Here is a 57,671-nt window from a genome sequence, read left to right as displayed (position 1 = left end):
GGCTGATGGGCTACATCAAGTCGCACCGTTTCACGGCCTTCGCGATTTACCGCATCGCTCTGGGCGCTGCGTTGCTGCTGTGGTTGCCGTCCGGCAGCTGAACAGCGCCGGGGCACGGTAACCCCGATGCCGGCCCCGATCCGTTTCCCCCTCGGTTCCCCAAGGAGAATCACCATGAACCGCAAGCTCACCCTGCTCCTCCCGCTGGCCCTGCTGGCCGCCTGCAGCCAGACCCCCGCCCCGGCCGGTACCGGTGGTGACGACCTGGCCCCGGCGGCGGCCAAGGCCGGCGACCAGAAGGCGCTGGCTCACCTGGATGCGCAGCGCCTGCAGAGCCAGCACTGGCTGCTGCAGCAGGCCACCGCGGCCGATGGCAAGCGCATCGATGCGCTGTTCGCCCGCGAAGACAAGCCGGTCACCCTGGACTTCGCTGATGGCCGCCTGTCGGTCAGCAACACCTGCAACCGCATGGGCGGCGGCTACACCCTGGCCGACGGCAAGCTGAGCGTCAGCGCCATGGCCTCGACCATGATGGCCTGCACCGACAAGGCGCTGATGGCGCTGGACGAAGCCGTCTCCAGCCGCCTGCAGGGCGAACTGAAGGCCGAACAGGACGGCAACGGCGTGCTGACCCTGACCACCGCCAAGGGCGACGTGCTGGTGTTCAACCCGGAACCGACCGCTGAAACCCGCTACGGCGGCGCCGGCGAAACCGTGTTCCTGGAAGTGGCGGCGAAGACCGAGAAGTGCTCGCACCCGATGATTCCGGACTACCAGTGCCTGCAGGTGCGTGAGGTCAAGTTCGACGACAAGGGCCTGAAGCAGGGCGAGCCAGGCAAGTTCGAGAACTTCTACGGCAACATCGAGGGTTACACCCACGAAGATGGCGTGCGCAACGTGGTGCGTGTGAAGCGCTACGAAGTGAAGAACCCGCCGGCCGATGCGCCGTCGCAGGCGTACGTGCTGGACATGGTGGTCGAGTCGGCCATCGAGAAGTGATGTAGAGCCGACTGCTGGTCGGCTGGCTCTTGAAGGGCGGCCGCGAGGTCGCCCTTCTTCGTTGTGGGGTAGTGCCGGCCGCTGGCCGGTTGCTGCACACCGCTCCGGCGACATACGGAACATGCCGGCCAGCGGCCGGCACTACCCACATGCATCAGGGAGATCGGCATGAAACGGACGTACATGCTCGCACTGGCTTTGCTGGCCATCGGTAGTGGCAGCAGTGCATACGCCGCCAGCACACCCACCACCGACCAGCTTGAAGCCCATCTGTGGCAGCTCGCACGCGCCACCGACGCGCAGGGCAAGCGCATCGACGCGTTGTTCGTCAGGGGCCGGGCGCCGTACACCCTGCGCTTCCAGCCCGGCTACATGAGCGAGTTGAACCTGTGCAACCAGGCCAGCAGTCATTACCACCTGCAGGACGACCGGCTGATCCTGGAGAACGGCATCCAGACCACCGCGCTGTGCATCAATCCCAAGGTGGATGCGCAGGAACGGCGAGCCGAAACGCTGCTTCACGGTCGCGATACCGCACCGACCCTCGCGTTGGACGACACCGGCGCATTGGTCGTGCGCAATGCCAAGGGCGAAGTGCTGGTGTTCAAACCCGCGCCGCTGCCTGCGAAATGAAAAGGGCGGCCGCGAGGTCGCCCTTCTTCGTTGTGCGTTGTAGAGCCGAGCCCATGCTCGGCTGCTGTCTATCGGGAAAAGCAGCCGAGCATGGGCTCGGCTCTACAGAAGCACATTGCCCGCTCAGGCCAACGCCGGGTTCAACGTGTAGGTGCCGTGCAACGCCGCTTCGGCCAGTACGTGGCCGTGCATGGCACGGAACGCATCTGCGGCGGTGAAGCGCTCGGGCAGCTGCAGCGTGGCCACGTCCAGCGCGAACACGCGGAAGAAGTAGCGATGCACGCGCTCGTCGTTGAACGGCGGGTACGGGCCGTCGTAGCCCAGGTAGTCACCGGCCATGTCCGGATTGCCGGCGAACCAGCCGGTGAAATCGTTCAGGCCCTGGCGGCTGCCGGCCGGGCCGGCCGGCGCGGTCTTGCCCTTCACCACGAAGCCGTCGCTGCAGCTGCCCGCGGCAATTTCCTGCACCGAGGCCGGGATGTCGGCCATCACCCAGTGCACGAAATCGCAGCGCGGCTGATCGCGCGGCACGCGCATGTCATCGCGGCCGACTGTCTCCGGCACCGTCGGTACGTCCGGGTCCACGCACACCAGCAGGAACGAACGGGTGCCGTCGGGCGCGCCGCTCCAGGCCAGGTGCGGGTTGCGGTCGGGGGCGAAGCCGTTGGCATCGCCAGCGGCGAACTCACGGTCGATCGGCGCACCGTTGACCAGGCTGTGACTGCTCAGTTGCATCTGATGCTCCTCACTCTTCCGGGTAACCCAATCGCACCGCGACCGGGGTGAGCTGGGCGAAAGCAGCGCCCATCACGTCGCGATACCGGCGCCAGTGGCCGGCGGGCAGACGCGGTGCACCCAGCTGTGCAGCCGGCGGCATCGGACGTCCGAACACGCGGCCCAGCAGGTCGGCCATCGCATGTGCATCGTTGCCGATGTCGTCGATGCGCAGCAGCACGTGCGGATACAGGTCCTCCTCGTGCAGCGCGGCGATCTGGGTCAGCGAACGCACCAGCCACTGGCTGGCTTCGGCCATCGAGGTCATCGCCAGCGGTGCAGCGGCGCCATAGGCGATCCAGTCCAGCAGCATGTCGCGCGGGTCGCGCAGCACCAGCAGCAGGCGACCCTGCGGCAGCTGCGGGCGCAATGCCCACAACAGCGCGTTGTCCCACCACAGCAGCCAGTCGATCACGGTGTCGCTTTCCAGGCCGCGCGCCGGCAGGTGTTCGCGCCAGCGCTCGACCAGGCGTTCCGGGCTCAGCACGCCCGACGCCAGGTCCTGCAGCGTGTTGTAGTTCTGGAAGGCATCGTCGGGTGGATTGGCGGTGTAACGATCACTGCGCAGTACCGGGCTGGCAGCGGCCAGGCCGGTTGCCACCCGCTCCACCCCCGAACCCGGGGCGCCCCACAGGAAGATCGGTGCCGAGCCACTGTCGCGCGTCGCTTCGTCGATGCTGGCCATCTCCGGCCAGCTCGGCGGTGCCTTGGCCTGCGGAGGCAGCGGCAGCCGCTGCGAGGCCTGGTCGGTCTGCAGCGCCATCCACGTACGCAGCGCTTCTTCCGGCTGCCCGGCGCGATCCTGGATTTCGCCCAGCCAGGTGCGCAGGTCGGCGCGGTGTCCCTCCGGTGCCTGTGCGATCAAGGCCTGCACGCGCTCCACGGCGGCGGCCGGGTCACGCTGCAGCAGACCCTCGACGCGACGGCTTTCACCGCTGACGCGGCCCGGTTCCAGGGTGGTGATGCGCTCAGCGATGGCTTCGCCCTGCTCGTGCTCGCCGGCCATGTCATGCAGGCGCATGCGCGCTTCCAGCGCCGGCAGGTGGCTGGGCATCGCTGCCATCCAGCGCTCCACGACGGCCACGGCGCCGGCACTGCCGACGTCTTCCACGGCCAGTCGTGCCAGCCACAGGTCATGCAGCTGGTCATTGCTTTCCAGCGCGTCATCCAGACGTGCGCGGGCTTCATCTTCGCGGCCCAGGCGCTGCCAGGACATCAGCAGCAGCTGCAGCACCTGGCGATCACCCTGCAGCGATTCAAGCAGCGGCAGCAGGTGCTCCAGCGCCTGCAGCGGCTGGCCACTGCGCAGTGCCAGTTCACCGGCCAGGCGGCGCATCGGCGGCACGTCCAGCTCCGGCTGCTGCAGCGCCTGCTGCATTGCCTCGGCGGCGGCCTCGACGTTGCCCTGGCGCAAGGCCAGCTGCACCACCATGCCGTGCAGCGAGGACATCTTCGGGTTCAACGCCAGCACGCGACGGAATGCCTGCTCGGCGAACGCCAGCATGTCCTTGCCCAGATAGGCAAAGCCCAGTGCGTACAGCACGCGGGTATCGTCCGGCAGCGCCTGGCTGGCCGCCGACAGCAGGGCCAGCGCGCGGTCGGCATCGCCACGGCGCAGCGCGACCATGCCATCGATGGTCAGCAGTTCCGGATGGTCCGGCTCCAGCCGCGAGGCCAGGGTCGACAGCCGCTGGGCCTCGTCGAAGTCGTTGCGGCCCACCGCCAGGTGCGCCTGCATCAGGTAGGCCGGGAAGGCGTTGGGGTCCAGCCCGGTGGTGCGCAGCAGGGCTTCATCGGCGCCGTCGAACTGGCGCAGTGCCAGCAGCAGGCCGGCGTGTTGCAGGTGCAGCTGCGCATCATCGGGAGCCAGCTGCAGCGCCTGCTGCAACGCCTCCATCGCGGCCTCGGCCTGGCCCTGCTGCTGCAGCGCAAGCGCCAGCCAGCGGTGGGCCTCGGCCTTGCCGGGTTCGTCACGGGTCCACGCCTGGGCCAGCTGCACGGCCTGGCCGGCATCGTTCTGGCGCAACGCTTGGAGGATCTGGTCTTGCATGGCCGTCCGGTTCAAGGTCAAACCCGCATTGTAGCGGGCCGCGCGCCGGTGCCGGTTCAGCCCGCCAGGACGCGCCGCAGGCGCTGCGCGACCCAGCGTTCGGAGAACCCATCGCCGCGCCAGTTTTCCAGGAAGCCACAGTGGCCGCCCCAGCAGGCGGTTTCCAGCCGCGCCTGCTGCGGCAGCTGCCAATCGCGGAAGGTCGCGTAGGGGATCACCGGATCGTCCTGCGCCATCAGGATGTCAGCGGGCACCTGCAGCGTGGACAGGCGGTCGCCGGCGATGGAATAACCATCGAAATAGGCCTGCAGCGAACCAAACGTGGTGTGCCGTTCGACCAGCCAGGCGGTCAGCGAACGGATGTCCATGTTCAGCACGCGGTCGTCGCAATCGCTCAGTTCGGGGAACAGATCGCGCTTGCGACGCAGCGAACCGGCCCACTTGCGGCGGAAGTACCAGTCGTACATCGCCGGGCCGTTCTCGATGTTCTCCATGGTCAGCCCCGGGTCCAGCACCGGGCAGACGGCAGCCACGTGCTGCAGCGGCACACCGGCGGCCGGCGCGCGCAGCGCCAGCCGCAGCACGAAGTTGCCACCCAGCGAATAGCCCGCCGCAACCAGCGGCAGATCGGGCCAGCGCTGGGCGACATCGCCTGCGGCATGCACCACTTCGTCGATGAGATTGGAGTGGAAGATGCCGGGATTGAGGTGATGGGTATTGCCGTGGTCGCGGAAGTTCAGCCGCACCACGTCGAACCCCTGCTCCAGCATGCGGGCAGCGGCCATGCGCATGTAGCTGGATTCGGCGCTGCCTTCCCAGCCGTGCAGCAACAGGGCGATGCCGCGCGGTTCGCGCCCTTCGACATGGCTGTGCCAGCCCTGCAGGCGCACGCCCTCGCCACCATCGAGGATCAGCTCTTCGCTGACCGCGCCGGTGGCGGCCAGCAGCAGCAGGCCGCGTTGCAGGCGCATGCGGCTGGAGCTGAGCATCGACTGCAGGTGCGGATTGCGCAGCCAGCGCGGCGGCTGATAGTCGGACGCGGTGAGCATCGGCGCATCAGCGTCGAGGGTCGGTGGCGGAAACACGGCCACCCTGGCCTCAATCCCCGCTCATGGCCGCCACGATGCGCGCGCGCGAGGTTTCCGCGATGCGCCGACGGCCTTCCAGGTCCTGGGTGCCGATCGGCTCCAGGAAATGCACTTCGGTATGCCGCGCCGGCTCACCGAGCAGGCGCAGGAAATTGGCGAAGAAACTCTCGCCCGGGCCGAAGGCCACGATGGTCTGTGCATCCCCGCGCACGCCATAGACCAGCGCCACCGGCTGCACCGGCACGCTGGTTTCGACTGCCGCCTGGAAGATGCGTGCATGGAACGGGCCAACGTCGTGGCCGCCGCGGGTACGTCCTTCCGGGAACACGCCCACGGCCTTGCCGGCGCGCAGGCGGTCGGCCATCACCTGCATCACCCCACCGAGTGATTCGGTGTTGCCACGCTGGTGGAAAATGGTCTGGCCGCGCGCGGCGAGCCAACCGACCACCGGCCAGCTGGCGATCTCGCGCTTGGCGACAAAGCCCATCATGCGCTGGCTGTGCAGGATGGAGATATCGACCCAGCTGACATGGTTGGCGACGAACAGCACCGCGCCCGGCAGCGGCTGGCCGATACGCGACAGGCGGAAGCCGAAGATCCACATCAGCCCGCCCTGCCACCAGTTCACCACCTTGGCGCCGAAGATATCGTCCCCCACGCGCAGCTCGCCCCATGGCGGAAGCATGCCGATCAGGATCAGCGGCAGGAACACGGTGATGTGGACCAACAGCAGCGGTACGCGGTACAGGTAACGGCACACACGCGCCACGCCGCCGCGGGGGGCCGGAGTGGGGGAAGTCATCCACGCACGATACCGGAGGGCTGCCATCGCTGCCAGCCGAATTCGGCCATAAGTCTCATTGACGGCGGCCATCGGCGGGGAACGCTGGGTTCCGCCGCCGTCGCTGCTGCCGCCAGGGCTCAACCGTGGCCGGCCGCCACCACGGCCAGGGTCAGCCGCGAGATGCAGACCAGCCGGCCCTGCTCGTCCTCGATGCGGATTTCCCACAGCTGGGTGCTGCGGCCCACGTGCACCGCGCGCGCGGTGCCGGTGACCGTCCCCGAACGCACGGCGCGTACGTGGTTGGCGTTGATCTCCAGGCCCACGCAGACCTGCTTGGCGGTATCCACGCAGAGGTTGCCGGCGCTGCTGCCCAGGGTTTCGGCCAGCACCACCGAGGCGCCACCGTGGAGGATGCCGTACGGCTGGCGGGTGCGCTCATCCACCGGCATGGTCGCCTGCAGCCAGTCCTCGCCAGCGGCACTGAAGACGATGCCCAGGGTGCTGATGGCAGTGTTGTGGCTGAGTGCGTTGAGCTGCTCGATGGAAACGGCTTCGCGGAATACCTGGGTCATGCGGCTACCTTCAGAGGATGGGGACGAGGCCGGCGCCGAATGCGGTCAGCATGCGCACCAGCAGCCACTTCGGCCCGACGTTGACCTCGGGGAAGTCGCCCACCGCGACATAGCAGCGGTGGAAATCGGCGCTCTGCCGCGGCAGTGGCTGCGGGCAGTCCGGGCCCGGCTTGAACTCGTAGTCGGTGGCATAGCGCCACGGCCAGAAGTCGAGGATCGGCAGTGCCTCGGAGGCCTTGCCGACGCTGTAGTTCAGGCCGGACAGGACCGGCGGCTTGGCACGCGGCGCCACCGTCCAGGAGTTCTGCGGGTGGGTATCGCGCAGGATGCTCTGGGCCAGCTGCTCGGCAAAGGCCGGATCGTCGATGATCACCGCGCCTTCGGTGTTGTAGTTTTCGCTGCGCGGATCGAAGTTGTGGGTACCGACCACGCCGATACGGCGGTCGACCACCAGCGACTTGGCATGCAGGCCCATGCGCGCGCCCTTGCGGGTGACCGGCAGCGGCTTGTTGACCGCCTTGCTGCCCAGGAACGAAGGGCGCGTTTCGGTACGCAGCAGGCGGGTCTCGACTTCGCTGCCGGCGGCACGCCGACGCGCACGACCGTTCTCATAGGCGCTGCCGGTACGCGGATGGATCACCCGCGCCGGCGTAGCGTCCGCTTCGGCAGTGGCCACCAGATCACCACCGCCGCCGCCGGCATTGCTGCCAGCGGCACTACCCCCGAGCAGCGGATTGCGGCCGGTATCGCTGCCCGGCGCTGCGATCGGGTCGGGCAGCAGGTTGCGGTAATCGACCGGGGCATCCAGCGGGAACGGCTTGAATTCGAAGATGTTGAAGCCCAGCTCGCGCATGTTGCGGCGCTTGTACTTGTACGACAGCGCATACACGATCGGGTTGTCGGTGGCGGCCAGGCTGTTGCTGGACACCACCACGCGCGGTGGTTCCGGCCGCTTGCGCAGCTCGCGGAACAGCTTCTGTGCCGGCTTGGACAGCACCAGGTAGGGCGTCTGCAGGATCACTTCATGCTGTGCACTGGAGATCAGTGCATCCAGCTGCGGCTCGGTGACATGCTGCCCGGCCAGTGGTGCGTCGGCGCGCTCACGGCGGTGCTTGCGCGGCAGATCGGCCACATAGCGCACCGAGGCGACCGGCAAGGCGGTGTCCACGAACGAACGGGTGACGAAGTCGACATCGTTGGCCTCCTCGCTGACCCGCTCCACCCGTTCGGGCCTGCGGAACTGCGCGGGCGGCAGCAGCGGCACGCCCTGCTTGAGCAGGGTACGGCCGACATCGTTCAGGCGCTCGGCCGGCACGCTGCGCTGCGCACGCCAGAAGGCATCGAAGTTGGCCGCCATCGCGCGCGCTTCAGGACCGGCGATCAGCACATCGCGGTCACGGAAGTTGTATTCGCGATCCCAGTCGTAATAGTCGTCCTGGTAATTGCGCCCACCGACCACGCCGATCGCATCGTCAACCACCAGCAGCTTGTTGTGCATGCGCTGATTGAAGCGGCGGAAGCAGCACAGCACGCTGCCGGCATAGTCGAAGTAGTTCAGCCGGGCCTTGCCGAACGTCGGGTTGTAGACCCGCAGCTGGAAGTTCTGGTGGGCGCCGGCCAGTGCGCCGAGGATCTGCAGGTCGGAGATCGCCGAAAGCTGGTCGATCAGCAGCCGCACCTTCACCCCGCGCCGCGACGCCGCCAGCAGCTCGTCGATGACCAGGCGGGCGCTGTCGTCCTTGTCGAAGATGTAGGTCTGCAGGTCGATGCTGCGGGTGGCGCTGCGCAGCAGGTTCAGGCGCGCGACCAGCGCGCCTTCGCCCTCGTCCAGCAGGGTGGCGTAGTGCCGCGGCTGTTCCGGGGTCGATTCGCTGAACGCCCGGCCGGCCAAAGCCCGCAGGGGCGAATCCAGCGCGCAGCGGTCGGCCTGCTGGCAATCCACCTGGGTCGAGCGTGCCTGTACGGCGATCGCCTCGGCGCGATCACGCTGGGCGTGCGACAGCGACGCACAGCCACTGCCCAGCAACACGGTTGCCAGCACCAGTACACGCAGCAATGGATTCACGGTTTCGACGCCTCGCTGAGACGTGCACGCAGTACGAAAGTCACTCGGTCACTCAAGGCAAGCTGCCAGCTGTCCATGCCGTACCGGCCTCGTTGCACGGTACCGCGGCTGACGACGTCGCAATCATAGCCGGGTCGGGCACATTCCGCTTTCTCGACCTTGAGTGTCTCCGGATGGCTGACGCCGCGCAGGGTCAGCCGGCCATCGATGCCGCCTCCGTCGGCGACCGTCTCCGGCCAGTACGGCAGCGAGTCGAACTCGACGAAGGGGTAACGGCCAGCGTCGAAGAACTCCGGGCCGCGCATCCAGCCGGTATAGCGGTCCTTGCCGGGGATCTCCACGGTGCGGGTGAACATCTTCAGGTGGACCTGGTGACGGCCATCGGACAGCACCTCGATACGCCCCTCGAAACGCGGGAACACGCCCTCGATGCGCTGGCCGAAACGGGTGCGGACTTCGAAACCGATCTGCGAGCGCACCACATCCAGCTGCAGCGTACGCGGCGACTCGGCCACGACCGCCGGCAGCGCGGTCGGTGGCGGTGCGGCGGCCCAGGCCGGGCCGATCGCCAGAACGACTGGCAGCAGGCAGCGGCCCGGCAACGCCACCCTCATCGGCTCACGGCCACCAGAAGGCGTTCAGGCTGGCCACGCCCGGCTCGATCGTTGCCTCGCGGGCGAAACCGAGCACGGCGACGCCGCCCGGCGGCATGCCACGGTAATCACTGCTGGTGCCATCGGTCATCAGCGCCACCAGCTGCTCCAGCCCGGGGTTGTGACCGACGATCAACACCCGGTCCAGGTCACGGCGCTCGTCCACCAGCGCCGCCAGGGTGCCCGGGGTAGCCTCGTAGATGCGGTCCTCCAGGCGCTTTTCGACATAGCCGATGGCCGTCATCACCGCTTCCAGGGTTTCGCGGGTCCGCCGCGAGGGGGAACACAGCACGCAATCGGGCAGCAGGTTGTTTTCCTTCAGCCACTTGCCGGCGGCTTCGGCTTCGGCGAGGCCCACCGGCGACAACGGCCGGTCAAGGTCGGCCTGGCCGGTGGTGGCCGGTTCGGCGTGAGCGTGGCGGAGCAGGATCAGTTCGCGCATTGCGGGATTCCAATAAAGGGATGGAGACCTACGGCTGTTACAGCTTCAGCCAGGACAACAGGGGTTCCCAGTCGGCCTGGTGCTCGCGCACCTGGGCGGAGCGGTAATCGAAAAGACTGCGACCCAGGCCGGTCATGACCACATAGCTCTGGCTGTCGCGCAGCTGGGCGACCACCGGATACGGCCAGTCAGCCAGCATCTGCAGGGCCTGCTGCGAGGTCTGCGTCCAAGGCTTGGTGCGGTTCAGCACCAGCCCGACCGGCAGCTTGCGGCTGTGCACGCGGGGTACCTGGGCCAGGCTGTTGAGGAAGCCGACGATGGCTTCGATGTCTAGTGCCGAGGGCAGCACCGGCACCACCACGGCATCGGCAGCGTCGAGGAAATGCGGGATATCGTCGGCCAGTGCGCCGGCCGGTGCATCGATCACCACGGTATCGGTACCGTCGGGCAGCTTCTGCGCCCATTGCTTCTTGCGGTACACGTCGATCGGCAGCACCGCGCTTTCCAGCCCGGCCCGGCGCTGTGCCCAGCGCGTGCTGGAGCCCTGCGGGTCGGCATCGGCGATCACCGTGGCCTTGCCTTGCAATGCCGCGTACGCGGCCAGGTGGGTGGCGATGGTGGACTTGCCCACCCCGCCTTTGGAACCGGCCACCAGGATCGTCTTCATGCCAGCCTCGCTTCCGGGTACGTGCCCCGAGCGTACACCGCCGATGGTGACGGAAGGTAGAGCCGTGCTGAACCCGTGCCCCCCGGCCTTTGCTATCGTGGCGCCCCCGAAGGACCGAACCGCCATGAGCGAACTGCAGGACCTGAGCGCACTGATCCGCGCCAACACGCCGTTGATCGTGGTCGAGACCCAGGATGAGGGTCGCATCGTCGAGCTGTTCCGGCAGACGCTGATGCATGTCTGGCGGGCCCTGCACCGCTGGTCGATCACCGAGGGCCTGCGCCGCATCGACCTGGAGCGCGAGGACGAGCCTGTGGGCCCGCCCGACGCCAGCGCCGCACTGCAGATGATCCGCCAGGCCGACCAGCGCGGCGTGTACCTGCTGCTCGATTTCCACCCTTACCTGGGCTATGCCAGCCACCAGCGCGCGCTGCGTGACCTGATCCAGCGCCGCCACAGCGAACCGCACGTGCTGGTGCTGATCGGCGCCAAGGTGGAACTGCCGGCCGAACTGGAAGCCCTGGCGGTGCGCTTCAACCCGCGCCTGCCCGACGCCAACGCACTGCTGAAGATGCTGCGCGAAGAAGCCGATGCCTATGCACGCGAACACGGCGGGCGCCGGGTGGAAGTGGACAGCGAGGCGGTCAAGAAGATCCTGAAGAACCTGCAGGGGCTGAGCCTGGTCGATGCGCGGCGCATCGCGCGGCAGCTGATCTATGCCGATGGCGCGCTGCGCGACGACGACCTGCCACAGTTGGCGCGGCTGAAGTTCGAGCTGCTCAACCGCAGCGGCCACCTGTTCTTCGAGCACGACAGCGCGCGCTTCGGCGACGTGGCCGGGGCCAACCGGCTGAAGCGCTGGATCAACCAGCGTCGCGTCGCCTTCATCGCCGGCTCGGCACCGGCCGGGCTGGACCCGCCACGCGGCATGCTGCTGCTGGGCGTGCAGGGCTGCGGCAAATCGATGCTGGCCAAGGCCACCGCCGCCGGTTTCGGCGTGCCGCTGCTGCGCCTTGACGTAGGCGCGCTGTACAACAAGTACCACGGCGAGACCGAAGCCAACCTGCGCCAGGCACTGGCCTCGGCCGAGCAGCTGGCGCCATGCGTGCTGTGGATGGATGAGATCGAGAAGGGCCTGGCCACCGGCAGCGAGGATGGCGGCGTGTCGCGTCGTGTACTCGGCTACCTGCTGACCTGGATGGCCGAGCGCAAGGCGCCGGTGTTCATCGTGGCTACCGCCAACCAGGTGCACGAGCTGCCGGCCGAGCTGCTGCGCAAGGGCCGCTTCGACGAGATCTTCTTCGTCGACCTGCCCTCGGCCGATGTGCGCGTGGAACTGCTGCGGCTGCACCTGGGGCGGCGCCAGCTCAATGCCGACGACTTCGCGCTGCCGGCACTGGCCGCAGCGGCCAACGGGTTTTCCGGTGCGGAGATCGAGCAGGCGATCGTGGCCGGGCTGTATTCGGCGCACGCCGAAGGCCGGCCGCTGGATACCGAGCTGCTGATGGGCGAGATCCGCACGACGCGGCCGTTGTCGGTGTTGATGGCCGAGCAGGTGGCGGCGTTGCGGGAGTGGGCGTCGGGGCGCACGGTGTCCGCGGACGACTGAGGGTTTCCTGCGAACGGCGCAGCCCCTCGTGGTTGGTCGCTGAAGGCGCCAGCTGTGGGTTGGCCGGGCGGGTAGGCTGCGCAGGGGACGCTGCAAGTACGTCCCTGTAAGCTCGTTCGCCGCATCCATGCGGCTCACGCCCCTGCGCAGCCTACCCGCCCGGCCACGGACAGTTTCCGGGGGCGATCAGCCACGGAAAAGAAAGAAGAAGAGCAAAAGCAGAAGCAGTTGGCTGGCCGCTTTTTGTAGCGCCGAGCCCACGCTCGGCTGCATTTCGATCAGATATCGATCATTCGATTCCGATGCAGATTCATCCACGCATGGCGTGGATGTACGTGTCGACCAAGGTCGACACCTACCAACAGCAGCGGGAATCTGTCGAAGGCGGGGCGGTGTGGGCAGGCAGGACCGTTGGCGCCATGGGCCCGAGGCATGCCCTCGGGCGGGTTGGGCAGGACGCCCAACCCCGGTCTTGCCGTGTGCGCAGGAAAGCGCACACGAGCAAGGCGCCATCGAGCCCCCAAGGACGGGTTTACGGCGTGTCCTGCCTGTCCACACCGCCCCGCCATCCCCCAGCAAACCCGCTGTTGCTGTGGCTCTGGCCTCTGCGGGTGCCGGGTGCAACCCGGCCGAACCCCCACCCTCAGGGCCAGGCGGGTGGCGCGGCCGCCCAGGCCTGCTGTACTTCGGCCAACGTCGCGCGTTCGTCATCGCGCCAGCCCGGCAACAGCTGCGCGTAACGACTGCTGTCGCGCCATTGCGCCGGCTCGGTGCGTACGGCAGCGGCATACCACTTCACCGCCTCCTGCTGCTGGCCCGCCCGCCACAGCGCCAATGCATAGCTCGGCGGCACCCAGCCGGGATTGCTGCGCAGGGTGCTGGCAGCGGCCTGCCACTGCTCCAGCGCAGCCAATGCCTGGCCCTGCCGCAACAGGTCCCAGCCATAGTTCCAGCGTACGCTGCGGCCCAGCGCGCTCTGCACCGGCGCTTCGGCCAGTGCCTCGCGATAGAGCTTGTCGCCCAGTTCCGCGCGCCCCTGCGCAATGGCGACCGACGCCAGCTGCGCCGTGGCTTCCAGCCCCTTGCGGCCACGCTCGCGGTGCTTCAGCAGCTGTGCCACCAGGTCTTCGCCTTCACCCTGCACCACCGTGATCGGCGCGGCGGCGGCGTCGCTGTCGAAATAGAACTCCTGCGGTGCCGGCAATGCCGGCGCGGCCCACGCAGTGGCCGCTCCCGAGACCAGCAACACGCCGGCCAGGAACTGTCCTGCAACTGACATCCAAATTCCCCCAAGGTTGAAACACCAACCCTCCCTCTCTCTCCCCGATCCTAACCTCAGCACGGCCCTGGCGCGAGTGCCGGGGCCTTTGCCCCCCACTGTTACAATTCGCGCCTTTCCCGCCGCGTGTACCTGCGCGGCCGGTGCCAGCCGATCCTGACCAGGCCAGCCATGACCAGTACCGCGCAACTCACTTCGCCCGCCTCCGCCGACCTGCTCGACCGTGATTACACGCTCGACCACAAGTACACCCGCAACGAAGGACGGATCTACCTGAGTGGCGTGCAGGCGCTGGTGCGGCTGCCGCTGATGCAGCGCCTGCGCGACGAAGCCACCGGCATCGACAGCGCCGGCTTCATCAGCGGCTATCGCGGCAGCCCGCTGGGCGGCTTCGACCTGGAGCTGTGGCGTGCGCGCAAGCACCTGGAAGCGGCCAAGGTGAAGTTCACCCCGGGCCTCAACGAGGATCTGGGCGCGACCATGGTGTGGGGCACCCAGCAGACCAACCTGTTCCCCGGCGCCAACGTGCAGGGCGTGTTCGGCATGTGGTACGGCAAGGGCCCGGGCGTGGACCGCTGTGGCGACGTGTTCAAGCACGCCAATGCCGCCGGCACCTCGCGCCATGGCGGCGTGCTGGCACTGGCCGCCGATGACCACGCCTGCCGCAGCTCGACGCTGCCGCATGGCAGCGAAGACGAATTCGTCAGCGCGATGATGCCGGTGCTGAACCCGGCCGGCGTGCAGGACATCCTCGACATGGGCCTGCTTGGTTGGGCGATGAGCCGTTACACCGGGCGCTGGGTCGGTTTCAAGACGATCGCCGAGACGGTGGAATCGTCGGCTTCGGTCGAGGTCGATCCGCTGGCCCGGCGCATCGTGCTGCCGGAAGACTTCGACATGCCCGCCGGCGGCCTCAACATCCGCTGGCCCGATCCGCCGCTCGACCAGGAGATGCGCCTGCACCGCTACGCGGTGAAAGCCGCGCAGGCCTTCGCCCGTGCCAACGGCATCGACAAGGTGGTGATGGACGCGCCGCGTGCGCGGCTGGGCATCGTCACCACCGGCAAGAGCTACCTGGACGTGCTGCAGGCGCTGGAATACCTGGGCCTGGACGAGCAGGCCTGCGCCGACATCGGCATCCGCGTGTACAAGGTCGGCATGACCTGGCCGCTGGAGCCGGAAGGCATCGCCCGCTTCGCACAGGGCCTGGAAGACATCATCGTGGTGGAGGAGAAGCGTGCCTTCATCGAGCGCCAGATGAAGGAGCAGTTCTTCAACTGGCCGGTCAGCTGGGGCCAGCGTCCGTCCATCGTCGGCAAGTACGACGAGGCCGGCGAGTGGATCCTGCCGTCGACCGGCGAACTGACCCCGGCCACCATCGCCGGCGTGATCGGTCGCCGCATCCAGAAGTTCTTCAACAACGACTCCATCGAGCAGCGCCTGCAGTGGATGCAGGAAAAGGAAGCCGAGCTCGCGTTGCCGCGCGCCAGTTTCCCGCGCGTGCCGCACTACTGCTCCGGCTGCCCGCACAACACCTCCACCACCGTGCCGGAAGGTTCGCGCGCGCTGGCCGGCATCGGTTGCCATTACATGGTGACCTGGATGGACCGCAGCACCGACACCTTCACCCACATGGGTGGCGAAGGCGTGACGTGGGCCGGGCAGGCCGCCTTCACCGATACCCAGCACGTGTTCCAGAACCTGGGCGACGGCACCTATTTCCACAGCGGTTCGCTGGCGATCCGCCAGGCGATCGCCGCCGGCGTCAACATCACCTACAAGATCCTCTACAACGACGCGGTGGCGATGACCGGCGGACAGCCGGTGGACGGCCCGCTCAACGTGCCGGACATCGCAAGGCAGATGCGTGCCGAGGGCATCCACACCATCATGGTGCTGTCGGACAACATCGCCAAGTGGACGCGCCAGCGCGAGCATTTCCCCAGCGACGTGGAGTTCCATGACCGCAGCGAGCTGGACGCGGTGCAGAAGCGCCTGCGCGAAGTGAAGGGTGTTTCGATCCTGATCTACGAACAGACCTGCGCCACCGAGAAGCGCCGTCGCCGCAAGCGCGGCAAGCTGGAAGATCCGCAGAAGCGAGTGATGATCAATTCGCTGGTCTGCGAAGGCTGTGGCGACTGCGGCAAGAAGAGCTTCTGCGTGTCGGTGCTGCCAAAGGAAACCGAGTTCGGGCGCAAGCGCGACATCGACCAGTCCAACTGCAACAAGGACTATTCCTGCGTCAACGGCTTCTGCCCGAGCTTCGTCACCGTGCACGGTGGACAGCCGCGCAAGGGCAGCAAGCGCGATGCCTCCACGCTGCTGGACAACCTGCCGGCACCGGTGGTGCGCGGCACCCTGGAGCAGCCCTGGAACATCCTGATCACCGGCGTTGGCGGCACCGGCGTGGTGACCATCGGCGCCCTGCTGGGCATGGCCGGTCATCTTGAAGGCAAGGGTGCGTCGGTGCTTGATCAGACCGGGCTGGCGCAGAAGGGTGGCGCGGTAACCACGCACATCCGCATCGCCCGTCACCCGGACGACATCCATGCGGTGCGCATCGCCGCCGGTGAAGCCGACCTGGTGCTGGGCTGCGACATGGTGGTGGTCAACGATTACTGGGCACTGTCGAAGGTACGCGCCGGCCGTTCGCAGGTGGTGCTCAACACCTATGAAGCGATGCCGGGCACGTTCACCACGCGCCCGGACATGCAGTTCCCCGCCGCCGACATCATCGCCGGCGTGCGCGTGGCCTTGGGTGGCGAAGAGCCGCTGCTGCTGGATGCGACCCAGCTGGCCACCGCGTTGCTCGGCGATGCGATCGCCGCCAACCTGTTCATCCTCGGCTACGCCTGGCAGCAGGGCCTGGTGCCGCTGTCGTTCGAGTCGCTGATGCGTGCCATCGAGCTCAACGGCGCCGCGGTGGCGATGAACCAGCAGGCCTTTGCCTGGGGCCGCCTGGCCGCGGTCGATCCGCAGGCCGTGCAGCAGGCGGCAGGCGTGGTTCGCAACCGCCATACCGACACCGAAAATACCCCAGGCCCGCTGCATGCACTGCCGCCGGGCGAATGGGAAGGCAACGAGTGGGGCGCTACCGCCGCACCGCGCAACACCGGTGACGAGCGCGAGTTGCGTGGGCTGCCGACGCATGGTGGCGATGTCGCTTTCCTGCCGTTGGACGACGCGCGCCTGTCGCGCTCGCTGGACGAGATGATCGAGCGCCGCTCGGCCTTCCTGACCGACTATCAGGATGCCGCCTATGCCAACCGCTACCGCACGCTGGTCGAGCGTGTGCGCGCGACTGAAGCCGAGCGTATCGGCGGCTCCACCGCGTTGACCGAGACCGTGGCCCGCTACCTGTTCAAGCTGATGGCGTACAAGGACGAATACGAAGTGGCGCGCCTGTACACCAGCGGCGATTTCCAGCGCCGCCTGCAGCAGCAGTTCGAGGGCGATTACCAGCTGCGCTTCCATCTGGCACCGCCGCTGTTCGCGAAGAAGGACGAACAGGGCCGGTTGCTGAAGAAGGAATATGGCCCGTGGATGTTCAAGGCGTTCGGCCTGCTGGCCAAGCTGAAGTTCCTGCGTGGCGGCCGCTTCGACGTGTTCGGCCGCACGGAAGAGCGCCGCATGGAGCGCAAGCTGATCGGCGATTACGAGGCGACCGTGCAGGTGCTGCTGGATGGCCTGGATGACGATCGCCTGGCACTGGCAGTGGAGATCGCCAGCGTGCCCGAGCACATCCGCGGCTTCGGTCACGTCAAGGAAGCACACTTCGAAAAGGCCAAGGCCCGCGAAGCGGTGCTGCTGGCGCAGTGGCGCAACCCGAAGGCGCTGCATATCGTGCAGGTGGCGTAGTAGCACACTACAAAAAGAAACCTATTGATTGCCTTTTGAGAAGGCAATCCATAGGTTGCCTGTGGCGCAGGAACGAGATAGGTTGTGTGTCGTAAAGCAACCTATCCTTTGCGTACGTGATGGCGTACGGTCATCTTTCCCGAGGACTGCCGGTATGGACAGGCCGCCGCATACGGTGAGAACACCGCAGCAACTTGCGCCGCTGATGCGCGCGTTCAGACGCCAGGCCGGGCTGAGTCAAGCACAGCTTGCCGAGCGACTGGGCATCTCCCGCCAGGCAGTCGGCGCATTGGAACGCGATCCAGCGTCTGCCAGCTTCGAGCGATTGATGCGAGTCTGGGCCGTGTTGGGCCTGGAAATCAGCCTGCAGCAGCGAAGTCCCCGGGAAAACACGTCGACTTCGGAGTGGTAAGCCATGGGTACGTTGCGGGTCTGGATGAATGGTGTCGAGGTGGCGCTCTGGGATGATGCGCGGAACCGGGCATCCCGCCTTTCCTACCTCAGCCAATGGATTGGTTCGACGCAGTCGCGACCACTGTCCCTTTCGCTCCCCCTGCTGCCCGACGGTGAAAGCCATCAGGGTCAGGTCGTCAACGACTACTTCGACAATCTTCTCCCCGATAACGTCACCATCCGCAACCGGATCCGCGACCGGTTCGCCACGCGCAGCAGCGATACGTTCGATCTGCTTGAAGCCATTGGCCGGGACTGTGTGGGCGCGGTGCAGCTGTTGCCACATTCGCGCACACCGGATGCCATCCAGCGGATAACGTTCGAACCATTGAATGACTCAGGCGTCGCTGAAGTCCTGCGCCAGGTCACAACAAGTGCATTGCCTGGCACATCTTCCAGCGACGATGCGTTCCGCATTTCCATCGCTGGAGCGCAGGAAAAGACCGGCCTGCTGCTGCACGATGGTCAATGGTGCATTCCTACCGGAAGTACGCCGTCCACGCACATCTTCAAGCTGCCGTTGGGTATCATCGGCAACATGCGTGCGGACATGCACCAGTCCGTGGAGAACGAGTGGCTGTGCATGCACTTGCTGGCGGCCTTTGGTATTCCCGTCGCGGATACGCAGATGGGGCGTTTTGAAGATCAAGGTGCACTGATCGTCGAACGTTTCGACCGGCGACTGGCTGCGGATCGCACGTGGTGGCTTCGCTTGCCGCAGGAAGATATGTGTCAGGTCTTTGGCCTCCCCGCTGCCCGGAAGTACGAATCCGATGGCGGCCCCGGCATCGTGGCCATCATGGATCTGCTTCGGCAATCCGAGCAGCCTGAGGATCGAGCAACCTTCTTCAAGACGCAGATCCTGTTCTGGATGCTTGCCGCGACCGACGGCCACGCAAAGAACTTCAGCGTCCACATCGACGCGGGGGGGCGTTTCCGTCTGACTCCTGTCTACGACGTGCTGTCGGTATATCCCATCCTCGGCCGGGGGCCCAATCAACTCGATCCGCACAACGCGCAGCTTGCCATGGCGGTAGAGGGCAAGAACCGCCATCGAAAACTGCATCTTGTGCGACGCCGGCACTGGAATGAAACCGCACGCGCCTGTGGCGTAGCCGATGGCGCAGAGCCATGGATCGAAGCGTTGATCGCTTCCGTGGAACCTGCCATCGAACACGTCACACGCCAGCTTCCAAGCGGCTTCCCTTCGACCGTGTCCGAACCTGTCTTCAAGGGACTGCGTGCTGCAGCGACCCGCCTTTCCAGCATGGCCCCCGACGCCTGATCACCCCAGGCGCCACAACAACACTCGGTTGTTGGCCGGCATGGCCAGATCACCCAACCGGGTGAATCCGTTGTCCGCCGCCAGCGCCTGCACGGCTTCGGCATCGCGGATGCCGCTACGCGGATCACGCGCTTTCAGCCAGCCATCGAATTGCGCGTTGCTGTCGCTGCTGTAACGGCCGCCGTAATTGAACGGGCCGTACACCGCCAGCAGCGCGCCATGGCGCAGCAGGGGTGGAAGTGCGGCAAACAGGGCCTGCACGTGTTCCCAGCTCATGATGTGCAGGGTGTTGGCAGTGAATGCAGCATCGAACGTGCTGCCTTCCGACAGGCTCAGGCCGGTCGCCGGCGGCAGCTCGACCTGCAGCGCCACCGGCGGCAGCAGGTTCAACAGCGCCGCCTCCGCGCGCCAGGCCTCGATGCCAGGCAGATGGTCCGGATGGTCGCTGGGCTGCCAGCGCAGCCAGGGCCAGCGCTCGGCGAAGAAGGCCGCATGCTGGCCGGTGCCGCTGCCGATCTCCAGCATCCGGTTGCGGTCGCCCATCCACGGGTCGAGCGCAGCGGCGATCGGCTCGCGGTTACGTTCGCAGGCTTCTGAATACGGCTTGCTCGACATCGAGACGGCGTCCAGGCGGGGTCGGCCTCATTGTGCACGAGGGGGTGTTGCTCGGCAGGGCTGCGCCCTGCACCCGCAGAGGCAACGGCAACGGCCGAAGCAACAGCCGAAGCAACAGCAAAAGCTGATTTCCTGTGGGTTGGCGGGGTGGGTCCGGTTGAGGGGGACGCCGTAAACCCATCCGTGAAGTGACCCCCGGGGCTTGGTCGCGGCATCCATGCCGCTCACACCCCCTCAACCGGACCCACCCCGCCTTCGACAGTTGACCGCGATCTGTCGGAACGGCACGGGATCTGACCCCAGATTTATTTCGATATCTGACAGATGTGTCGACCAAGGTCGACACCTACCAACAGCCGAGTGAACCTGTCGAAGGTGGGGCGGTGTCGGATTGCGGGGTGTCCGCGGCATGGATGCCGCGGCCAAGCCTACAGGGACGTACTTGCGGCGTCCCCGCAATCCGACACCGCCCCGCCATCCCACGGAATGCCAGCTTTTGACGTTGCTCTGGCCCTGGCCTCTGCAGGTGCAGGGCGCAGCCCTGCCGAAACCCACCCCTACCATGACTGCAGTCACTTGCCCGAATGCCCGCCGCTGGCGAAAGTCGGGGAGTTGACGTGATCGGATCGGTCCTTTGCCGGCCGCACGGAAGTGAGAGAGAGACGCAGTGCAACGACGTGAGTTCCTGGCATTTTCCGGTCTGGGCCTGGCGGGCCTGGTCCTGCCGCATTCGCGGCTGATCGCCGCCGAGCAGTTGCTGGCCCCGGTCGACCCGGCCAAACGCCGACGCCTGGCCGAGGTCGCCCTTGCCGCCGCACGCGCGGCCAAGGCCAGCTACTGCGACGTGCGTATCGGCCGCTACCTCAACCAGTCGGTGATCACCCGCGAACACCAGGTCGGCAACGTGACCAACCGCGAGTCCTCCGGTGTGGGCGTGCGGGTGATCGTCAACGGGGCCTGGGGGTTCGCCGCCACCCACCAGCAGACCGAAGCAGCAGTACGCGCGGCAGTCGAGCAGGCCGCCGCGATCGCGCGCGCCAATTCCAGCATCCAGACCCGGCCGGTGCAGCTGGCACCCACCCCGGCGGTGGGCGAGGTGCGTTGGCAGACGCCGATCCGCCGCAATGCGATGGAAGTGCCGATCCAGGACAAGGTCGAGCTGCTGCTGTCGCTCAATGCGGCCGCGCTGAATGCGGGCGCCGACTACATCAATTCCACCCTGTTCCTGGTCAACGAACAGAAGTACTTCGCCTCCAGCGACGGCTCGTTCATCGACCAGGACATCCACCGCATCTGGCTGCCGTTCACCGCCACCGCCATCGACAAGGCCAGCGGCAAGTTCCGCACCCGCGCCGGTCTGTCCTCGCCGATGGGCATGGGCTACGAGTTCCTCGACGGGGACGCGCGCGGGAAGGTGCAGCTGCCCGGTGGCATCACTGCCTACCGCGATTCCTATGACCCGGTCGAGGACGCCATCGCCGCCGCCCGCCACGCACGCGAGAAGCTGAAGGCGCCGTCGGTGAAGCCCGGCAAGTACGACCTGGTGCTGGATCCGTCCAACCTGTTCCTGACCATCCACGAGAACGTCGGTCATCCGCTGGAGCTGGACCGCGTGCTCGGCTACGAAGCCAACTACGCCGGCACCAGCTTCGCCACGCTGGACAAGCGCGATGCCGGTTTCCGCTGGGGCAGCGACATCGTCACCTTCTTCGCCGACAAGACCCAGCCGGGCAGCCTCGGTGCGGTCGGCTACGACGACGAAGGGGTGAAGACCCAGCGCTGGGACCTGGTGCGCGACGGCATCCTGGTCGATTACCAGGCCACCCGCGATGAAGCGCACATCCTCGGCCGCGACGCCTCGCATGGCTGCAGCTATGCCGACTCGTGGTCCAGCGTGCAGTTCCAGCGCATGGCCAATGTCTCGCTGGCACCGGGCAAGGCGCCGCTGAGCGTCGAGGACATGGTCAAGGACGTGGAGAACGGCATCTACATCCACGGCCGTGGCTCCTATTCCATCGACCAGCAGCGCTACAACGCGCAGTTCGGCGGCCAGCTGTACTACCAGATCAAGAACGGAAAGATCACCGGCATGGTCGAGGATGCGGCCTACCAGATCCGCACGCCGGAGTTCTGGAACGCCTGCAGCGCCATCTGCGATGAACGCGACTTCCGCCTGGGCGGCTCGTTCTTCGACGGCAAGGGCCAACCCGGCCAGGTGTCGGCGGTCTCGCACGGTTCGTCCACCACCCGTTTCAACGGCATCAACATCATCAACACCGCGCGCAGTCTCGGCGCTTGAGCCACCCGTCCTTCATGGAGAGCAGCCTTGCACAGACGTGACTTCCTGGCCCTGACCGGGCTTACCGCTGGCGGCCTGATCGTGCCGTCGTTCTTCGGCAAGGCGATCGCCGCCGAGCAGCTGCAGTCCAGCCTCGACCCCGCGCTGAAGAAGCGCCTGGCCGATGCCGCCCTGCAGGCCGCACGCGGCGCCGGCGCCACCTACTGCGACGTGCGCATCGGCCGCTACCTGCGGCAGTTCGTGATCACCCGCGAAGACAAGGTGCAGAACGTGGTCAACACCGAGTCCACCGGTGTCGGCATCCGCGTGATCGTCAACGGCGCCTGGGGCTTTGCCGCCACCAATGCGCTCAGCACTGCCGACGTGGCCCGTGCCGCGCAGCAGGCCGCAGCCATCGCCAAGGCCAACGCGGGCGTGCAGACCGCGCCGGTGCAGCTGGCCAAGGCGCCGGGTGTGGGCGAGGTCAGCTGGAAGACGCCGATCCGCAAGAATGCGATGGAGGTACCGATCAAGGAGAAGGTCGACCTGCTGCTGGACGTCAACGCCGCGGCGATGGGCGCTGGCGCCAGCTTCATCAATTCGATGCTGTTCCTGGTGAACGAGCAGAAGTACTTCGCCTCCACCGACGGCTCCTACATCGACCAGGACGTGCACCGCATCTGGGCACCGATGACAATCACCGCCATCGACAAGGCCAGCGGCAAGTTCCGCACCCGCGAAGGGCTGTCCGCGCCGATGGGCCTGGGCTATGAGTATCTGGATGGCGCCCCTGCCGGCAAGGTGCTGACGCCCAACGGCGTGGTCAACTACAGCTCGTCCTACGACATGAAGGAAGATGCCATCGCAGCGGCCAAGCAGGCGCAGGAGAAGCTGAAGGCGCCGTCGGTGAAGCCTGGCAAGTACGACCTGGTCCTGGATCCGTCGCACACCTGGCTGACCATCCACGAGTCGATCGGCCATCCGCTGGAACTGGACCGCGTGCTCGGCTACGAAGCCAACTATGCCGGTACCAGCTTCGCCACCCTGGACAAGCGCGAGCAGCACTTCCAGTACGGCAGCGAACACGTGAACATCTTCGCCGACAAGACCCAGCCGGGCAGCCTCGGCGCGGTGGCGTACGACGATGAAGGCGTGAAGTGCAAGCGCTGGGACCTGATCAGCAACGGCAAGCTGGTGGACTACCAGACCATCCGCGACCAGGCCCACATCCTCGGCAAGACCGAATCCGATGGCTGCTGCTACGCCGACTCGTGGTCCAGCGTGCAGTTCCAGCGCATGGCCAACGTGTCGATGGCGCCGGGCAAGTCGCCGCTGAGCGTGTCGGACATGATCAAGGACGTGGAGAACGGCATCTACATCATCGGTGACGGTTCGTTCTCGATCGACCAGCAGCGCTACAACGCGCAGTTCGGCGGCCAGCTGTTCTACGAGATCAAGAACGGAAAGATCACCCGCATGCTTGAGGACGTGGCCTACCAGATCCGCACCCCGGAGTTCTGGAATGCCTGCACTGCCGTGGCCGACGAGCGCGACTACCGCCTGGGCGGTTCATTCTTCGACGGCAAGGGCCAGCCCGGCCAGGTCTCGGCGGTCTCGCACGGGTCTTCGACCGCGCGCTTCAACGGCATCAACGTCATCAACACCGCACGCAGCCTCGGCTGATCGGTCAGGAGCCCTTACACCATGAGTATCTTCACCGAAGCCCAGGCCAAGGCCATCCTCGACAAGGTCATCGCCCTGTCCAAGGCCGATGAGTGCACCGCCGTACTGGCCGGGTCGATCAACGGCAACATCCGTTTCGCCCTGAACAATGTGTCCACCAGCGGCATCGTCGACAACACCGAACTGGCCGTTACCGTGGCCTTCGGCAAGCGCGTGGGTACCGCTTCGATCAACGAGTTCGACGACGCCGCGCTGCAGCGCGTGGTCCGCCGCGCCGAAGATCTGGCCCGGCTGGCCCCGGAGAACCCGGAGTTCATGCCGGCCATCGGCAAGCAGAGCTATCGCGCCAGCCCGACCTTCAGCGAATCCACTGCCGCCATCGATCCGGCCTTCCGCGCCAAGGTCGCCGCCGATTCGATCGCGCCGTGCCGAGGCAACGGGCTGATCGCTGCAGGCTTCCTCGAAGACGGCCAGGGCTTCTACGCTACGGCCAACAGCAACGGCAACTTCGGCTACCAGCGCACCACCAACTTCGACTACACCTGCACCGTGCGCACCGAAGACGGCCGTGGTTCGGGCTGGGTGGGTCGCAACCTGAAGGACGCGGCCGACTTCAAGGCCGACCAGGACATCCGCATCGCGATGCGCAAGGCGACCGAGTCGCAGGAAGCCAAGGCGCTGGAACCCGGCAAGTACACGGTGATCCTGGAGCCGGCGGCGGCCGCGGGCCTGATCAGCTTCATGATGAATTTCTTCAGCGCGCGCTCGGCCGATGAAGGCCGCAGCTTCCTGTCCAAGAAGGGCGGCGGCAACAAGCTGGGCGAGCAGGTCTACGATCCGCGCGTGAACATGCATGCCGACCCGTGGCACCCGGAAGCGCCGGTGCTGCCATGGGATGGCGAAGGCATGCCGCGCGAGCGCATCGCCATCATCGAGAACGGCAAGATCGCCAACCTCGACTATTCGCGCTTCTGGGCGCAGAAGCAGGGCAAGACCGCCAAGGCCACGCCCGGCAACCTGCTGATGAGTGGTGGCGACAAGAACACCGCCGAGCTGGTGCGCGGCACCCAGAAGGGCATCCTGGTCACCCGCACCTGGTACATCCGCATGGTCGATCCGCAGACCGTGCTGCTGACCGGCCTGACCCGCGATGGCACCTTCTACATCGAGAACGGGCAGATCAAGTACCCGGTGAAGAACTTCCGCTTCAACGAATCGCCGGTGATCATGCTCAACAACATCGAAGAGCTGGGCAAGCCGGTGCGCGTGGCCGGTGACGAATCCAGCTTCGTGATGATGATCCCGCCGATGAAGCTGCGCGATTTCACCTTTACCTCGTTGTCCGACGCGGTCTGATGGATCGCCGGGCCTGCCTGCGCTGGTTGGCCGCTGCCGCTTCGGCGGCAGCCCTGCCGGCATGGGCGCAGGCAGGCCCGCGCAGTTCACGCTACGACTTCTGGTTCACCCGCCTGCAGTACGACTCCGGCGACTGGGACGTGGACGCGCGCATGCCGTCCAACCTGATCACCTCGCTGATCGACTACACCTCCCTGCGGGTGGACCCGCAGGAACGCGTGGTGGCCCTGGCCGACCCGCGCATGCTGGAGGCGCCGTTCTGCTACCTGGCCGGGCACACCCTGGTCGAGTTCAACGCCGCCGAACGGCAGAACTTCGTGCGCTATGTGCGTAATGGCGGCTTCGTCTTCGTCGATGACTGCAACCACGATATCGACGGCCTGTTCGCCACCTCGTTCGAAGCGCAGATGGGTCGCCTGTTTGGTCCCAAAGCACTGCAGAAGCTGCCCAACAGCCACCCGCTGTACCGCAGTTTCTTCCGTTTCCCCGACGGCCCGCCGGCCACCAGCTTCGAGCTCAACGGCTGGGGCGATGACCTGGTACACGACTACCTGAAGGGCATCGAGGTCGATGGCCGGCTGGGGCTGCTCTACAGCAACAAGGACTACGGCTGCGAGTGGGACTACGACTGGCGCAACAAGCGTTTCCTGGCCGAAGACAACACCCGCTTTGGCGTCAACATCGTGATGTACGCATTGAACAATTGAACGGACCACGCCCATGACCTCCCCCGACCTCGATTCCCTGCTGCCGCGCCTGCACGATCTGCGCGCTGCGCTCGCCCACGCCGTGGTCGGCCAGCACGCGGTGGTCGAGCAGTTGCTGATCGGCCTGCTGGCCGGTGGCCACTGCCTGCTGGAAGGCGCGCCGGGGCTGGGCAAGACCCTGCTGGTTCGCTCGCTGGGGCAGGCACTGGAACTGCAGTTCCGGCGCGTGCAGTTCACCCCGGACCTGATGCCCAGCGACATCCTCGGCACCGAACTGCTGGAAGAAGACCACGGTACCGGCCATCGCCATTTCCGCTTCCAGCAGGGCCCGATCTTCACCAACCTGCTGTTGGCCGACGAGCTCAACCGTACCCCGCCCAAGACCCAGGCAGCGCTGCTGGAAGCGATGCAGGAACGCACGGTCAGCTACGCCGGCACGACCTACACGTTGCCGGCACCGTTCTTCGTGCTGGCCACGCAGAATCCGATCGAACAGGCCGGTACCTACCCCTTGCCCGAAGCACAGCTGGATCGCTTCCTGCTGCACGTGCTGGTCGATTACCCCAGCGAGGAAGAAGAGCGGCAGATCCTGGAACAGACCACCGGTAGGGCCACTGGAAGCGTGCCCAAGGTGATGGATGCCGACGCGGTGATCGCGCTGCAGGCGGCGGTACGCCAGGTGCATGTCAGCCCCGACGTGCTGGCCTGGATCACCCGTCTGGTCCGCGCCAGCCGTCCCGGCGAGGGCGCACCGGCGGCGATCAACCAGTGGGTGAAATGGGGTGCGGGCCCGCGTGCCGGGCAGTCGCTGGTGCTGGCCGCCAAGGCGCGCGCACTGCTGCAGGGACGTTTCGCCGCCACCCGCGAGGATGTGCAGGCGCTGGCCGCACCGGTGATGCGTCATCGCCTGCTGCTGTCCTTCGCCGCCGAGGCCGAGCAGAAACGGGCTGACGATGTGGTCGCCGCACTGCTGCAGGCCGTTCCATTCCCGGGTTGATCCACTGGTGACCGCCGGCACGCCGCTGCTGCTGCCACCCGACCTGCGTGCGCGGCTGCGTGCGCTGCGGCTGCGACCGCGCCTGGCCAGCGGTGCAAGCGGCATCGGCCAGCACGCCAGCCGCAGCCGCGGTGCCGGCCTCGAGTTCGCCCAGTACCGTGCCTACGAGCCCGGCGACGAACTGCGCCAGATCGACTGGAAGCTGTACGCGCGCTCGGACCGCTTCTTCGTGCGTGAATCCGAGCGCGAAAGCCCGATCACCGTCTGGCTGCTGCTCGATGCCACTGCCTCGGCGGCCCAGGCCGATCGCGCGGCACCGGCACGCAGCCGCCTGGACCACATGCGGCAACTGGCAGCCTGCGTGGTCGAGCTGGCGCTGCAGCAGGGTGATCGCTTCGGCCTGCTGGCCATCGATGGCGAAGGCCTGCAACTGGTACCGGCCGCGCATGGCGCGCGCCAGCGCGACCGGGTGCACCTGCAACTGCATGCCCTGCAGGCGCGTGGCGGATGGCCGGCCGCCGAGCGCCTGCGACCGTTGTGGGAACGCGTGCGCCCTGGCGATCTGCTGCTGGCCATCGGCGATGGCTTCGATGACGCGGGCATCGTGCTGCTGGAGCAGCTGGCCAGCGCGCGCCGCGAGGTGATGCTGCTGCAGGTGCTGACCGCCGACGAACGCGATTTCCCCTTCGATGCAGGTCACCGCTTCCGCGATCCGGAAACGGGCGAGGAACTGCTGGGCGATGGCGCCGCGATCCGCGCCGACTACCTGCAGCGCTTCGCCGAGGCCCATGCCGCGCTGCAGTCGCGGTTGCAGTCCAGTGGCATCGCCATCGCCACCGGTTGGCTCGACCAGCCGCTGGACCAGCCGCTGCAGGCGCTGTTCGGCCGCAGGGGCGGCGCATGAGCCTGCTGTTTCCGCTGGGCCTGGCCGCGCTGGCCGCATGGCTGTTGCCACTGCTGATCCACATCGCCCGTCGTCATCCCTATACGCCGCTGGATTTCGCTGCGCTGCGCTGGCTGCGCGCCCAGATAAGACCGCGCCAACGCATCCGCTTCGATGATTGGCCGCTGTTGCTGGTGCGCCTGCTGTTGCTGGCCGCATTGGCCCTGCTGCTGGCGCGTCCGGCGCTGACCGGTCCTGCACCGGTGCCAGCGGCGTGGACGGTGGTGGCACCGGGCCTGGACGCGACCGCACTGCGCAGCAGCGCCGATGCACGCAACTGGCATTGGCTGGCGCCGGGCTTCCCGCCCATCGACCAGCCCACGCCGATGGACGCTGCTTCCCTGCCCAGTCTGCTGCGCGAGCTGGATGCGCAGCTGCCGGCCGGCACCGCGCTGACCGTACACGTACCCGATCCCTTGCCCGGCCTTGATGGTGCCCGCCTGCAGCTGTCGCGCGAGGTGCAGTGGCAGCCGCACACGCTGGCCGTCACTGCAGTGCCGCACGCCGCCGTGGCGCCACGCCTGCGTACGCGTAGTGATGCCCCAGCGGCAGCGCAGCACTGGCTGGGCGCGTTGCAGCGCGCATGGAGTACGCAACCGCTGGCTGCGCCCCTGGCCGACGATGCGTTGCCGGGTCGCGGCGAGATTGGCGTGTGGACCGGCGCCGATGTACTGCCTGGCACCTGGCAGCAGTGGCTGCAGCAGGGCGGCACGGTGCTGACCGCTGCCAAGCCGCCAGCGGGCGCAGCCGTCCTGCTGCGTGATGCAGACAATGCACCGCTGCTGTGGCAGCAGCGCATCGGCACGGGCCGCCTGCTGCATCTTCCCGGCGAATGGAACGTGGCCCGCAACCGTGCACTGCGCGATGACCGCCTGCCGCGCGACCTGCTGCAGGCCCTGCAACCGCCATCAACGCCACGGCTGGGTGATGCGCAGGACCAGGCACCACGTCGCGCGACGTTGCCCGCGGCAACGCCGCCCCTGCGTGAACCGACCTCCTGGCTGCTGCTGATGATCGTGCTGCTGTTCGCGCTTGAGCGCTGGATGGCGAGCAGCGCGCGACGCAGGGCGGCACCATGAAGACGCTGCAACAGGCATGGCAGCGCGCACGTCGGCGCCGCGCCGCAATCACTGTGCTGCTGGGCCTGCCGTGGGCGTTGGCCGCGGCGGCACTGGCGCTGCGCCTGTTGGGTTTCGACAGCGCCTGCGTCGTGGCGACCGTGGCTTTGCTCATCATTGCGACCGTAGCGACGACACGCGCCCGGCAGCTGGACCGACGCTGGCTGCAGCGCCGGCTGGATGCCAGTGGGACCAGCGAGGACAGCGCCGACCTGCTGTTCGCCGACGCCGGCATGCTCAATCCACTACAGCAGCGCCAGCGCACGCACGTGCTGGCGGCGCTTGAACGCAACCTCCCCGAGCTGCGACCGCGCTGGCCGCGCAGGGCAGTGGCGCTGTGCTGGATCGGCGGCATCGCCGTCGCTGGGCTGACGCTGGGTTGGCCGCACAACGCTGCACCGCGCACTGCCGCCCTTGCGACGCCGCAAAGCAGCGCCAAGGCCGGTCCACTGCGGCTGCAGTCCACCCGCCTGCGCATCGATGCACCGGCCTATACCGGCCAACCCAGGCGTACGCAGAACGCACTCGACGCGAAGGTCGCCGCCGACAGTCGCCTGTCCTGGTCGCTGCGCTTCGACCGTGCGCCCAGCAAGGCCTGGCTGCAGTTTCATGATGGACGTCGCCTGCCATTGCGCGAGCACGACGGTGAATGGCAGGCGCAGGACGTGGCGCGCACCCCGCTGCTGTATCGCGTGGTCAGCGAACCGGCGCTGGCCGACACCCGCCTGCATCGGCTCGACGTGGTGGCCGACCGTGCACCCACGGTGCGTGTGATCGACCCTGCTGCCAGCCTGGTTCTGGGTACCCCCGGGCAGCGGCAGTGGGCGCTGCGCTTCGAGGCCAGCGACGATCATGGCGTCCTCCCGCAGGCGACGCTGTCGATCACCACCACCCAGGGCAGCGGCGAGAACATCACCTTCGTCCGGCGCAGCGTGACCCTGAACGGCAGCGGCGAGGCCACGGCACGGCGCTTTGCCCACACCCTCGACCTGGCCGCTCTGGGCGCACAGTCTGGCAACGATGTGATCGCCCAGCTGGAAGTGCGCGACAACCACGCGCCGACAGCACAGGTCGGCCGCAGCAGCAGCGTGATCCTGCGCCTGCCCAGCACCGAAGCGGTGCTGGGTGCCGAACTGGAAGGCCGTATCAAGAAGACCCTGCCAGCGTACTTCCGCAGCCAGCGGCAGATCATCATCGATGCCGAGGCGTTGATCCGCGAACGCCGGGCCGTCGCCGCCGATACCTTCGTCAGGCGCAGCGATGCCATCGGCGTCGACCAGCGCATCCTGCGCCTGCGCTACGGCCAGTTCCTGGGCGAGGAAAGCGAGGGCGCGCCGAAGCCACCGCCGACCAGCGACCTGCCCACCAGCGATACGCCCGCGGCCGACGCGCACGATGACGAGCATGAGCACGATCACGAGGTGCAGGCCGGCGCACACGACGAGCACGGCCATGACCACGGCGGCAGCGCCAGCGGCAGCGACACGCCACCGGTGTTCGGCAGCGCCGCCGACGTGCTGTCCGAGTACGGGCATACCCACGACCACGCCGAGGCGGCGACGCTGCTTGACCCGCAGACGCGCGCCACACTGAAGGCAGCGCTGGACCAGATGTGGTCGGCCGAAGGCGAACTGCGCCAGGGGCGCCCCGAGCAGGCCCTGCCGTTTGCCTACAAAGCGCTGGCCTTCATCAAGCAGGTGCAGCAGGCCGAGCGCATCTACCTGGCCCGTGTAGGCCCGGAGCTGCCGCCGATCGACGAGGGCCGACGCCTGAGTGGCGACCGTGCCGGGCTGGCCAGCCGCGCACTGCCGCTGGCCGCACGCACGCCCCCTGACCCGGCCGTGGTCGAGGCCTGGCAGCGATTGGGCGACGAGGACGGCACGCCTGACCTGGACATGCTGGCCGCCTGGCAGCAGCGCAACAGTGCTTTCCTGCCCGACGCACTGGACCTGGCTGCCGCCATCGAGCAACTGCGCATCGAACCCGGCTGCGCCGAGTGCCGGCAGCGCCTGCGTGCGCAGCTGTGGCGCGCACTGCAGCGGCCCCTGCCGCAGGTGATGCGGCGCAATTCCGCCGATGCCATGGGGCAGCGCTACCTCGACGCGCTGGAGGCGCAGCCATGAGCACATCGGCAGTGAACGTGTGGATCGCGCTCGTGCTGGGGCTGATCGTGCTCGTCGCCAGTGCGCGCCAGCTGCGTTCGCCGACGCGGGGTCGCCGCCATCTGATCGCCGTACTCACGCTGCAGGCCGCCGCCGCTGCGCTGCTGTACGTCTGCCTGCTGCCGCCATCACAACGCGTTCCCTTGGCCGGCCTGGTGGTGATTGGCGCCGAGGCCGACAAGGCGGGTGCACTGCCGGCCGGCGCCACCCGGGTGCTGCTGCCGGAAGCACCGGCCATGGCCGGTGCAGCGCGCGTGCCGGACCTGGCCACGGCACTGCGCCGTCATCCATCCTCCACGGTGACCCTGGTCGGAGCCGGCCTGGCCGCGCGTGATCGCGATGCCGCACTGCCCACCGATACGCGCTGGCAGGCAGCGCCTGCACCCAATGGATGGATCGCTCTGCAGCCGCCTGCGGACGCAGCTCCCGGAGCGCGCTTCGATGTGCACGCACAGGCACACGGCGTGGAACGCGCGCAGGCCGAGCTGCTGGACCCGGCCGGCGCGGTGGTCGATCGTGCACCGCTGGCAGCCGATGGCCGTGTGCAGCTCAGCGGCGTCGCCCGCGCCGAAGGCCGTAGCGTGTTCCAGCTGCGCCTGCTGGATGCGCAGGGCCATGTTGCCGACAGCGTGCCGGTGCCGCAGCAGACGCTGGCCGCCGCTCCGCTGCGCCTGCTGGTGCGCTCTGCCGCACCGGGCGCCGAGCTGAAGTACCTGCGTCGTTGGGCCACCGATGCCCGCATCCGCGTGCAGCTGCAGGCCGAGACCGGTGCGGGCCTCAGCCTGGGCGACGGCAACGTGGCGTTGGACGCGGCCACGCTGGCGCGCAGCGACCTGCTGCTGCTCGATGAACGCAGCCTGGGCGCACTCGGCGCCGGTCAGCTGGCGGCCGTGCGCCAAGCCCTGCGCGACGGCCTGGGCCTGCTGGTGCGCAGTACCGGCGCGCCATCGGCCAGCGCACGGCAACGCCTGCGCGATCTGGGCCTGCCGTTGCAGGGCGATGCCGGCAGCCAGCTCGCGGCAATGGCCGCCGAGGGTGACGCCACGATGCTGCAGGCACGTCGCGGGCCCTTGGCCGCCGGCACCCTGGCCACCGGTGACGGCGAAGAAGCCGACCGCGCGTCGCACGCAGCAGCACTGCCGGCGCTGGAGTCCCTGGCGCTGCAGGCAGTCGACAGCCGCGCCTTGCTGCAGGATCGCGACGGCAAGCCCATCGGCGGTTGGCGCGCCGTCGGCAAGGGTCGTATCGGCGTGCTGCCGATCACTGACAGCTGGCGCTGGGTACTGGCCGGCCGCGAGGATCGCCACGGCGAGTTGTGGAGCTCAGTGTTTGCCACCCTGGCACGTGCGCAGCCCGGTAGCGAAGGCCCATGGTCGCCCCAGGCACTGGCCTGGGCCGGCGAACGCCAGTCGCTGTGTGGCGTGCAGGCACCGCTGCAGGCCTTCGACACGCACGGCGAGGGCGTGCCGCTGATCGTCGACAGCGGTACCGGCACAGCGCGATGCGCGGGCTGGTGGCCGCGCCAGGCCGGTTGGCAGCCCCTGCAGCACGGCGACCGCCCGCACTGGCGCTACGTGTTCGATCCGAAGCAGGCCCCGGCGCTGCACCGGCAGGCGATGATCGATGCCACCGCGCAGCGGCTGGCCGCTGCCGCACCGGCCACCGCGCAGGCGGACCAGCGCGTGCCGGGGCCGCGCTGGCCGTGGTGGCTGGCGTTCGTGCTGTGCGCGTCGCTGCTGTGGTGGCTTGAGCGACGACGCTGATTCCGGGGTCGGATCCCTTTCGCGTGCGAAAGGGCTCTGACCCCACCGATTGGATCGCAAACACCCTCCACGCATGGCGTGGATCTACTGACGCCATGCGTGAATCGACGGAATGCGCCGTTCAACGTTTCGCCGCGCGCCGGTACACTCCATTGAAGCGCACGTTCATGCCGCCGCACTCGCTGTTGTCGGCCACGATCAGCACGTCCCCCAGCAGCTGCGCGTGCACCGTGCAGGTGTCCTCCACGAAGTCGACCTGGGCACCACGCGGCAGCGCCTGCGCGCTCACCGCGCCGATGTTCGGACCACCCGGGCGTTCGGCCGGCGTCGGGTTGGCCGAGGGCCAGTAGGCATCGCCTTGCACGTGCAGCTGGCCGTCGCGCACGCGGATCCGCAGGCCGTTGTCACTGTCCTTCCAGTCTCCCGACCAGGCCTGCAGCGTAGGCGCGGGCACCGGCAACGCCTGCAGCTTGCTGCGATCCACCCAGCCTGCGCTGCCACCCACCTTGTTCGGGAAGAACGCGCAGCGGTAGCCGCCAAGATCGCGCCCGGTCACCACCGTATCGCCACTCACCACGTAGCTGCGCTGGCGGCAGGCGGGTTCGCCCTTCGCGGGACAGCCATCCATGTCGCCCAGCAGGTACAGGCGTGGCGTGCCGACCACCCTGGCCAGGGCAAAGCCCGATTGTTCCGAAGGAAACGCGCCATTGCGGCAGGAACCGCCATCGGTCAGGTCGCTGGCGGATGCGCCAAGCGGGCTCAGCGTCGCAAGCAGGAACAGGGTACGTAGCAGCATCCAGGCAGCCTCGAAGGGAAGGCCCGCAGGATACCGCCTACTTCTGCGGCGGCGCGCCGCAACCGTCCTGCTGCGCGCAGAACTGCAGCGCGCGCCGTTGCTGCTCCGCGCTCAGTTCCGGTGGCGGCCGGGCGATGGCCGACTGGATCTGGTCCGGGCCACCGGTGAGCTTGTTCACTCCCTTCGCGGCCGCCATCACCCCCTTGACCACGCCCATCATGATGTAGCCACCGGCCATGCTGACCTGTTCGGGCGACGGCGGCTCGCTCCAGTTGCGGCTGAAGCGGTTGTTCTCGGCCTTCAGCGGGTTCTTGAAGCGGTACAGGTCCAGCGGCTGGTCGTCTTCAGGCTTGAGCGCACGCACTTCACCCAGCGTGGTGACGTTGTCCTGCGGCAGGGTGGTGGAAACCGGCGCAGTGGTTGCCGCCGCTACGTCCGCAGGGGGAGCAGGCGCAGGATCGGGCAGCGTCACCGGCGCGGCCTGCTGCGCCTGCGCGATGCCGGTCAGCAGCAGGCTGGCCAGAAGTGCTCCCTGCGTTCCACGTCGTGCCACAGCCATCCACCCTGTTGGTTGCGTCCAGCGGCCAAGGATACGGATGCAGGCTTCAGATTTCGTTGGCAACCACGTGGGCGTTCAGGCTGTATCCCGCTTCACCGGACCCGGCTGCTGCGCCGACGTTTGCAACAATCGTCATTCCCATCGGGGCGCTGGGCCGACAAGCTGCGCTGTTTCCCCGCCCCGATGTCGACCATGGCACCTCCCTCCACCTCCATGTCGCTGCAGCGGTTCGGCCGCTGATGTCCCGCGCTGCACTGCTGGTCGTACTCGCCTCGCTGCTGGCGATGATCGTAGCCGCCGTTGCCGAATGGACGTCCCGCGTCCGCACAGGGTTGGCCTCGCTGCGCCGGAGCAGCGTGCTGCGCACGCTGGAGGCCGATGAACACACGGCGCTGGCAACGGTGCGCGCACTGACCGGCTGCGTCCATGGCGACCAGGTGCGGGTACTGCGCGGAAGGTTCACCGGAGGCGCCGTCAGCCGCCACTACCCGGTCTCCGACGGCCTGCTGGGCGGCATTCCCGTGCTGCTGCCGCGGCAGGCATGCCCACACCTTGCTGCGGACAATGACGCCGAAGTGGTGCTGGGCGAGCGCTGGGCCGTTGTGGTGCGTCTCAATGGATTCCATGTGACCGCAATGCGGCCGGTTGCAGCCGCCAGCCAGCTTCGTGGCGAGCGTCTGGAGACGCCGGAAGAAATCGCGATGCGACGCGGACCCGGGCTGCGCCTGTCCGCGCTGTTGATCGCGGTGCTGGCGCTATGGGCCGCTGCCGATGCGTCCGGCCTGCTCTGCATGTCCCTGCCGCATGACGTCAGCTACCTGTCAGGTGTACCCCTGCTCGCCATCGCCGGCCTGGCAGTCTGGCTGGGTCGACCGCGCCACAGGGGCCCGGCGACGGCACAGCGCGTGCTGCAGGTGCAAGGGCGCCTGCGCGCGTACCAGCGGAACGCACAGACATCGCAGGCGTGGCTGCTGGGCAGCGACCTGCGCGTGCAGCTTCCATGGGAGTGGCTGGACGTCGCGGGATTCTCCACCGGCCGCGCGATGCGCCTGGATGTACGCGCAGGTGATGGCAAGGTGCTGGCCGCAGGGTCAAGGTGGTGCCTGGCCAGCGACCGGCTGCGCTACCCGTCCAGCGGGGGATTCCGGCATCTGGCCTGGCTCGGCATGCTGCTGCTTCTGCTGGTGCTTGGCGCCCTCTGGGCGCCCCTGTCGCAGCGGCTGGATCTGGGCTGGCCGGGCGTACTCCACTGGCAGATGTTCGCGCTGTTGGCGGCGGGCTGGCACGCGCTGATGCTCGTTGTGTGCGTTCGCCGGTCGGTCAGCCGCACTGCCGCGCGTAGCGCCGCGTTCGAGGCACGCCCGGCCCCAGGCACTGAATGATTCACGCCATCCCGTCAGGGTGTCTCACATGCTGAGACCCATCTGTGGTGCCATGTGATCCCCCGAAAATCCTCTTCCCATGGCCTACGAACTCGCCAAGCGCACCGCCGATGCGGAGCAGCAGCTCGCTACCCGCGATGGCCTGCCCGCCCGCGACGGCGCCCTGCTCAGCGCACGCCTGCAGCGCCGCTACCAGGACCGCATCACCGGCAGCTTCGCCATTCCCGGCCGCGAAGGCCGCTATGCGCCGATTCCCGATTCCGTGCCACCGGCCCTGGCTGCGGCACTGAAGGCACGCGGCATCGAGCAGCTGTACAGCCACCAGGCCGAGGCCTGGGAGGCCAGCCAGCGCGGCGAACACGTGGCCATCGTCACCCCCACCGCCAGCGGCAAGTCGCTGTGCTACACCCTGCCGGTGGTCAGCGCCGCCATGCAGGACAAGGCCAAGGCGCTGTACCTGTTCCCGACCAAGGCACTGGCCCAGGACCAGGTGGCCGAGCTGCTGGAGCTCAACCGCGCCGGCGACCTCGGGGTGAAGGCCTTTACCTTCGACGGCGACACCCCCGGTGATGCCCGTCAGGCGATCCGCCTGCATGGCGACATCGTGGTTTCCAACCCGGACATGCTGCACCAGGCGATCCTGCCGCATCACACCAAGTGGGCGCAGTTCTTCGAGAACCTGCGCTACATCGTCATCGACGAAGTGCACACCTATCGCGGTGTGTTCGGCAGCCATGTAACCAACGTACTGCGCCGGCTCAAGCGCATCTGCGCGTTCTACGGGGTGCAACCGCAGTTCATCCTGTGCTCGGCCACCATCGGCAACCCGCAGGCGCATGCCGAGGCGCTGATCGAAGCCCCGGTCACCGCCATCACCGAATCCGGCGCGCCCAGCGGGCCCAAGCAGGTGCTGCTGTGGAACCCGCCGGTGATCAACCCGGACCTGGGCCTGCGCGCGTCGGCCCGTTCGCAGAGCAACCGCATCGCCCGCATCGCGATCAAGTCGGGGCTGAAGACCCTGGTGTTCGCGCAGACCCGGCTGATGGTGGAGGTGCTGACCAAGTACCTGAAGGACATCTTCGACCACGACCCGCGCAAGCCGCCGCGCATCCGCGCCTACCGCGGTGGCTACCTGCCCACCGAGCGCCGCGAGACCGAGCGTGCGATGCGCGCGGGCAACATCGATGGCATCGTCAGCACCTCGGCGCTGGAACTGGGCGTGGATATCGGCAGCCTGGACGTGGTGATCCTCAATGGTTACCCGGGCAGCGTGGCCGCCACCTGGCAGCGCTTCGGCCGCGCCGGTCGCCGCCAGCAACCGGCACTGGGAGTGATGGTGGCCAGCTCGCAGCCGCTGGACCAGTACGTGGTGCGCCATCCGGACTTCTTCGCCGAGGCGTCGCCGGAACACGCGCGCATCGCACCCGACCAGCCGTTGATCCTGTTCGATCACATCCGCTGCGCGGCCTTCGAGCTGCCGTTCCGGGTCGGTGATGGCTTCGGCCCGATCGATCCGGAAGTGTTCCTGGAAGCACTGGCCGAAACCGAGGTGATCCATCGCGAAGGCGAGCGCTGGGAATGGATCGCCGACAGCTACCCGGCCAACGCGGTCAGCCTGCGCGCGGTGGCCGACGGCAACTTCGTGGTGGTCGACCGCAGCGATGGCCGCCAGCAGATCATCGCCGAGGTCGACTATTCGGCTGCCGCACTCACCCTGTACGAAGGCGCCATCCACATGGTGCAGTCCACCCCCTACCAGGTGGAAACGTTGGACTGGGAAGGCCGCAAGGCCTACGTCACCCGCACCCACGTGGACTACTACACCGACAGCATCGACTTCACCAAGCTCAAGGTGCTGGACCGTTTCGATGGTGGCGTGGCCGGCCGTGGCGATTCGCACCATGGCGAAGTACACGTGGTGCGCCGCGTGGCCGGCTACAAGAAGATCCGCTACTACACCCACGAGAACATCGGCTACGGTCCGGTCAACCTGCCCGACCAGGAACTACACACCACCGCAGTGTGGTGGCAGCTGCCGCAGGCGCTGCTGCTGCGCGCCTTCGCCAGCAAGCAGGATGCGCTGGATGGGTTCCTCGGCGCCGCCTATGCGCTGCACATCGTCGCCACGGTGGCGGTGATGGCCGATGCGCGCGACCTGCAGAAGTCGGTGGGCAACGGCGATGGCACCTGGATCGCGATTGCCGACCAGAGCGGCCGCGGCCAGCTGCGTGGCAGCGATGGCGAGCCGGGCGCGGTGGAACTGCTGCAGGAGTTCGTGCCGACCGTGTACCTGTACGACAACTTCCCCGGTGGCGTCGGTCTGAGCGAGCCGTTGTGGCAGCGCCAGGCCGAGCTGGTGCAGCGCGCGCGCGAACTGGTACAGCGCTGCGACTGCAGGGCGGGTTGTCCGGCCTGCGTCGGCCCGGTGCTGGCCGCGCAGGAAGAAGACGAAACCTCACCGCGTGCGTTGGCGCTGCGCGTGCTCGACCTGTTCGATGCCGATGCCTGCCAGCATGTCGCCGACGTGGTGGTGAGCACACGCGACCCGATGGAGCTGATCGCCCCGTGAGCCTGAGCCTGGACAAGCTGCGCCTGCTGCGGAAGCAGGCCGGTGACCCGAAAGCGGGCACGCCTGCCGCGCCGGCGCAGGACACGCCACCGGCCCCCGTGGCCGCCAACGATGCGCGGCAGCCGCCGGCTGAGCGTTCGGTGTTCGCCTGGGTGGAACAGGAGATCCGCCACAAGCCGACCGGCACCGCCACCTCCACGCCTGCGCCGCCAGCACTGCGACGGCCCGAGGTCGGCAGCCTGCATCGCCTGCTCGGCATGCGCTCGCGTGGCGGCCCGGCGCCGGCACGTGCCAGTGCGCAGGACCGGCAGTTGCCCGGTGAAGAGATCGCGCCCGGCCTGTTCCTGATCGAGTCACTGCAGCCACAGCCGATTCCCACCATGCCGCTGTCGCTGGCGTTCGCCAAGCGCGAAGACCAGCACGTGGCTGCGCGCGACCTGCTGTTCTTCGATACCGAAACCACCGGTCTGGCCGGCGGCACCGGCACCCGCGCCTTCATGATCGGCGCCGCCGACTGGCACGTGTGCCCGCAGCGCGGCGAGGGCCTGCGCATCCGCCAGTTGCTGATCTCCACGATGGCCGCTGAAGAAGCCATGCTGGCCACCTTCGCCCGCTGGCTGCAGCCGCATACCGTGTTCTGCAGCTACAACGGCCGCAGCTACGACGCACCGCTGCTGAAGACGCGTTACCGGTTGGCCCGGCAGGCCGATCCCATCACTGCACGGGACCACGTCGACCTGCTGTACCCCACCCGCCGCCGTTATCGCGGCAAGTGGGAGAACTGCAAGCTGTCCACCATCGAGCGGCAACTGCTGCGCGTGGTGCGCGAGGACGATCTGCCCGGTTCGGAAGCTCCCGCTGCCTGGCTGCGTTACCTGCGCGGCGGCGATGCGGTGAATCTGCGCCGAGTGGCCGACCACAACCACCAGGACGTGGTGACCCTGGCGCTGCTGCTGCAGCGGCTGGTGCGGGAAGAGCAGCGCGAGCGCGAGACGCTGGCGCTGGTCAGCGGATGATCGGGAAGGGCGGATTCAGGCCACGTTGACATCGCTGACACACGTCCCGGCGACACTGCCGCTACTGAACGTCACCCAGGAGTACTGCCATGCGTCGATCCTCCCTGTTGCTGCTTGCGGCCATCCTGCCGCTGGCGGCCTGCAGCCATGCCGGTGGCAACGCCCCCGCCGAGGTCGGCAGCCTGCCAGCCAAGGTGTCCGATGGCCCCCAGGAATGCAGGCCCGATGCGTTGGAAGCCTTCACCGGCAAGACCGCCGACGAAGCGACGATCAAGAAGCTGGTGGCCGACAGTGGCGCGCGCAATGCACGCGTGGTCAAACCGGGGATGGCGGTCACCATGGACTTCCGCCAGGACCGCGTGACCGTGCAGGTGGACGCGCAGAACCGCATCGAGCGCGCCAGCTGCGGCTGATCGATCCGGGGTCGTGCCGGCCGCTGGCCGGCACCCCCACATTGCCGGCCAACGGCCGGCACTACCGGTTCAGAGACGCTCGGCCTTGCCGCTGGCCAGCGCACGCGCGATTACCTGCTCTGCCTGTTTCGACGCCTGTGCCTGCAGCCGCGCCTGGCGTTCGCCTAGTGCCGCCTGTTTGCTGCCCAGTGCCGCCTGCTGGCTTCCCAGCGCGGCCTGCTGGCTGGCGAGACGGCTCATCTCGCGGCTGCGCTCGGACTGCAGCGCCTGGTTGCGGGCAACCTGTGACGCGCGCTGTGCTTCAGCCGCTGCCTGCCGTGCAATCGCCGCATCATCCACCGCGCCACGGGTGGCCCGCGCCGCTTCGGCTGCCGCTTCACGGTTGATGTCGCGATCGTTGAGCGCACTGCGCGCAGCACGTGCGGCGGCCAGGGCGATCTCACGCGCCTCTTCACCTTGCAGCCTGCCCAGCTCGCCCTGCTCGCGGCCGAGCTGGCCCTGCTGACGGCCCAACGCGCTCTGCTGGCGCCCCAGTTCACTCTGCTGGCGGCCCAGATCGACGGCGCCGGCGTAGGCACGCTGCAACGACTGGATCAGCATCGGATCGCGCACGACATAGCGCTTGTCACCCTGACGGAACCACAGCGCCGGGCCGTCACCAATGCGGCTGCGCGCCTGCATCACGTCGTCCATGCCGGCGTTGGCGAATGCCTGACCGTGATCGACGAGGACAAAGGCCTGCTGCGGCGGCGTGCCGAGATCAAGCTGGCCATGGGTGACGATGGTGGTCTTCGAGTGCGTATGGGTGCGTGCGTCCTGCTCTTCGTCTTCATCGACGTCGGCCGGTTCGGTGGGCTCTGCCGGCTCGGCCCAGTCGGCCGGCTCTGCAGGTACCGCTGCGGCAGGCGGTGCTGGCGGTGCCGAAGGTGCCGAAGGTGCTGCGGGCGGCGGCGGCGGCGCAGGTACAGCGCGCGGCGGCGCGGGCGGAACCGGCGCGGCCACCAGGCGCATCGGCGCCACACCCACGGCCAACACCACCAGGGTCAGGCCGACGGCCAGCAGGCGGGGGCACGCGCGGTGTGACTGCAGCGAGAGCAGGCGGCGCTTGAGGCTGGTGGTGCTGGGCGCTGCGCTGGCCACGCCGAGGTGCGGCTGCGGCGCCACACCCAGCTGCAGCAACAGGCGGCCATAGGCGTGGCGGCTGGCGCCATGCTGGCCGACCACGGCCGCATCCACCGCTTCCTCGCGGGCCTGGGCGTATTCGCGCACGGCCAGGCGCAGCAGCGGATGGAAGAAGAACAGGTGCTGGGCCAGGGCCGGCAGCAGTCCCCACTGCAGGTCGCGACGCTGCAGGTGCTGCAGTTCGTGGGTCAGTGCCAGATCCAGCGCATCGCCCTGCAGCGCGTTCATTCCCGCCGGCAACAGCAGCACCGGACGGAACGGCCCGACCAGCTGCGGCGCGTCCACCTGGTCGCTCATCCACAGGCGCGGTGCGCGGCGCAGGCCGTGCGCATCCGAGGCCAGCTGCAGCGCCTGCACCAGCGCCTGGTCCTCGCACGGATACGACGCTGCCAGCAGCGCGCGGCAACGGCGCCATTCGCCGAAGGTCCGCAACGCCATCAGCAGTACGCCGGACATCCACAGCGCAGCCAGCGCCACTGCCCACCAGGCCACTGGGGTGCTGCCGACATCGCCCATCGGCGTGTTCGCCAGCAACTGCGCGGCGGCCTCCGGTGCCATCGGATACACCGCGTCCGCGGCAAGATCCACGGTCGTCATTGCGACCGCGTCGGGTGCAGGCAACCAGGCCAGCTGCAGCGGTTGGCTCCACAACAGGCCGACCACGGCCTGCAGCGATACCAGCCACCACAGGCGGCAACGGGTGGCCGCCGACAGTGCCGGCAACGCGCGGCACAGCAGGTACACCAGTGCCACCAGCAGCAGGGTCTGCAGGCTGGTCCAGCCCAGCCGTTCCAGCATCGGAATCAACATCGAGGTATCCATGGCTCAGTCCTCCTGGCGACGCGATTGCAGTTCGGCCACCAGCGCTTCCAGTTCGGCCAGTTCGTTGTCGCTGACCTTCTGCCGCTGCGACAGGTACGCCACGAACGGCGAGACCGAGCCCTGCAGGGTGTTGTCGACGAACTGGGCGACGGCACCCTGCAGCACGCTCTCCGGGCCGCGGGTGGGCTGGTAGCGGTAGACACCCTGCTGCTGCCGGCGCTGCAGGTAACCCTTGGCGCGCAGGCGCTCCATCATCGTCAACACGGTGGAGCGGGCCAGTCCGCGCGGTTCGCCATAGCCGCTGGCGACCTCGCCGACGCTGGCCGGTGCCTGCTCGTCCACATACTGCAGCAGGGCCAGTTCCTGGTCCCCGATGGTCTTGCCACGCATGACAACACTCCCTTGACTACACGTGTCGCTACTGTTGCCATGACGACACCTGTAGTCAACCCCCCGGAAGTCATGGGCCGACGAACGGTAGGGCACGCGGCCGGCTTAAACCTTTTCCGCCGGGCGCGCATCCGACCCATGGCCTGTCACCTGCGGCCGCCGTCATCGCCGCCAATCTTCCTGCCCTCCGGGATCCCGCATGCCTCGCCAGACGCTACCCACCCTGCTCATGATCATCAGCCTGCTGCCCTTCGCCGCTGTTTCCGCCAACCAGGACCAGGCCAACGACCAGACCCGTCGTTTCATCCGCCAGACCATGCAGGAACAGCGCATCCCCGGCCTGCAGATCGCCGTGGTCAAGGATGGCCAGGTGGTGCTGTCGGAAACCTACGGCCTGGCCAACGTCGAGAACGGCGTGGTCGCTACCCGCAGCACGCGGTTCCCGCTCAACTCGGCCAGCAAATCCTTCACCGGCGTCGCTTTGGCGCAGCTGGCGCAGGATGGGCGGGTGGATCTCGACGCGCCCGCCTCGCGCTATCTCGACGACCTGCCCGCGAGCTGGCAGGCGGTGCGCGTGCGCCAGCTGCTCGCCCACACCTCCGGCCTGCCCGACATCCTCGATGCAGAAGGACTGCTGGGCGGTGGTTCTGAACAAGACGCATGGCAGGCAGTCCGCGCGCTGCCGGCAGAGGCCGTAGCGGGCGAGCGCTTCCAGTACAACCAGACCAACTACGTGCTGCTGGCGCGGATCATCGCGCGGCAATCCGGCATGCCCTACGAACGCTTTCTGGCAACACGCCAGTTCTCCACCGCGCGCATGCCGCGCACCACGTTCGGTGACAGCTACGACCTGATCCCGGACGCAGCGACGATGTACAGCTACCTGCCACGCGCCACCGATGCCAGGGATGCGACGCCACGGCTGTCGCACTGGTTCTACGACATGCCGCCCAGCCTGTGGGCCGGTGGCGGCATCCTCACCACGGCCGATGACACTGCGCGCTGGTTGGTTGCATTGCAGGATGGTCGCCTGCTGGAGCAGCGCGCGATGCAGCAGATGTGGACGGGCGAGCGCCTCAACGATGGCAGCACCGGCGACTGGGCCGCAGGCTGGCCGGTGTTCAACATCGCGCCCGACCTGCAGGTGGGTGGCATGGGCGGTGCGCGCTCGGCTTTCATCGTCTATCCCGAGCGCGACCTGGCCGTTGTCGTGCTGACCAATCTGGTCGGTGCCAATCCGCAGCAGTTCATCCCGCGTATTGCCGGTTTCTATTCCGCCGCGCGCTAACCGCGCGGCCCACCCATCACCGGCAGGATCACGCCGCTGATGTAGCTGGCGCAGGCCGGTGAGGCCAGGAACACATACGCTGGCGACAGCTCTTCCGGCTGTGCCGGCCGGCCCATGTCGCTGTCCTTGCCGAACTCGGCCACATCCTTCGCCTGCTTGTCGGCCGGATTCAACGGCGTCCACACCGGGCCCGGCGCCACGCAGTTGACGCGGATGCCGCGCGGCAGCAGCTGGCTGGCCAGCGCCTTGGTGAACGCATGGATCGCGCCCTTGGTGGCCGAGTAATCGATCAGTGCCTTGCTGCCGAACAGGCCGGTTTCAGAACCGGTGTTGATGATGCTGGCGCCCTCGCCCAGATGCGGCAGCACCGCGCGCGCCATCTGGATGTAGCCGCCGATGTTGGTCTGCAGCGTTTCCTGCAGGTGCGCGTCTTCCAGGTCTTCGAGGCGCTCGCAGTGCAGCTGGAAGGCCGCGTTGTTGACCAGGATATCGATGCCACCGAAGGCCTTGGCCACCTGCTTGACGGCCTTGTTGCAGAAGCGCGGGTCGCGCACGTCGCCGGCGATCACTACGCAGCGGCCGCCCTCCTTCTCCACGTGCTGGCGAGTGAGCTCGGCGTCCTCGGCTTCGTCCAGATGCAGCACGGCAACATCGGCGCCTTCGCGGGCGAACAGCACCGCCACCGCGCGGCCGATGCCGGAATCGCCACCGGTGACGATCGCGCGCATGCCCTGCAGCTTGCCGCTGCCGACATAGTCCGGTGCCAGGAAGCGGGGTGCCAGTTGCAGTGCATGCTCATGGCCTGGTTTGGCCAGTTGCTGCGCCGGCATCGTCTCCGGCTGACGGCGTGGGCCAGCCTGGGTGGCGGTCTTCTTTGTCGGCTTTTTCGTTGCCTTCTTCGCTGCGCGTACGTCCTTCGCTTTTTCCTGGTCCTGCAGGCGCCGCTGCCGCGCGGCCACACGCGCCGCGCGCGGATCGGAAGCGGCGGCCTTGCGGGTGGCGGTCTTCACCACGCGTGGGCGCTCGGATGCGGTGGTCTCGGCGATGGCTGGCGCCGCCTGGGTGCCTTTGCGCACCTTCGGCGATGCCTTGCGGCGGGTGGGGGTCTTCTTGGTGGTGGCCATGCAGGTCTCCTCGGGGGATTGGGGTTGCCGGCCAGCGGCCGGCACTACCGGGGCGCGTGCGCCGCAGTACCGGGGGCGGCGTGCGCCGCTCGTGCAGTGTCTCCACGCAGGCTGTTGGCGGCAGTGAGCGCACCGTGTCCACCGCGTGCACGGCATTCATTCCGCCACCACGCGTGTCGTCGCACCCTGCAGGCCACAACACGAGGAACGTCCCCATGAAACATGCCATTGCCACCGCCACTGTCTGCTTTGCTCTCGCCGCCTGCAGCAGCAGCCCCGTCGCCCAGATCCAGCCGATCGACGGGGTGATTTCCGGCCAGTGCCATTCGGACATGGTGCGCGGTGCGGTCGGCCTGGCGGCATCGGATGCCACCGTCGAGCGCGCCCGCGTCGACAGCGACAGCCTGCACGTGCAGGTGCTGCGTCACGACGGTCCGCGCGTGCCGCCGGCCAGCGAGGGCGGTGAGCGCCTGACCATCGAAAAGGGCCGCACCAACAACATCACCGCGATCTACTGCGGCTGACCTGCCTTGCGGCTCAGCCGCCGCGCCCGGCGCAGCACCTTCAGTGTCGCCTGTTCCCACTGCCGCGGGCCGCGCAGGCCCGCCAGTGCAGTCAGCTCGCCGCGTTCCCAGCCCGCAAACACGCAGGGATCGATGTAGGCCTTGCGGCACACCGCCGGGGTGTTGCCCAGCCGCGCGGCCACCTGGCACACCACCTCGCGTTGCGCCTTGGCCAGCGCGCGCTGGCTGGGCGGTTCGGGCAGCTCGGTGGCGGCGAAGGCCTGCACTGCCGCCATCGTGCCGCCCCAGGTGCGGAAATCCTTGGCGGTGAAATCCTCGCCCATCACCTCGCGCAGGTAGTCGTTCACCGCGCCGGAATCCACCGGCTGCACCTCGCCCGCGTCGTCGCGGTACTGGAACAGGGCCTGTCCCGGCAGCTGCTGCACGCCGCGTACCAGCGCGCCCAGCCGACGGTCGCCCACCGTCACCTCATGCAACTGGCCGGACTTGCCACGGAAGCGCATGCGCACCCGGCCGCCCCGAAGCAGATCCAGGTGACGGTTGCGCAGCGTTGTCAGGCCGTACGACTTGTTCTCCTGCGCATAGGTCTCGTTGCCCACCCGCACCAGCGTGTCGGCGAGCAGCGCGACCACCACCGCCAGCACCTTCTCGCGTGGGAAGCCACTGCGCTTGAGGTCGCGGCCGAGGCGCCGTCGCAGCGCCGGCAACGCTTGGCCGAAGGCGATGATGCGGTCGAACTTGCCGGCATCCCGCACCTCCGCCCAGTCGGCGTGGTAGCGGTACTGCTTGCGCCCGCGCGCGTCGCGGCCGGTGGCCTGCAGATGGCCGTTGGCATGGGCGCAGATCCACACCGCGGTATAGGCCGGGGGCACGGCCAGCGAGCGGATGCGCTGCAGCGTGGCGGCATCGCGTATGGCATGACCGTCAGCATCGCGATAGGAGAAGCCTTTGCCGGCGCGGACACGGCTGAAACCGGGCTGGGTGTCATCGACGTAGCGCAGGCCAGCGGCGCGCGCGGCCTGGCGTTCGGGTGTAGGGGTGGCGGGCATGCCGTCAGTCTGCCGATCGGCGCGGCGTGGCCACGTCAATAACGCAAGACAAACACGTGAGGGTGGGTTCGCCGCTATGCTCGGCCTTTCACCGTCCCTTCCCTTCCGGAGTCATGATGTCGTTCCCGATCCGCGCCCGTTCCCTCTCCGCCCTGCTGCTGCCGGCCGTGCTGGCCCTGACCGCCTGCCAGGCGCCGTCGCTGGATGAGCAGGACTCGGCCACCGCCCACGCACAGCAGGCCGCCGAAGCCGCCAAGGCCCCGGCCGATGAAGCCGGCAAGGCCACCGAAGCACCGCCGGTTGGCAACTGCGACGCCAGCCAGGTGCAGAGCCTGGTCGGCCAGACCTATACCGAAGCACTGGGCAAACAGGCCCAGGAAGATGCAGCGGCCAAGCAGATCCGCGTCCTGCACCCCAATGACGTCACCACGATGGAGTTCGTGGGCGACCGCCTGAACATCGAGGTGGACGCAAAGGACGTGGTCAGCGGCGTCCGCTGCGGCTGACCCATCCCGCGCCGGCATGCGTTTGCCGGCGCTTTGGTTGCGCCTGCAACCGTGTATTGCGGCGTTGCAGCAACCTGTGATCTAGTCGAGGCATCCGGTGGCCTCATGATGCGCTCCAGGGAGTGAGCGGGCACGAGTGTCCCTGCTCATTTCATTACGCATCGAGGTAGAGATGGCCCCCCGCAACCGCCAAGGGCTTTACGACCCGCGCTCCGAGCGCGATGCCTGTGGATTTGGCATGGTCGCCCAGCTCGACGACCAGCCTTCGCGCCTGCTGGTCGATACCGCCATCGCCGCGCTTTCGCGCATGACCCACCGGGGTGGTGTCGCCGCCGACGGCCTCACCGGTGATGGCTGCGGCCTGCTGCTGCGCCGCCCCGATGCCTTCCTGAAACTGCTGGCCAGTGAAGCGGGCATTGCCGTCGGCGCGCGCTTCACTGCCGGCCTGGTGTTCCTGCCGCACGATGCCGACGCCGCCCAGGCCTGCCGCACACAGCTGCAGCAGCAGATCGAGGCGGTGGGCTGCAAGGTAGCCGGCTGGCGCGAGGTGCCGACCGACGACAGCGTCTGCGGGCAACTGGCGCGCGATACCCTGCCGCGTATCGAACAGGTATTTGTCGACGCCGGCGTCGGCCAGGATGACGCCGGCTTCGGCCTGGCCCTGTTCCTGGCCCGTCGCCGCAGCGAGCAGCTGCTGCGCGCGCATGCCGACTACTACGTCACCACGCTCAGCCCCAACGCCATCAGCTACAAGGGCATGGTGCTGCCGGACAAGCTCAGCCGCTTCTTCCCGGACCTGCAGCGCCGCGAACTGGCCTCCAGCGCCATCGTGTTCCACCAGCGCTTCTCCACCAATACGCTGCCGCGCTGGCCGCTGGCGCACCCGTTCCGGATGCTCGCCCACAACGGCGAGATCAACACCATCGAAGGCAACCGCCGCTGGGCGCAGGCACGCAGCAAGGTGTGGAAGACGCCGCGCTTCGATATCGGCGAATTCGACCCGGTCATCTCCATGCACGGCTCGGATTCGCAGAGCCTGGACAACATGCTGGAACTGATGGTGTCTGCGGGCATGGAACTGATCCAGGCCCTGCGCATCCTGGTGCCGCCGGCAACCCAGTCGCTGGAATTCAAGGACCCGGACCTGGCTGCGTTCTACGAATTCCACGGCCTCAACAGTGAACCGTGGGACGGCCCGGCCGGCATCGTCGCCTGCGACAGCCGCTACGCCGTGTGTACCCTCGACCGCAACGGCCTGCGCCCGGCACGCTGGATGCTGACTGCCGATCGCCACTTCCTGGTCGCCTCCGAAGCCGGTGTGTGGGAAGTGCCGACCGAGCGCGTGGTGCGCAAGGGCAAGCTCGGTCCGGGCGAGATGATCGCCATCGACCTCAAGCGCGGTGACCTGCTCGATTCGGAAGCCATCGATCGCATCAACCGCGGCCGTGCACCGTACAAGCAGTGGTTGCAGCAGGGCGTCACCTACCTGCAGACCGAACTGATCGATCCCTCGCTGGTGGAGGAACCCTTCGACGAAAGCACCCTGCGCAGTTACCACAAGCTGTACCAGCTCAGCAGCGAGGAAGTGGAGCAGGTGCTGCGGCCGCTGGCCGAGACCGAACAGGAAGCCACCGGCTCGATGGGCGATGACACGCCGATGGCCGTGCTCAGCCAGCGCAGCCGTCCGCTGTACGACTATTTCCGCCAGGCCTTCGCGCAGGTCACCAACCCGCCGATCGACCCGCTGCGCGAAGACTGCGCGATGTCCCTGTCCACCCAGCTCGGCAAGGAGACCAACATCTTCCATGCCGGTCCGGAGACGGTGAACCACGTCATCCTCAATTCGCCGGTACTGAGCCAGCGCAAGCTGCGCCAGCTGCTGAAGATGAACCAGTACGTACAGGCCAACCGCCTGCTCGACCTGTCCTACAGCGAAGAGGAAGGCCTGCGTGCAGGCATCGAACGCATCTGCGTCGAAGCCGAACAGGCTGCGCGCGATGGCATGGTGATGCTGCTGCTGTCCGACCGCTACCCGGTGGCCGGGCGGCCAATGGTGCACGCCCTGCTGGCCACCAGTGCCATCCACCACCACCTGTCACGCCTGGGCCTGCGCTGCGACGTCAACCTGATCGTCGAGACCGGCACCGCGCGCGATGCGCACCACATGGCCTGCCTGCTCGGCTTCGGTGCCACGGCGGTCTATCCGTACCTGGCCTACCAGACCCTGTTCGACCTCGGCCGTCGCGGCATCCTCAAGCTCAGCAAGGGCGGCGAGCAATCGCAGATCGGCCGCCGCTACCGCAAGGGCATCTACAAGGGCCTGTCGAAGATCATCTCGAAGATGGGCATCTGCACCGTGGCCAGCTATCGCGGCGCGCAGCTGTTCGAGATCATCGGCCTGGAGCCGGAGGTCGTCGACCTGTGCTTCCCCGATACCGCCTCGCGCATCGGTGGCGCCGGCTTCGCACGGCTGGATGCCGATGCACGTGAACTGTGCGCGCAGGCGTGGGATGCGCAGCAGGGCGTGGATGTCGGCGGCCTGCTGAAGTACGTGCACGGCGGCGAATACCACATGTATAACCCGGACGTGGTGACCACCCTGCAGCGCGCGGCGCGCAGCGGTGACCCGCGTGCATGGCAGCAGTACTGCGACGCCGTGCATGCACGCCCGCCCTCGGCGCTGCGCGATCTGCTGCAGCTGGTGCCGGCGGCGACGCCGACGCCATTGGACGAGGTGGCCCCGGCCAGCGAGCTGTTCCCGCGCTTCGATACCGCAGCGATCAGCCTCGGTGCGCTTTCGCCCGAGGCGCATGAAGCACTGGCCATTGCGATGAACCGCCTCGGTGGCCGCAGCAATTCCGGCGAAGGTGGCGAAGACCCGGCGCGCTATGGCACCGACAAGCGCAGCAAGATCAAGCAGGTGGCGTCCGGCCGCTTCGGCGTCACCGCCGAATACCTGGTCAATGCCGAAGTGCTGCAGATCAAGGTCGCGCAGGGCGCCAAGCCCGGTGAAGGCGGCCAGCTGCCCGGGCACAAGGTCAATGAACTGATCGCACGGCTGCGTTATGCGCGGCCGGGCATCGGCCTGATCTCGCCGCCACCGCACCACGACATCTACTCCATCGAAGACCTGGCGCAGCTGATCTACGACCTCAAGCAGGTCAACCCGACCGCGCTGGTGTCGGTGAAGCTGGTCAGCCATGCCGGCGTCGGTACGATCGCTGCCGGCGTGGTCAAGGCCGGCGCCGACCTCATCACCATTTCCGGCCACGACGGCGGTACCGGCGCGTCGCCGGTCAGCTCGATCCGCTATGCCGGCGTGCCGTGGGAACTGGGCATCGCCGAGGCGCACCAGGCGCTGGTGGCCAACGACCTGCGCGGGCGCACCCTGCTGCAGACCGACGGCGGCCTGAAGACCGGCCTGGACGTGGTCAAGGCGGCGCTGCTGGGCGCGGACAGCTTCGGCTTCGGCACCGCGCCGATGATCGTGCTGGGCTGCAAGTACCTGCGCATCTGCCACCTCAACAACTGCGCCACCGGCGTGGCCACCCAGGACGAACGCCTGCGCGAGAACCACTTCACCGGCCAACCGGAGCGCGTGGAGAACTTCTTCCGCCTGCTGGCCGAGGAAGTGCGCGGCTGGCTGTCGGTGCTGGGCGCACGCTCGCTGCAGGAGATCGTCGGCCGTACCGACCTGCTGCGCCAGCTTGAGGTCTCGCCACGCGAAGACGTGCGCGTGGACCTGTCGCGGCTGCTGGCCGACGCCAGTTACCCGGGCAGCCACTGCGCCGCACAGCGCCTGTACGAATCACCGGACAGCCTGGCCACGCAGATGGACGGCCTGCTGGCCGAGGCCATCGAGCACAAGCGTGGCGGCGAACACCGCTTCCTGATCCACAACACCGACCGCAGCATCGGCACCCGCCTGGCCGGCGCCGTGGCGCGCGCGCATGGCAACCAGGGCATGGCCGAATCGCCGCTGGAACTGCGCTTCCGTGGCAGCGCCGGGCAGAGCTTCGGTGCTTTCAACGTCGGCGGCCTGCACCTGGAAGTGGAAGGTGAAGCCAACGACTACGTCGGCAAGGGCATGGCCGGTGGCCGACTGGTGGTGCGTCCGCCGCGTGGCGCACGCTTCGAGGCACGCAGCACCGCGATCATCGGCAACACCTGCCTGTACGGTGCAACCGGTGGCGAGCTGTTCGCCGCTGGCCGCGCCGGTGAACGTTTCGCCGTGCGCAACTCCGGCGCACTGGCAGTGGTGGAAGGCGCAGGCGATCACTGCTGCGAGTACATGACCGACGGCGTGGTGCTGGTGCTGGGCAAGGTCGGCCTCAACTTCGGTGCCGGTTTCACCGGCGGCCTGGCCTACGTGCTGGATGTGGACCGCGATTTCGTCGACCGCTACAACCACGAGCTGATCGACATCCATCGCGTGTCCGCCGAGGGCTTCGAGAACTACCGCCAGCACCTGCACCGCCTGATCGGCCGTCATCGCGAGCTGACCGGCAGCATCTGGGCGCAGCAGATCATGGATGAGTTCCGCGATTACATCGGCAAGTTCTGGCTGGTCAAACCCAAGGCCGCCAGCATCGAGTCGCTGACCGAAACCCTGCGACGCGCCGCGTAATGCAAGGGGCGCCGCCCGCATCCGGCGCCCCGGCCTCCCCACCGCTGTAATGCCGGCCGCTGGCCGGCATCCGGAAAACACCACAGAGCCCGCCATGAGCCGCAAGCACGCCTTCCAGTTCCTCGACCTGCCCCGGACCATGCCGCAGCGCATCCCGGTCGAACTGCGCACCTCCGGCGACTGGGGTGAGCTGTACGGAAAGTTCGGCAAGGAAGACGCGCAGTACCAGGCCGGCCGTTGCCTGGACTGCGGCAACCCGTACTGCAGCTGGAAGTGCCCGGTGCACAACGCCATTCCGCAATGGCTGCAGCTGGTGCAGGAAAACCGCATCCATGAAGCGGCCACGCTGTGCCACAGCACCAACCCGCTGCCGGAAGTGTGCGGCCGGGTGTGCCCGCAGGACCGTCTGTGCGAAGGCAGCTGCACGCTGGAGGAGTTCGGCGCGGTCACCATCGGCGCAGTGGAGAAGTACATCGTCGACACCGCACTGGCCACCGGCTGGCGGCCGGACATGACGGCGGTGCAGCCCACCGGCCACACGGTGGCCGTGATCGGTGCCGGCCCGGCAGGCCTGGCCTGTGCCGACCGCCTGGCGCATGCCGGCATCACCGCGGTGGTCTACGACCGTTACGAACAGGTCGGTGGCCTGCTGCAGTTCGGCATCCCCAGTTTCAAGCTGGACAAGGACGTGATCCGCCGCCGCCGCGACGTGCTCGAAGGCATGGGCGTGCAGTTCCGCCTGGGCGTGGAGATCGGCCGCGACATCAGCCTGCAGCAGCTGCTGGACACCCACGATGCGGTGTTTGTCGGTACCGGCGCGTATCGCTACACCGATGGTGGCCTCGACGGCCAGGACCTGAAGGGCGTGCTGCCGGCGCTGCCGTTCCTGGTGCAGAACAGCCGCATCGTCGGCGGCGATGATCCGCAGGGCCGGCCGATCGCCGGCTGGGAGGACCAGATCGCCCTGCCCGACCTCAATGGCAAGCGCGTGGTGGTCCTCGGTGGTGGCGATACCGGCATGGACTGCGTGCGCAGTGCGGTGCGTCTGGGCGCGGCCAAGGTCACCTGCGCCTACCGCCGTGACGAGGCCAACATGCCGGGCAGCGCGCGCGAAGTGGCCAATGCGCGCGAGGAAGGCGTGCGCTTCCTGTTCAACCGCCAGCCGCTGTCGATCGAAGCCGGCGCCGATGACGAAGTGATCGGGGTTACCGTCATCGAGACGCGCTTGGGCGAACCCGATGCCAACGGCCGCCAGAACGCGGTGCAGATCGAGGGCAGCGAGTCGCTGCTGGAGGCGGACGTGGTGATCATCGCGTTCGGCTTCTCGCCCAGCGTGCCGTCGTGGCTGGCCGAGCACGGCGTGGAAGGTCAGGCCAATGGCCGCATCCTCGCTGGAGGCAAGGGCAAGCTGCCCTTCCAGACCGCCCATCCGCGCCTGTTCGCCGGTGGCGACGCGGTGCGTGGTGCCGACCTGGTGGTGACCGCGGTGGCCGAAGGTCGCGACGCCGCCGCCAGCATCGTCCGGCTACTGGCGCACTGACAGACCGGCCAGCGGTGTCAGCACCGCGGCGAGCGTGGCGTGCAGTGCGTCGCGCTCGACCGGCTTGGCGATGAAACGATCGATGCCAGCGTCGAGGCAGGCCTGACGGGTACTGTCGAGCACGCTGGCGGTCAACGCGACGATCGGCACCTGCGCCGGGTCGGCCCGTGGATCGGCGCGGATCGCGCGGGCCAACGCAAAGCCGTCCATGCCCGGCATGTGGCAATCGGTGATGACCAGCGCGAAGCGGTGTGCCTGCCACGCCTGCCATGCCTGCTCGCCATTGGCCGTGGCATGCACCTGCAGTCCCAGCTCCTGCAGGCGCTGGACCAGCAGCTGCAGGTTGGTGGGATGGTCTTCGGCAACCAGTACCCGTACCGGCGGCAACGCTGGCAAGCCAGCCGCATCGCCAGGATGCTCCGCCAATGGCGCCTCGCAGGCCGGCAGGTACAGGTCCAGCCACACCGTGGTGCCCGCGCCCGGCGTGCTGCACAGGTGCAGTTGCCCGCCCATCGACGCCGCCAGCTCACGGCAGATCGCCAGGCCCAGGCCGCTGCCACCGAAGCGCCGGGTGGTGGACGCTTCGGCCTGGGTAAACGCTGCGAACACCGCCCGCTGGCGCTCGCGGCTGATACCCACGCCGGTATCGGTCACCTGCAGCCGCAGCTGCTGGCCCTGCTCGTGCTGCTGCAGCACCCGCACCTGCAGGTCCACCCCACCCTGCAGGGTGAACTTCAGCGCATTGCCCGCCAGGTTGAACAGGATCTGGCGCAGGCGCAGCGCATCGGCCAACGATCCCCGCTGCAACGCGGGATCCACCTCGCAGCGCAGATGCAGCCCCTTGCTTGCCGCCACCGGCACCAGCAGGCGCTGCACCCCCCGCAGCAGCTCGGCCAGGTCGGTGGGCAGGCACTGCGGTGGCTGCGGGCCGGACTGCAAGCGTTGGCTGTGCAGCACGTCATCGAGGATCTGGCGCAGCATCTGCGCTGCATCATCGATGGTCGCCAGCACCTGGCGCTGGCGCGTATCCAGTGCGCTGCTGCCGAAGCACTCCAGCATTCCCAGCAAGGTGCTCATCGGCGTGCGGATCTCGTGGCTCATGGTGGCCAGGAAATGGGCCTTCGCGGCGGCATCCTGCTCCGCGTCACGCCGGGCATCGTTCAGTGCCTGCGTACGTGCGCGCGCCTCGGTCACGTCCATCCAGTATCCGCTCCATTCCACGCCGCTGTCGCTGCAGGCAATCGGCCGCCCGTGCGAACGTACCCAGCGCCAGCCGTTGGGGCCGCGCGTGCGGAAAGTGATGTCGATGGGCCCGCGCACCAGTGCGGCGGCATCAACGCAGGCCAGCACCGAGCGGCGGTCCTGTGGATGGACTGCGGCCAGCAGGCTTCCATGGTCCACCCGCGCGGTGTCCACGCTGATCCCGAACAGGGCATGCACGTCGCCGGCGATGTGGGGAACGCTGTACTCGCCGGCACTGCTGCGCCGCGCCTGGTACACCACCGCCGGCAGGTTGGCGGTGACCTCCTGCAGGCGCTGTTCCAGCGCCTGCCTGCGCAGGCCTTCGCGGTGCAGCCGCCAGTAGCCGAACGCATACACCAGGCACAGTGTCAGCAGCACCAGCAGCACGGCGATCGACCCGCGCAGGGGCGACACCGGCGCGAGGCCACGGCGAGGGGATGTCGAGATCCAGTGGGCCCGCAACGCCTCGCGCTGCTCCGGCGCCATGCCTGCCTGCAGCTGGTTGAAGCGGACCACCAGATGCGCGCACGCCGGCAGCGTGGCCAGGACCAGTGCGTCGCTGAAGCCGGCCGGTGCCGCCACGTCCAGCGCGCCGCCCGGCTGATTGCGCAGCGTGGCTTCCACGTTCACGAGGTTGCCCACCACCGCATCGATCTGACCGCTGATCAGCAGCTGCAATGCCTCGTCCAGCGCCGCCACCTGCAGCAGCGGCACGTCCGCGCCGGCTTCCTCCAGCCTGCTGGCAAGCGGCACGATGTCGGGGCTGGCCACGCCGCGACCGTGCAGTCCGCCCAGGCCGATGATCGGCGGCGCGTCGGGGCGTCGCACGATCACCTGCGGCACCTGCAGGTAGGGCACGCTGGCCACCCAGCCTTTCGGCTTCTGCGCGCGCGGCCAGCCGAGCACGGCGTGGGTCCCGGCCGGGAGCGCGGCGGCGGCCAGCGCCGTCGCCGCGACCGGTGTGGCGCGCAGCGTGGGGTATTGCTCCTGCAGCAGCGCCAGGTAGGCGGCCACCAGGCCGTGTGGCTGGTCGTCCTGACTGGACGACAACGGTGCACGATCGGCGGGATAGGCAAGCAGGATGGGGCCTTCGCACTGCCCGGCCCAGGCCGGCGCCGACAACAGCGACAGGGCGACGATGCGGGCCAGGCGGCCAGCGACATTCACGGTGGACATCCTCATGTCGCAGCAGGGGCGTGGCCGTATTGCGATACGACCTCCTGCCACGCTAGCGACGCATTTCCCAGCAACAATGAGGAAATGTGTAAAACCCTCCGAAACCGCCAATAGCGACATACACTGCCGCTTCTACCGATCCCGGAGCTTTCGATGCGCATCGGCCTGGCCGCCAACCGTCTCCATCATCACGACGCGCGCGCGGCACTGTTCCGCTGGTTGCGCGCCAGCGAACCCGGGCTGCGCGAACTGGGCGTGACCCTGTGTGCGGTCGGCCGTACCCACGATGCGATCCAGCGCAACGGTTTCCTTGCCGGTTACGACGGCCTGCAGCGCTATCCGTACGGTCGCGAAGGCGGGTTGATGAAGCTGGTGGCCGAAGTGGTGGGCATGGGCGCCGAGCGCACGCTGGACGGTGCGGTCTACCTGATGGATCCGGTCGACCCCTCCTCGGTGTTCCCCGAGGCGACCGCGCTCAAGCGCCAGTGCGTGATCCACGGCAAGCCGTTCATTTCCACCGTGGCCACCGCCCGCGACTGGATCGAGGTGGAGCGCGTCCATGCGGGCCTGGCTGCCGATGCCGGCGCCGACGACCTGCATGCGTTCGAAGGGCAGACGCTGGCGTTGATCGCGCACGATGCGATGAAGCCGGCGATGCTGGCGTTCGCCGATGAACATTTCGACGTGCTGGCGCGCTTCGGCGAACGGGTAGCCACCGGCACCACCGGCCAGCGCTTGAACGAGCTGGCCTGGAGCCGCGGCTGGCCCGCGGATACGGCGTGGGTGACGCGCTACCAGAGTGGCCCGATGGGCGGCGATGCGCAGATTGCCGACCGCGTGCTGGAAGGCCGTTGCCAGCGCGCGATCTTCTTCGAGGATCCGCATGTGGCGCGCCAGCACGAGGCGGACATCCAGCTGCTGGAGCGGGCGGTGACCACGGTGACCGATCAGGCGGTGTGCATCACCGCTCCGCGGGTGGCGGCGCGATGGGCGGAGGCGGCGGCATTGCGCGTGGGTCGATGAGGTTTTCGGCCAACGGCTGAGCCCCTCGTGGTGACCGTTCAAATCAAAAGCCGTGGTTGGCCGTGCGGGGTGGATTGCGCAGGGGTCGCTGCAAGTACGTCCATGTAAGCTCGGTCGCCGCATCCATGCGGCTCACGCCCCTGCGCAACCCACCCCGCCCGGCCACGGAGGGTTTCCGTGCTCACCACGGAAGAGAAAAAGAAGTGCAGGAGCGAAGCGGGTCGCGCGCTGCGCGCGCTTTTGTAGTGCCGAAGGTAGCGGCAGGAGCCGCTGCCAACGTCGCTTGCGACGGCCCGGAGGGTGCCGGTCAGGACGACCGGCATAGCCATGCTCGGCTGCTCTTGGTCGCGGTGGCTGAATATCCACGCCGCGCGCGATAGCCGAGCATGGCTCGGCTCTACAAAATCACAGCGCTACAGCAGCTGCCGAAGCATTGCCTTGAGGCGTCGCCCTTCCAGCTGGAAATAGTCGCGCTGCGCGCGCCAGTCGGGGAAGCGTTGTTCCACTTCGTGCCAGAAGGCCGGCGAGTGGTTGGCCTGGATCAGGTGGCAGAGTTCGTGCACCAGCACGTACTCGAACGCGGCGGGGCGGCCCAGTACCAGGGCCAGGTCCAACGCCATGCTGCCGTCGGGGGCCAGCGAGCCCCATTGCGAGGACATCACCTTCAAGCGCAGGCGGCTGGGCGCGCGCGGCAGGCCGGGCAGGTACTTCGGCAACCAGCGGCCGACATCGGCGCGGGTCTGTGCTTCGTAGAACTCGCGCAGCAGGCGACGCAGGGTCGCATCGCCGCCGCGGCTCGGCCATTGCACGCAGGCACCGTGTTCGTCGATTTCCAACCGTGCGTAGCGGCCTTCCTGCCAGCGCAGCGGCAACAGTTCGCCGCGCAGCGGCAGCACGCCTTCAACACCGGGCTGCAACGCGGCGGGCAGGCCGTGTCCCTGGTAAATGCGCAGCTGCAGGCCCAGCCAGTCGCGATGCTGTTCGAGGAAACGCTCGCCCATCACCAGGCTGGCACGCGGCGGCAGTGTCAGTCGTGCACCGCGCTCATCGACGCTGAGCTTGATCCGGCGCGCGCGCGGATCGCGCACACGCAGTACCTCGATCTCGACATCCTCCAGCCGCAGGCGAACGGTGTCGCGCTGTACGGTGGCGGCAGGGACCGGCGAGATCAGGCGGCGCAGCAGACGGCTCATGCTCCCAGCATAGCGCCGTGCGGGGCCGCCGGATGACCGGCGGCCGACGGCCTGCCTGTTCAGTCAGCCTTGCTGAGCTTGAAGGCTTCTTCCAGCAGCAGGAACAGGCGGCGGATCTCCGCGCTCTGCAGGGCGAAGCGGGCGTCGAACTCGGCACGGCGGCCGTCTTCGTCCGCGTGCTCCAGCTGGTCCAGCGCACCGTCCAGGAACTTCAGCTTGCGCACGATCAGGTCGTCGCCCAGCACGAACGACAGGTTGTCCTCGAACACCAGGGCCAGCTTGGTCACCTGCTTGCCGGCGTCCAGGTGCTTGTCGATCTCGTCGCAGCGCAGTTCCTGGTGCTGGCACTTGACCACCGCGCCGCCTTCCACCGGATCCTTCATCTCGCACTCCTCGCCCAGGCTGAAGCCGGTGGGC

46 protein-coding genes (2 of these 46 cut by a window edge) are annotated in these 57,671 nt (G+C 68.0%); 26 read left to right on the top strand and 20 right to left on the bottom strand.

The genetic code is table 11. The annotated features are described in order from the left end of the window. The 3 genes from CR919_RS07705 to CR919_RS07695 all read left to right on the top strand — a co-directional run. Positions 1-101, top strand: the 3' portion of a protein-coding gene (locus tag CR919_RS07705) for an undecaprenyl-diphosphate phosphatase (protein ID WP_099819515.1). Its footprint begins 694 nt before the window's first position; only the last 101 of its 795 coding nucleotides appear in the window; the start codon falls outside the window, past its left edge; its stop codon occupies positions 99-101. Between the two features lie 73 nt (positions 102-174). Beyond that, complete coding sequence (locus CR919_RS07700) at positions 175-999, top strand: META and DUF4377 domain-containing protein (RefSeq protein ID WP_099819514.1); 825 nt, start codon at positions 175-177, stop codon at positions 997-999. Positions 1,000-1,167: 168 nt separating this feature from the next. Beyond that, positions 1,168-1,632: an META domain-containing protein gene (locus tag CR919_RS07695; protein WP_099819513.1), complete on the top strand. Its 465-nt coding sequence runs from the start codon at positions 1,168-1,170 to the stop codon at positions 1,630-1,632. A 123-nt stretch (positions 1,633-1,755) separates the two neighbouring features. On the opposite strand, the gene CR919_RS07690 is transcribed toward CR919_RS07695, so the two are convergent. From CR919_RS07690 to CR919_RS07650, 9 genes are all read right to left on the bottom strand, one after another. Further along, on the bottom strand, positions 1,756-2,367 hold the full coding sequence (locus CR919_RS07690; RefSeq protein WP_099819512.1) for a YbhB/YbcL family Raf kinase inhibitor-like protein: 612 nt from the start codon (positions 2,365-2,367) through the stop codon (positions 1,756-1,758). Positions 2,368-2,377: 10 nt separating this feature from the next. Next, positions 2,378-4,456, bottom strand: a complete 2,079-nt coding sequence (locus CR919_RS07685) for a tetratricopeptide repeat protein (protein WP_099819511.1) — start codon at positions 4,454-4,456, stop codon at positions 2,378-2,380. 56 nt (positions 4,457-4,512) lie between these two features. Further along, the gene (locus CR919_RS07680) at positions 4,513-5,547 is read right to left on the bottom strand and encodes an alpha/beta fold hydrolase (RefSeq protein ID WP_099819510.1); all 1,035 of its coding nucleotides are present in this window, start codon (positions 5,545-5,547) and stop codon (positions 4,513-4,515) included. Positions 5,548-5,554: 7 nt separating this feature from the next. Beyond that, a complete protein-coding gene (locus CR919_RS07675) occupies positions 5,555-6,346 on the bottom strand; it encodes a lysophospholipid acyltransferase family protein (protein ID WP_099819509.1) in 792 nt (263 codons plus the stop codon). A 119-nt stretch (positions 6,347-6,465) separates the two neighbouring features. After that, positions 6,466-6,900 carry a hotdog fold thioesterase gene (locus CR919_RS07670; protein WP_099819508.1) on the bottom strand — a complete coding sequence of 145 codons (435 nt, stop codon included), beginning with the start codon at positions 6,898-6,900 and terminating at the stop codon, positions 6,466-6,468. 10 nt (positions 6,901-6,910) lie between these two features. After that, positions 6,911-8,965 carry a phospholipase D family protein gene (locus CR919_RS07665; protein ID WP_099819507.1) on the bottom strand — a complete coding sequence of 685 codons (2,055 nt, stop codon included), beginning with the start codon at positions 8,963-8,965 and terminating at the stop codon, positions 6,911-6,913. Continuing rightward, positions 8,962-9,579: a YceI family protein gene (locus CR919_RS07660; RefSeq protein WP_099819506.1), complete on the bottom strand. Its 618-nt coding sequence runs from the start codon at positions 9,577-9,579 to the stop codon at positions 8,962-8,964. Before CR919_RS07660 ends, CR919_RS07665 begins: the two co-directional genes overlap by 4 nt. 4 nt (positions 9,580-9,583) lie before the next feature. Further along, positions 9,584-10,060, bottom strand: a complete 477-nt coding sequence (locus CR919_RS07655) for a histidine phosphatase family protein (protein WP_099819505.1) — start codon at positions 10,058-10,060, stop codon at positions 9,584-9,586. A gap of 37 nt (positions 10,061-10,097) precedes the next feature. Further along, on the bottom strand, positions 10,098-10,727 hold the full coding sequence (locus tag CR919_RS07650; RefSeq protein WP_099819504.1) for a ParA family protein: 630 nt from the start codon (positions 10,725-10,727) through the stop codon (positions 10,098-10,100). Positions 10,728-10,851: 124 nt separating this feature from the next. On the opposite strand from CR919_RS07650, the gene CR919_RS07645 reads away from it, so the two are divergent. Beyond that, positions 10,852-12,336 carry an AAA family ATPase gene (locus CR919_RS07645; RefSeq protein WP_099819503.1) on the top strand — a complete coding sequence of 495 codons (1,485 nt, stop codon included), beginning with the start codon at positions 10,852-10,854 and terminating at the stop codon, positions 12,334-12,336. Positions 12,337-12,979: 643 nt separating this feature from the next. Here CR919_RS07645 and CR919_RS07640 read toward each other — a convergent pair. Beyond that, positions 12,980-13,615, bottom strand: a complete 636-nt coding sequence (locus CR919_RS07640; protein ID WP_099819502.1) for a hypothetical protein — start codon at positions 13,613-13,615, stop codon at positions 12,980-12,982. 171 nt (positions 13,616-13,786) lie between these two features. Between CR919_RS07640 and CR919_RS07635 the strand changes: the two genes are divergently transcribed. From CR919_RS07635 to CR919_RS07625, 3 genes are all read left to right on the top strand, one after another. Then, positions 13,787-17,473, top strand: coding sequence for an indolepyruvate ferredoxin oxidoreductase family protein (locus CR919_RS07635; RefSeq protein WP_099819501.1), 3,687 nt, complete (start codon positions 13,787-13,789; stop codon positions 17,471-17,473). A gap of 154 nt (positions 17,474-17,627) precedes the next feature. Further along, entirely contained in the window at positions 17,628-17,885 is a 258-nt protein-coding gene (locus CR919_RS07630) for a helix-turn-helix transcriptional regulator (protein ID WP_089241740.1), read from the top strand. A gap of 3 nt (positions 17,886-17,888) precedes the next feature. Further along, positions 17,889-19,211, top strand: coding sequence for a type II toxin-antitoxin system HipA family toxin (locus CR919_RS07625; protein ID WP_099819500.1), 1,323 nt, complete (start codon positions 17,889-17,891; stop codon positions 19,209-19,211). On the opposite strand, the gene CR919_RS07620 is transcribed toward CR919_RS07625, so the two are convergent. Continuing rightward, positions 19,212-19,826 carry a DUF938 domain-containing protein gene (locus CR919_RS07620; RefSeq protein ID WP_099819499.1) on the bottom strand — a complete coding sequence of 205 codons (615 nt, stop codon included), beginning with the start codon at positions 19,824-19,826 and terminating at the stop codon, positions 19,212-19,214. A 667-nt stretch (positions 19,827-20,493) separates the two neighbouring features. Here CR919_RS07620 and CR919_RS07605 point away from each other — a divergent pair. Genes CR919_RS07605 through CR919_RS07565 form a run of 9 tightly spaced genes read left to right on the top strand, consistent with a single transcriptional unit; the run spans position 20,494 to position 32,833 of the window. After that, positions 20,494-22,125, top strand: coding sequence for a TldD/PmbA family protein (locus tag CR919_RS07605; RefSeq protein WP_165787249.1), 1,632 nt, complete (start codon positions 20,494-20,496; stop codon positions 22,123-22,125). A 27-nt stretch (positions 22,126-22,152) separates the two neighbouring features. Next, complete coding sequence (locus tag CR919_RS07600) at positions 22,153-23,787, top strand: TldD/PmbA family protein (RefSeq protein ID WP_099819497.1); 1,635 nt, start codon at positions 22,153-22,155, stop codon at positions 23,785-23,787. A 21-nt stretch (positions 23,788-23,808) separates the two neighbouring features. After that, positions 23,809-25,143 (top strand): TldD/PmbA family protein, encoded by a 1,335-nt coding sequence (locus tag CR919_RS07595; protein WP_099819496.1) that lies wholly within the window; start codon positions 23,809-23,811, stop codon positions 25,141-25,143. Then, the gene (locus CR919_RS07590; protein ID WP_099819495.1) at positions 25,143-25,850 is read left to right on the top strand and encodes a DUF4159 domain-containing protein; all 708 of its coding nucleotides are present in this window, start codon (positions 25,143-25,145) and stop codon (positions 25,848-25,850) included. The genes CR919_RS07595 and CR919_RS07590 overlap by 1 nt, the downstream gene beginning before the upstream one ends. Before the next feature lie 13 nt (positions 25,851-25,863). Beyond that, a complete protein-coding gene (locus CR919_RS07585) occupies positions 25,864-26,847 on the top strand; it encodes a MoxR family ATPase (protein WP_099819494.1) in 984 nt (327 codons plus the stop codon). A gap of 7 nt (positions 26,848-26,854) precedes the next feature. Further along, positions 26,855-27,751, top strand: a complete 897-nt coding sequence (locus CR919_RS07580; RefSeq protein WP_099819493.1) for a DUF58 domain-containing protein — start codon at positions 26,855-26,857, stop codon at positions 27,749-27,751. After that, positions 27,748-28,869, top strand: a complete 1,122-nt coding sequence (locus tag CR919_RS07575) for a BatA domain-containing protein (protein WP_099819492.1) — start codon at positions 27,748-27,750, stop codon at positions 28,867-28,869. The genes CR919_RS07580 and CR919_RS07575 overlap by 4 nt, the downstream gene beginning before the upstream one ends. Beyond that, positions 28,866-31,031: a hypothetical protein gene (locus tag CR919_RS07570; protein WP_099819491.1), complete on the top strand. Its 2,166-nt coding sequence runs from the start codon at positions 28,866-28,868 to the stop codon at positions 31,029-31,031. Before CR919_RS07575 ends, CR919_RS07570 begins: the two co-directional genes overlap by 4 nt. Then, positions 31,028-32,833, top strand: a complete 1,806-nt coding sequence (locus CR919_RS07565; RefSeq protein ID WP_099819490.1) for a hypothetical protein — start codon at positions 31,028-31,030, stop codon at positions 32,831-32,833. Before CR919_RS07570 ends, CR919_RS07565 begins: the two co-directional genes overlap by 4 nt. A gap of 121 nt (positions 32,834-32,954) precedes the next feature. On the opposite strand, the gene CR919_RS07560 is transcribed toward CR919_RS07565, so the two are convergent. After that, complete coding sequence (locus tag CR919_RS07560) at positions 32,955-33,629, bottom strand: hypothetical protein (protein ID WP_099819489.1); 675 nt, start codon at positions 33,627-33,629, stop codon at positions 32,955-32,957. A gap of 37 nt (positions 33,630-33,666) precedes the next feature. Then, positions 33,667-34,188 (bottom strand): hypothetical protein, encoded by a 522-nt coding sequence (locus CR919_RS07555; protein WP_099819488.1) that lies wholly within the window; start codon positions 34,186-34,188, stop codon positions 33,667-33,669. Positions 34,189-34,427: 239 nt separating this feature from the next. Here CR919_RS07555 and CR919_RS07550 point away from each other — a divergent pair, with 239 nt between their 5' ends. The 4 genes from CR919_RS07550 to CR919_RS07535 all read left to right on the top strand — a co-directional run bounded on the left by CR919_RS07550 (position 34,428) and on the right by CR919_RS07535 (position 39,568). Then, positions 34,428-35,570, top strand: a complete 1,143-nt coding sequence (locus tag CR919_RS07550; protein ID WP_099819487.1) for a hypothetical protein — start codon at positions 34,428-34,430, stop codon at positions 35,568-35,570. Positions 35,571-35,649: 79 nt separating this feature from the next. Then, positions 35,650-38,139 carry a DEAD/DEAH box helicase gene (locus CR919_RS07545; protein WP_099819486.1) on the top strand — a complete coding sequence of 830 codons (2,490 nt, stop codon included), beginning with the start codon at positions 35,650-35,652 and terminating at the stop codon, positions 38,137-38,139. Next, complete coding sequence (locus CR919_RS07540; RefSeq protein ID WP_099819485.1) at positions 38,136-39,155, top strand: ribonuclease H-like domain-containing protein; 1,020 nt, start codon at positions 38,136-38,138, stop codon at positions 39,153-39,155. Before CR919_RS07545 ends, CR919_RS07540 begins: the two co-directional genes overlap by 4 nt. 89 nt (positions 39,156-39,244) lie before the next feature. Then, positions 39,245-39,568, top strand: coding sequence for an I78 family peptidase inhibitor (locus CR919_RS07535; RefSeq protein WP_099819484.1), 324 nt, complete (start codon positions 39,245-39,247; stop codon positions 39,566-39,568). A 69-nt stretch (positions 39,569-39,637) separates the two neighbouring features. Here CR919_RS07535 and CR919_RS07530 read toward each other — a convergent pair whose 3' ends face one another. Beyond that, positions 39,638-41,572 carry a M56 family metallopeptidase gene (locus CR919_RS07530; RefSeq protein ID WP_099819483.1) on the bottom strand — a complete coding sequence of 645 codons (1,935 nt, stop codon included), beginning with the start codon at positions 41,570-41,572 and terminating at the stop codon, positions 39,638-39,640. A gap of 3 nt (positions 41,573-41,575) precedes the next feature. Then, a complete protein-coding gene (locus CR919_RS07525) occupies positions 41,576-41,962 on the bottom strand; it encodes a BlaI/MecI/CopY family transcriptional regulator (protein WP_025876036.1) in 387 nt (128 codons plus the stop codon). A gap of 229 nt (positions 41,963-42,191) precedes the next feature. On the opposite strand from CR919_RS07525, the gene CR919_RS07520 reads away from it, so the two are divergent. Then, the gene (locus CR919_RS07520; protein ID WP_099819482.1) at positions 42,192-43,250 is read left to right on the top strand and encodes a serine hydrolase domain-containing protein; all 1,059 of its coding nucleotides are present in this window, start codon (positions 42,192-42,194) and stop codon (positions 43,248-43,250) included. On the opposite strand, the gene CR919_RS07515 is transcribed toward CR919_RS07520, so the two are convergent. Beyond that, positions 43,247-44,374 (bottom strand): SDR family oxidoreductase, encoded by a 1,128-nt coding sequence (locus CR919_RS07515; RefSeq protein WP_099819481.1) that lies wholly within the window; start codon positions 44,372-44,374, stop codon positions 43,247-43,249. The two genes, CR919_RS07520 and CR919_RS07515, sit on opposite strands and share 4 nt — an antisense overlap. Before the next feature lie 215 nt (positions 44,375-44,589). On the opposite strand from CR919_RS07515, the gene CR919_RS07510 reads away from it, so the two are divergent. Next, positions 44,590-44,898 (top strand): hypothetical protein, encoded by a 309-nt coding sequence (locus CR919_RS07510; protein ID WP_099819480.1) that lies wholly within the window; start codon positions 44,590-44,592, stop codon positions 44,896-44,898. Here the strand turns inward: CR919_RS07510 and CR919_RS07505 are convergent. After that, positions 44,886-45,947: a DNA topoisomerase IB gene (locus tag CR919_RS07505; protein WP_099819479.1), complete on the bottom strand. Its 1,062-nt coding sequence runs from the start codon at positions 45,945-45,947 to the stop codon at positions 44,886-44,888. The two genes, CR919_RS07510 and CR919_RS07505, sit on opposite strands and share 13 nt — an antisense overlap. A gap of 116 nt (positions 45,948-46,063) precedes the next feature. On the opposite strand from CR919_RS07505, the gene CR919_RS07500 reads away from it, so the two are divergent. From CR919_RS07500 to CR919_RS07490, 3 genes are all read left to right on the top strand, one after another. Then, positions 46,064-46,453: an I78 family peptidase inhibitor gene (locus CR919_RS07500; protein ID WP_099819478.1), complete on the top strand. Its 390-nt coding sequence runs from the start codon at positions 46,064-46,066 to the stop codon at positions 46,451-46,453. A 172-nt stretch (positions 46,454-46,625) separates the two neighbouring features. Then, positions 46,626-51,080, top strand: a complete 4,455-nt coding sequence (gene gltB, locus CR919_RS07495) for a glutamate synthase large subunit (protein ID WP_099819477.1) — start codon at positions 46,626-46,628, stop codon at positions 51,078-51,080. Between the two features lie 94 nt (positions 51,081-51,174). Beyond that, positions 51,175-52,620, top strand: coding sequence for an FAD-dependent oxidoreductase (locus CR919_RS07490; RefSeq protein ID WP_099819476.1), 1,446 nt, complete (start codon positions 51,175-51,177; stop codon positions 52,618-52,620). Here CR919_RS07490 and CR919_RS07485 read toward each other — a convergent pair. Further along, complete coding sequence (locus tag CR919_RS07485) at positions 52,606-55,038, bottom strand: response regulator (RefSeq protein WP_243379980.1); 2,433 nt, start codon at positions 55,036-55,038, stop codon at positions 52,606-52,608. The genes CR919_RS07490 and CR919_RS07485 overlap by 15 nt on opposite strands. A 153-nt stretch (positions 55,039-55,191) precedes the next feature. On the opposite strand from CR919_RS07485, the gene CR919_RS07480 reads away from it, so the two are divergent. After that, on the top strand, positions 55,192-56,061 hold the full coding sequence (locus CR919_RS07480) for a methylglyoxal synthase (protein WP_099819475.1): 870 nt from the start codon (positions 55,192-55,194) through the stop codon (positions 56,059-56,061). Positions 56,062-56,474: 413 nt separating this feature from the next. Here CR919_RS07480 and CR919_RS07475 read toward each other — a convergent pair whose 3' ends face one another. Together CR919_RS07475 and CR919_RS07470 are read right to left on the bottom strand one after the other, a co-directional pair. Continuing rightward, a complete protein-coding gene (locus CR919_RS07475) occupies positions 56,475-57,254 on the bottom strand; it encodes a SprT family zinc-dependent metalloprotease (RefSeq protein ID WP_099819474.1) in 780 nt (259 codons plus the stop codon). Between the two features lie 59 nt (positions 57,255-57,313). Beyond that, positions 57,314-57,671, bottom strand: partial view of a recombination-associated protein RdgC gene (locus CR919_RS07470; RefSeq protein WP_089241793.1) — the end only. 548 nt of this gene lie beyond the right edge of the window; the window shows 358 of its 906 coding nt (coding positions 549-906); the start codon falls outside the window, past its right edge — the gene reads right to left on this strand; the stop codon is at positions 57,314-57,316.

Origin of the sequence: Stenotrophomonas sp. LMG 10879, assembly GCF_002750935.1 — a bacterium.
GTDB classification, from domain to species: domain Bacteria; phylum Pseudomonadota; class Gammaproteobacteria; order Xanthomonadales; family Xanthomonadaceae; genus Stenotrophomonas; species Stenotrophomonas lactitubi_B.
Note: the sequence above shows the minus strand (reverse complement) of the source record. Positions and strands in the feature narration are given on the sequence as shown.

Bases quoted from the DNA above. Each gene is read 5' to 3' on its own strand.
- CR919_RS07700 (WP_099819514.1), top strand. From the start codon at position 175: ATGAACCGCAAGCTCACCCTGCTCCTCCCGCTGGCCCTGCTGGCCGCC.
- CR919_RS07695 (WP_099819513.1), top strand. From the start codon at position 1,168: ATGAAACGGACGTACATGCTCGCACTGGCTTTGCTGGCCATCGGTAGT.
- CR919_RS07690 (WP_099819512.1), bottom strand. From the start codon at position 2,367: ATGCAACTGAGCAGTCACAGCCTGGTCAACGGTGCGCCGATCGACCGT.
- CR919_RS07685 (WP_099819511.1), bottom strand. From the start codon at position 4,456: ATGCAAGACCAGATCCTCCAAGCGTTGCGCCAGAACGATGCCGGCCAG.
- CR919_RS07675 (WP_099819509.1), bottom strand. From the start codon at position 6,346: ATGACTTCCCCCACTCCGGCCCCCCGCGGCGGCGTGGCGCGTGTGTGC.
- CR919_RS07670 (WP_099819508.1), bottom strand. From the start codon at position 6,900: ATGACCCAGGTATTCCGCGAAGCCGTTTCCATCGAGCAGCTCAACGCA.
- CR919_RS07660 (WP_099819506.1), bottom strand. From the start codon at position 9,579: ATGAGGGTGGCGTTGCCGGGCCGCTGCCTGCTGCCAGTCGTTCTGGCG.
- CR919_RS07655 (WP_099819505.1), bottom strand. From the start codon at position 10,060: ATGCGCGAACTGATCCTGCTCCGCCACGCTCACGCCGAACCGGCCACC.
- CR919_RS07650 (WP_099819504.1), bottom strand. From the start codon at position 10,727: ATGAAGACGATCCTGGTGGCCGGTTCCAAAGGCGGGGTGGGCAAGTCC.
- CR919_RS07645 (WP_099819503.1), top strand. From the start codon at position 10,852: ATGAGCGAACTGCAGGACCTGAGCGCACTGATCCGCGCCAACACGCCG.
- CR919_RS07640 (WP_099819502.1), bottom strand. From the start codon at position 13,615: ATGTCAGTTGCAGGACAGTTCCTGGCCGGCGTGTTGCTGGTCTCGGGA.
- CR919_RS07635 (WP_099819501.1), top strand. From the start codon at position 13,787: ATGACCAGTACCGCGCAACTCACTTCGCCCGCCTCCGCCGACCTGCTC.
- CR919_RS07630 (WP_089241740.1), top strand. From the start codon at position 17,628: ATGGACAGGCCGCCGCATACGGTGAGAACACCGCAGCAACTTGCGCCG.
- CR919_RS07625 (WP_099819500.1), top strand. From the start codon at position 17,889: ATGGGTACGTTGCGGGTCTGGATGAATGGTGTCGAGGTGGCGCTCTGG.
- CR919_RS07620 (WP_099819499.1), bottom strand. From the start codon at position 19,826: ATGTCGAGCAAGCCGTATTCAGAAGCCTGCGAACGTAACCGCGAGCCG.
- CR919_RS07595 (WP_099819496.1), top strand. From the start codon at position 23,809: ATGAGTATCTTCACCGAAGCCCAGGCCAAGGCCATCCTCGACAAGGTC.
- CR919_RS07590 (WP_099819495.1), top strand. From the start codon at position 25,143: ATGGATCGCCGGGCCTGCCTGCGCTGGTTGGCCGCTGCCGCTTCGGCG.
- CR919_RS07585 (WP_099819494.1), top strand. From the start codon at position 25,864: ATGACCTCCCCCGACCTCGATTCCCTGCTGCCGCGCCTGCACGATCTG.
- CR919_RS07575 (WP_099819492.1), top strand. From the start codon at position 27,748: ATGAGCCTGCTGTTTCCGCTGGGCCTGGCCGCGCTGGCCGCATGGCTG.
- CR919_RS07570 (WP_099819491.1), top strand. From the start codon at position 28,866: ATGAAGACGCTGCAACAGGCATGGCAGCGCGCACGTCGGCGCCGCGCC.
- CR919_RS07565 (WP_099819490.1), top strand. From the start codon at position 31,028: ATGAGCACATCGGCAGTGAACGTGTGGATCGCGCTCGTGCTGGGGCTG.
- CR919_RS07560 (WP_099819489.1), bottom strand. From the start codon at position 33,629: ATGCTGCTACGTACCCTGTTCCTGCTTGCGACGCTGAGCCCGCTTGGC.
- CR919_RS07555 (WP_099819488.1), bottom strand. From the start codon at position 34,188: ATGGCTGTGGCACGACGTGGAACGCAGGGAGCACTTCTGGCCAGCCTG.
- CR919_RS07550 (WP_099819487.1), top strand. From the start codon at position 34,428: ATGTCCCGCGCTGCACTGCTGGTCGTACTCGCCTCGCTGCTGGCGATG.
- CR919_RS07545 (WP_099819486.1), top strand. From the start codon at position 35,650: ATGGCCTACGAACTCGCCAAGCGCACCGCCGATGCGGAGCAGCAGCTC.
- CR919_RS07535 (WP_099819484.1), top strand. From the start codon at position 39,245: ATGCGTCGATCCTCCCTGTTGCTGCTTGCGGCCATCCTGCCGCTGGCG.
- CR919_RS07530 (WP_099819483.1), bottom strand. From the start codon at position 41,572: ATGGATACCTCGATGTTGATTCCGATGCTGGAACGGCTGGGCTGGACC.
- CR919_RS07525 (WP_025876036.1), bottom strand. From the start codon at position 41,962: ATGCGTGGCAAGACCATCGGGGACCAGGAACTGGCCCTGCTGCAGTAT.
- CR919_RS07520 (WP_099819482.1), top strand. From the start codon at position 42,192: ATGATCATCAGCCTGCTGCCCTTCGCCGCTGTTTCCGCCAACCAGGAC.
- CR919_RS07515 (WP_099819481.1), bottom strand. From the start codon at position 44,374: ATGGCCACCACCAAGAAGACCCCCACCCGCCGCAAGGCATCGCCGAAG.
- CR919_RS07510 (WP_099819480.1), top strand. From the start codon at position 44,590: ATGAAACATGCCATTGCCACCGCCACTGTCTGCTTTGCTCTCGCCGCC.
- CR919_RS07505 (WP_099819479.1), bottom strand. From the start codon at position 45,947: ATGCCCGCCACCCCTACACCCGAACGCCAGGCCGCGCGCGCCGCTGGC.
- CR919_RS07500 (WP_099819478.1), top strand. From the start codon at position 46,064: ATGTCGTTCCCGATCCGCGCCCGTTCCCTCTCCGCCCTGCTGCTGCCG.
- gltB (WP_099819477.1), top strand. From the start codon at position 46,626: ATGGCCCCCCGCAACCGCCAAGGGCTTTACGACCCGCGCTCCGAGCGC.
- CR919_RS07490 (WP_099819476.1), top strand. From the start codon at position 51,175: ATGAGCCGCAAGCACGCCTTCCAGTTCCTCGACCTGCCCCGGACCATG.
- CR919_RS07485 (WP_243379980.1), bottom strand. From the start codon at position 55,038: ATGTCCACCGTGAATGTCGCTGGCCGCCTGGCCCGCATCGTCGCCCTG.
- CR919_RS07480 (WP_099819475.1), top strand. From the start codon at position 55,192: ATGCGCATCGGCCTGGCCGCCAACCGTCTCCATCATCACGACGCGCGC.
- CR919_RS07475 (WP_099819474.1), bottom strand. From the start codon at position 57,254: ATGAGCCGTCTGCTGCGCCGCCTGATCTCGCCGGTCCCTGCCGCCACC.